This is a genomic window from Burkholderia sp. BCC1998 (genome assembly GCF_905339875.1).
Taxonomy (GTDB): Bacteria; Pseudomonadota; Gammaproteobacteria; order Burkholderiales; family Burkholderiaceae; genus Burkholderia.
The window spans coordinates 1-57,671 of sequence record NZ_CAJPHE010000003.1; the positions used below are offsets into that span (position 1 = coordinate 1).

Here is a 57,671-nt window from a genome sequence, read left to right on the forward strand (position 1 = left end):
GCCGAAGTGCGCTGATCGCGCTGTTGCGCACGTTGCGCGCACGGGCCCCTGCGCGGCAATCCCGATTGCCCGCGCAGGGGCTTTTTGCTAAATAACGGCATGACCGTTCCGCACCGTCCGGCGCCTGTCGCGCCGCCGCCCGTTCCCGAGCCGCTCGCGCGTGCGCATGCGCGCTATTGGCGCTTCAACGTCGCATTGATCCTGGTGCTGATGGCGATCGGCTTCACGGTGTCGTTCGTCGTGCCGTTCTTCGCGCCCGCGCTCGCGGGCGTTCGCTTCGCCGGTTTCAGCCTGCCGTTCTATGTCGGCGCGCAGGGCGCGATTCTCGTGTATCTCGTGCTGATCGTCGTCTACATCGGCTTGATGCAACGCGCGGACCGCATGCTGCGGCGCGCGTACGACGAACATGCCGCGCACGCGGGCAATGTGCACCATGCGCGCTGATCCATGCTGACGCATCGACTGATTCGCGCGTACGCGCTTTACACACTCGGCTTTCTCGGGTTCGTGCTGCTGCTGTGGCGGATCGAGCGCGCGGCCGGCTCCGGCGTGTGGATCGGCTATGTGTTCCTGTTCGTGCCGATCGCCGTGTATGCGGTGATCGGGCTGCTGTCGCGCACGTCCGATCTCGTCGAATACTACGTGGCCGGGCGGCGCGTGCCATCCGCGTTCAACGGGATGGCGACGGCGGCCGACTGGCTGTCGGCGGCGTCGTTCATCGGCCTTGCCGGCTCGCTCTACGCAACCGGCTACGATGCGCTCGCGTACGTGATGGGATGGACCGGCGGGTTCTGCCTCGTTGCGTTCCTGCTTGCGCCGTACGTGCGCAAGCTCGCGCGCTACACGATTCCCGATTTTCTCGGCACGCGCTTTTCGAGCACCGCCGTGCGCGCGCTCGCTGCCGGCGCGGCGATCCTGTGCTCGTTCGTCTATCTGGTCGCGCAGATCCAGGGGATCGGGCTGATCGCGACGCGCTTCATCGGCGTCGATTTCGCGATCGGGATCTTCTGCGGGCTCGCGGGCATTCTCGTGTGTTCGTTTCTCGGCGGAATGCGCGCGGTCACGTGGACGCAGGTCGCGCAGTACATCATCCTGATCAGCGCGATCCTGATTCCCGTGTCGTTGATCGCGATGAAGAACGGGCTCGGGCCGGTGCCGCAATTCAATTACGGCAAGCTGATGGAACGCGTGGCGGCGCGCGAGGCGCAGCTGCGCGACGCGGCCGAGGAGCAGCAGGTGCGCGATGCGTATCGCCGGCAGGCGGCGGCCGTGCAGGCGCAGCTCGATCGCTTGCCTGCATCGTATGCGGATGCACGCCGGCAACTCGTCGACCAGCTCGCGGACCTGCGGCGCCACAACGGGCCGCTGCGCGAGATCAACCAGCGCGAGCGCGAGCTGGCGGACTTTCCGCGTGACCCGACGGCGGCGCGCGTGACCTGGACCCAGGCGCGCGACGACCTGCTGGCACGCGCCGAGCCGCCCGTGCCGATGCACGAGCCGTTTCCCGCGGCGAACGACGACGACCGCAAGCCGCGCGAGCGGAATTTCCTTGCGCTGTTGCTGTGCCTGTCGCTCGGCACCGCGAGCCTGCCGCACATCCTCACGCGCTACAACACGACGACGTCGGTCGCGTCCGCGCGGCGTTCGGTCGGCTGGACGCTGTTCTTCATCGCGCTGTTCTACCTGAGCGTGCCGGTGCTCGCGGTGATGATCAAGTACGAGATTCTGACGAACCTCGTCGGGCGGCCGACCGCTGAATTGCCCGCGTGGGTCACGCAGTGGCATCACTTCGAGCCGGACCTGATCAGCGTCGTCGAGGTGGTTCGCGACGGCATCGTGCACTGGTCCGAGATCCAGATGCAGCCGGACATGGTCGTGCTCGCCGCGCCGGAGATCGCGGGGCTGCCGTATGTCGTGTCGGGGTTGATCGCGGCCGGTGCGCTGGCTGCTGCGCTGTCGACCGCGGACGGGTTGCTGCTGACGATCGCGAATGCGCTGTCGCACGACGTCTATTACTGCATGGTCGCGCCGGATGCATCGAGCCAGCGGCGCGTGACGATCTCGAAGGTCTTGCTGCTCGGTGTCGCGCTGTTCGCGTCGTATGTCGCGTCGCTCAATACAGGGAAGATCCTGTTTCTGGTCGGGGCGGCGTTTTCGCTCGCGGCGTCGAGCTTCTTTCCGGTGCTCGTGCTTGGGGTGTTCTGGAAGCGGACGACGACGCGCGGTGCGATCGCCGGGATGGTGACGGGGCTCGCGGTCTGTGTGTACTACATCGTGTCGACGTATCCGTATTTCACGCAGCTCACCGGATTCGCCGGGCAGACGTGGTTCGGGATCGAGCCGATCAGTTCAGGCGTGTTCGGCGTGCCGGCGGGGTTCGCGGTGGCGATCGCAGTCAGCCTGTTCGATCGGCAGCCGGATGAGTATACGCGGGCGTTGGTGGATTACATTCGGCATCCGTGAGAGGGGCATCTCGGTGCACCGACAGCGAAGGCGCTTGATTTCCTGGGCATTCAAGCGGCGTCATGTTTTTGCCTGCGATCGAAGACAAGCAACGCAGAGATCCAGCGATGATCGCTTCACGTCGTGCGAACAACACTTGTCGAGCCGGTCACGTGAGACTCGAAATCAGGTGACAGCCGCACGTCGCGCGATGGCCGTGCCGCGCGATCGGGGTGCCTTCGTCCATCATCGATGAATCGCCTTCCTCAATGATGTTGGGCGAGACGTCGGGATGCTGCGGGCACGATACGCGGTCGCCCTTGCGGGCGACGTAGCGGCCAGCGAAACGCATGGTCGTGGAGCCCGTTTCGACTTTGCCGCCGTGGTCGGTGTCGTCGCCGATGCGAATCAGATTCATCATGGTCGAAGGGGGGGGCGCCAAAAGGTCATCAGTAGTGCCTCGACTTGCCATGGGATTTTGATGGCATATATTTTCCCTTTTTAAATGAGTAAAGGGTGCTCTTCGGTTCTCCGCCGATTTCAGAATTCACGTCAATATCCCGGAATCCATTCCTGGTGCGCCGGCGAACTTCTATGGCATAACCTCCGGTGCTCAGGATTACCTTCCCGTGCGATTCATCCACAATCCAAATCGGACCAACGGCTGCTCCCCAGCCGCAAGCGTTGGATGTCGTTAGAAAGTATGTGCGGATCGGGAGTGAGGTTAGCAAAATTTCTTTCCCGGTAAGCTTGCAGCCCAAGTTTTTGAATGGTGAAAACGATGTATCTTTTGAAACGGCTGAAACTGCTTTCCCGCTGACGTCGCTCAAATCCTTGTCTTCAATGGTGAAATCGACGCCCTTGGGAAAAGCGTTGGTGTTGCAAGCCAAGAAGATCAAGATAGTAAATATCAAGAAGCGCATGGCGCCTACCTCGCAATATCCGTGCAAATATTTTTTTGGAATAAATCGTAAAATGGTATTACGTGTGACTCTGCTATGCTCCTTCCTCCATAGGCTAGTGTGGGGCCGTCATGGTGATAAGCGTAAATCATTACATACAGCTCTCTTCCTGAGTATCTGCTGGCCAGGCGCTTGTTATCAAGATAGTGTCGAACTAATGCATCTGCGCTGATCTTGGCGTCGAACCGTTGCTCGTCGGTGGTTATGCCGTAAGATACAGCGGTTTTATCCACAAACTGCCCTAAACCCGAGGCGGAAGTGGTCCCGGCGGCAGCATCCGGGTTAAAGCCCGACTCTATTCTCGCTATTGCCAATACCATTATTGTGTCGTTTCTATCCAGACTGTGTTTTTTTGCTGCCTCGATGAGGAGGTCGATTGCGCCTCGCTGTACAGCATGGCTTGCATCACCGTGCCGTCGACTATCGCCACTCAACCGTCCGGGTGAGTTATCAATGGCGACGGTGTAATGGCTATATGATTTAATTTGATCGTCTTTATACGCAGGACCGCGTGGAGCATACATTACGTCGTAGTTGATGCAATCGTTTTGGTAGCGCTGTATGAAATTCCCGACGATTCCAATCGGATGAAAATGCCACGGATTTGGCTCCTTCGGGAACCCCTCCACACCGGTGACCTGCTCCCACCACTGCAATTTTCCGATCCGCTCGATTTCGGTCTTCCACAGCCATAGCAGCTTCTTCATGAGCGGAGACAACGCCTCCCACTTGCCCAGGCCGCCGCCCCATTCGCTCTCGCCCCGTACGACGAGGTGGGAGAGGGCTTCCGCCGTCCACGGGGTTTCCTGCGCGTGCTTCAGTTCCTGCGCGGTCACTTTCCCGTCGTGGTTCGCGTCGATCGCCTTTTCGAGTTTCGCGATGAGCGGGCTGCTGTTGACCGTCGCTGCGCTCGTCTCGAATTCGCTCTTGTCTTCGTCGAGCAGGAACTGCTCGGCGACGTAGATGTAACGCTTGAGCATGTCGAGCGGCTTGATGCTGCTGTTGTCGATCAGCTCGAAGCCCGGCCAGTCCCACGGCCCGCACATGCGCACGAGCGGATGATCTTGTTCACACACCCATCCGTCACGCGTGCCGCCGTCCCTGGTGCCGATCGTCACGTAATACCAGCGACGCCCTTGGTCGTCCTGCGCGATGTTCTTGTCCAGATCGACGGTGCGAAACACGGCGCGGAAATCCGCTCCCGGGCCTTTCGCACTCGAAAAGCTCAGCGGGAAGTCCTTCCAGGCGGGCACGATCGTGGTGAGGGTCGTATTGGCGAGGCTTCCGTCGACCCATACAGGCGTACCGGTGTCGTAGAAAACCGGCTTCGTGCGACGATTGCCGTGTCCAGGGGCGGCCGTCTTCGGTTGTACCTTCACCCACTTTCCCTTTGCGTCGGCGGCGACCGGTACGAGCTTGGTGCCCGGTTGCAGCTTGTGAGCGGGCTCCGGCAAATCGGTAACCAGCTGCGCTCCGGGCGAGATTTCCAGGAACGCTTTGGACGCCGGCAGATGCTTTGCGCGATCACGGCTCTTCTGGATGAACGATTCGAGTTCGGGGCCTGCAAATACTTCGAGGTGCAGCAGCGACCGGTTCGGTTTCGGCGGCAGCAGCTTCGCATCCGGATAGCGCAGATAGTGGCCGAGCCGGCCGATCACGTCGCCGGCCTTCACCCTGTACGGTTGCTTCAGCACGACGACCGCGTCTAGCGGCTTCGGGTCGACGATCGGATCGAGTTCCCCGAGGAAGACGTATCCGTACGGCGCGTGCGGCGACGCCGGCGCGCCGACGACCGCCGCGGCCGGCGTGCCCGACTTGATGGACTTGATTTTCGCCCAGCCTGGTTTCGCTTGTGCCCGTTCGTCAGTGTCCGATATGGTCAACTCCGACCCCCGCGGCAGAATGCCGATGATCTTGCCGTTCGGCAGATCGCGGATGCGGATACCCGTGATCGGGGGCGGGAGCGGCGTCGCATCCTTGTCGCTTTCTTCCGGTTCCGGCAGTTTCTTGAAATCGCTCTGGATGAAGTCCCCGAGCACGTCGCGATTGATCGTCTTGCGCAGTGACGATACCGGCACTTTCGGCCGCGGAGCGTTCTGCTTGTCGTTTGCCTTGTTGCCGACGACATAGTAGCGATCGCCCTCCCAATACGGCATCGGTCCGATGTTCGGCCCGGACCGGCCGACCGGTGCGACCTTCGCCTGTTCAGCCGCAGACCGGTATGTGTTCCAGTCCATCGTATGCATGTACAGGCTGAAGAACGTCAGCGTTTCGTCCGGTGCCGGCTTGCTCGCAGTCGCGTTCGTAGTCGCCGACGGAGCTGGCGGCGTGGGCGTGGTCGATGATGTCGTCGGCTGCGTTGAGGAATCCTTCGCCGCGTTCGCCTTCGGCGGTGGGGGCACAGGCGGCAACTGCAATCGATGACGGATCAGCACGAACCCCGTCGAGTACAACGCGTGTCGGCCGTCCTGATAGCGCTGCTCCGGATACTTGCTGTCCAGCCGGTACGCGACGACGTCACCGTCGGCGATCGCGCGGATCCCGTCGCCTTGCCTCAATCGCGCAGCCGTGTTCTGGTCGAAGTGGATGCCGCCGTGCCACATGCCGTTCGCGCCCAACGGATAGAACCCGTCCTCGGCGGCTGCCAACGCCTTCATGTAGGTCATCGGGTTGGCCGGGTCATCCTTGCCGACCGGCGTGAACGGAAAAGCCCAGTTCAGCGGTGTGTAAGGTGATGCCGCACGTGTGCTCGGGGGAGACGTCGGTCGGGCCGGTGCGGTGGGCTTCGGGGTAGGGTGGCTATTGCTCATGATTCCCGGAATCTCTCGGTTCTCGTTTTTCTTGCTGCTCGGGTGGTGGCGGGCCTGGCGTCAACCGGAGAAGAGTGAGCCGCGGCCGCCATCGGTCGACACCGGCGTTGTCTGCAACGGATCGCGAATCGTTCCGCTCGCACCGCCCGGTTTGTCCCAGCTTCTGCATTTTTCGAGGATCTGCCCGGTCGTCACGTTCTCGATCAGCCCGCCCTTGATGCGGATATACGAGCCACCCGCGCCGATCCACACTTCCTCTGCGGCCGTCAGAATCAGACGTCCGTCCGCACTTTCGATCTTTACGTCTTGCAGGCCGACCAGTGAAACGGAGCCGCTCTGCGCCTGAATGTCCACCGGCCCCTTTGCGGCGAAAATCTTGATGCCGAGGTTCTGCGCGAACAGGCTGATCTTGTCGAGCACACTGGCCAGCAACGCTTTGCCGGCCGCCAGGTTGATGTTCCTGCCTGCCACGACGTTCGCGTGCTGGTTTGCCGTGACATGCACCGATTGCTGCGTCGACGCGGCGATCCCTTCAGGACTCGATAGCAGCATCACCGGCTTCGCAAAACCATTCGCGTTGCCGGTGCCGCCGCCGGCTGTGCGGCCACCGCCGGTCGCGCCAGCGATCGTGCGCTGCGTCGCGTCGGTGAACGACTTCAGCGCGGCCTGGCCGTCGTGCAGGCTTTCGGCGCGGTTCGTTTCGCTGGCCCTCGACGCGGCTTCGAACACGGCCTCCGCACCGGCGAGCGGCTCGGTTGCGGACGTTACGTTCAGCGGCTGCGCGGTGGCCGGCTGCGTCGACACATACAGGCCTTGCTCGGCGCGCACCGCGCCGTACGCGCCGGATTTCAGGTCGAACCCGTTGCCAAGGAACGTGCCGCGCGTGTTGTCGCTCTGCTCGATCAGATAGCCCAAATGCAGATGAGAGCTGTAGCTCGACGAGTAAAGGTGGACCCGGTTCTGACCGCTCGAGTCATCCATGACGAACTGGTTGAAACCGTCGCCACCATATTCGCGGGAGCGGAAGCCGGACAGCAGGCCATGGGTATGCCATACCGGCATCGTTGCGCCACCATGCAATCGCGAGATGATGACCGGCCGGTCGCAATCGCCGTTCACGAAGCCCAGGAGCACCTGATCATCTTTGCGCAACGGAAAATAACCGCCACGCCTTGCGCCTGCGTCCGGCATCGCCGCCCGGATCCACGACGTCGACTTCGTATTGCGATCGTTCCGGCTGTTCGATGTCCGGACCCGCACACGGTTGCCGTCGTCCGTGACGATTTCCTCGTTGCGGTCGGTTACGACGATCGCCGTCTGCAAGTGCATCTCCGGCTTCTGATGCTCGAACGGGCTGCGAAAGGGTGTCTTGCGGCGCTGCGCTTCGATCTCGACGTGAAAGAATCCGACGCCGCCATCGCGGTGGCTCACGGTCGTACCGGCCCCGGTGGACTGGGCCTGTTCGATTTCGCTGCGCAGGCTGCGCGGGAATCGCGTGAGCGCATCCATTCCCGGCACGTTGTTCTGGATCAGCCAGTCGCTCGCGATGATCGACAACTCGCGCTCGTCCGCTGGCAGCGCATCGAAGAGAGGATGCCCGGATACCCTGAACCAGTAGCCGGGCAGCGCGTAGCGCGGACTGCCGATCGCGAAATAGCGCTTCGCACGCGAAGCCCATTCTTCGGTTCGAATGCGGGCCTGTTGTTGTCCGACATCGGATTTGGCCCAGGTCTGCGAGCCCGTATACAGATAGTCTTCGCCTTGACCGGCCAAATCATCCAGATCCGCCGCCGGCGTGCTGACCTGTTTGTCGAGGTCCGGCCGCTTGTAGTCGGCCGTTCCGAGCGTGAGTGTCGCGCTCTGGACGTCCTGCTGTTCGCTCAACTGGGTGAGCCCGTCGAAATCCTCGTCGGTGCCCGCGTGGCTGAACTTCATCTCCGCATTCGGCAGCGAAGGCCCGAAATACAGGTCGTCCATCATGACGACCTTGTGCGACTCGCCGTCCTGCGCGAAATCGAAGCGCGGAAACACACCGACTTCCTCCAGGCTCCGATGCACGAAATTCCAGTCGGTTTCCCACTGCACGCGGTGCGAATACGCGCGCACCGCCGTGCGCAGTTCGTGACCATAGTTGCCGGAAGCTTGCGGATGCTTGTCGAATACGTCGGTGAGAATCTGCCAGCCGCTGGCTTCCTGCCAGTCGCGCCGATCGCTGCCGAGTTTCAAAAAGCTCAACCAGGAGGAGAACTGGAGCTGGAAATACGAGACGGCCCCGTCGTTTCCGACGCGACGGGCGCGTTGCACGTAGCCGTGGATCGGCAGATAGCGGCCGCCCGTCTGGCGGATCCACAGCGTGACAGGTTGCAGCATCAGGGCGTTGAGCTTGATTTTGTCGCCCACGACGGACGATGCGTCGACGGTCACCTCGAAATTGCGGCCGAGCCGTGCGTTGATCTTGACGTACAGCGGCACGAGCCAGTCGTCGCCGAGCGGCGTGTCAAGTTTGATGACGCGATCGAACTGCGCGTAGCCGCCGCGCAGCACCTTCAGCAAGACTTCCCGGCCCATTCGGTCACCCCGGTTCATGGAAAACGCGCCCGACCATCACCGAATATCCAAACAACTTTATCGTTCGGAATAAACGGCGATATATTTGAGATGTTCTGTTTAAATGGGGTGCGCCATTGAAAATGGGAGGCGGTGTGCCCCGCGCTTGATTGCACAAAAAATCATACCGAAGTCAGTTCGAATCGGTAACTGTGTGGCAACGATCCTTTAAGATTTTTTCAACGCTGCTGCTGGCATCTTTTTGAAACGATTCGATCCCTATCGAGATGCGTCTGGCTTCAATAAGAAAACTACGACTGTACGAAACCTCGGATCAGCGTTTTCCGGCGTGTGCACTATGTTTTGCGGATTTGGTTAGTACACGTCTGCAAGCTTCATCGACTGTCAGCGATCCCGTGATAAGTGAATACTCTGATTCAACGAAGTTCACAAATCGTTACGTAAAGTTGGGCAGCGATTGAAATTCTGGCAACCCATCGTGGTTATGCGCGAGCTGTTGCTTTCGATTGGGACGAAATTGAAGGGGGCAGTGAAATTTGCAGGACCGTACGTCCATTGGTTTGATAGAGCGACGCCATTTTGTTTCGTGCAATACCTACGCGCATATATGGCGAATCTATCGGACGGCTAGATGAATAAGGAGAATGCTGTCGAACCCGATGGATACCGATAGCACGTCTCCGAAGCGACGTGCGATCGGCAACCACACGCTGTCGGTCTGGTACGCCGTGACGAAAACGTCGATGTCGGGTCGACGCTCTAACGCCTCCAGGGGGCGCGCCGGCGTGACAGGGGCACGGAACAACCGCGCGGCGACTGGCCCATTGCCATGATCGGTCGCGGAAGCAGGGAAGAGGGCGGCCAACGCGACTTGATTCCACGTCGCATGTCGCAAAAAAGCCCCGCAAAATCGATCGATCTTGCGGGGCCTTTTCATTGATTCTGGCGGAGAGAGGGGGATTCGAACCCCCGATAGGCGATTAACCTATACACGCTTTCCAGGCGTGCGACTTAAACCACTCATCCATCTCTCCGGAAGAACGAGAGTATAGCAAACTCTGGCGGCCTCCCGCCACTCCCTTTGACGATCGGCCGGACCCGGCCCCAAAACCTTCCAGCGACGCTCGCACGACGTGCATTCGGTGCGGGTGTGGCGGCGGCCGGGGGGACGTGGCTGAACCGGGTCAGCGGGTCGTTGCTGCCGATGCTCGCGGGGTATGTCGCGTTGTATCGGAAAAGCGCGAACTGACGCGATCGCGTATCGAGCCGTGCCGCCAGTCGCGCCGCTGCCCGCACCCGCACGCACGGCGTCCCGACTCTGCTATCTTCCCGGGCATCTCACCGCTTTCCCGCCTCTCCATGACCGACCGCATCGTCGCCGCATTCGATTTCGACGGCACCATCACGACCACCGACAGTTTCCGTCATTTCGTCCGCTACGCGGTCGGCACGCCGCGTTTCGCATGGGCCGGGCTGCGCGCGCTGCCGTGGATCGTCGCGATGAAGGCGGGCCTCCTGTCGCGCGGCGATGCGAAGGCGAAGTTCGCATGGTTTGCGTTCGGGCCGATCCGCGAGGACGCGCTCGACGCGCTCGCGCGCCGCTTCGTCGATGGTTATCTGCCGAACCTCGTGCGTCCGGACATGCTGGAACGGGTGCGCGAGCATCAGGCGCGCGGGCATGAAGTCGTGCTGGTCAGCGCGTCGCCGTCGCTGTATCTGGAGAAGTGGGCGAAGACGGTCGGCATCGGCACGGTGCTCGCGACGCGCCTCGCGTTCGAGCGCGGCGCGTTCGCCGGGCGGCTGAACGGCGAGAACTGCTGGGGCCCGCAGAAGGTCGTGCGCTTGCGCGGCTGGTGGGGAAATCAGCCGCCCGCGAAGCTGTTCGCGTACGGCGACAGCCGCGGCGACAAGGAAATGGCCGAACTCGCGAACCGGGCATGGATCCGCGGGCAGGGACCGATGCCGGCGATCGGCGCTGACGGACTGACCGACTGACGGACTGACGGGACCCGCGCGGCGAGCCGCGCCGCCCGCCGTTACGCGTCGGCGCGCTGCGCGCCGCGCGTACCGCGAATCGGACGATACGCGCCCCAGCGATTGGCGCGCCTGAACGTGCCGACATCGTTGAACCGCACGCCGACTTCACGCAGCGCCGCATGCGCAGTGCGCGCGGTCAGCTGCCGGATGTAGAACGGATCGCGCACCACGAAGTGATGGATCGCGTGCGTGCTGCCGAAGTTGAAGCAGAACAGCTGGAACGGCAGCATCCACCACGGGTTGAGCACCTGGGTCTGCTGGATCACGTTGCGCGAATCGATGTCGCCGAAGTAATGCATGTTCGAGCTGACGAAGTTGATGCAGAAGCTGCGTACGAAGTTCGGCCCGAGCCACACGACCGCGAGGAAATCGACGACGCTCATCACGCGCTCGACGACGGCCGGCACGGTCACCGCGTAGCCGAACGCATTCAGCGCGAACAGGCCGGCGTGATACACGATGAACGCGTGCCACAGCGCGTAGTACGCGTGACCGACCGGCATGTGGGACGATGCCTGCTCGATGCGCAATTGCGCGCGCTCGGCCGCATCCTGCACCGGCTGCGCGGCCACGTACTGCTTGACCTTGCGGCGCATCGCATCCGGCCGCAGCACGACGGCGAGCATGCCGTCCGCGATCATCAGCAGGCGCTTCACGCCCCAGCGTTCGCCGTTGGTGATGCCGAATTCCTCGAGATCCGATTCGCCGCCCGATACCTTGTGGTGATGCAGGTGCATGCGCCGGCGCGTCCACGGGTTGATCGTGCCCGGCCGCGTGAGCCAGCACAGCGCCATCATCAGGTGATAGGCCCACGGCGTCTTCTTGAAGTACATCAGGTGGATCAGGTCGTGCTCGAGTTCGTGGATCAGCGACGTGACGAACGCGGCGAGCGGCAACGCGACGTACCACGCGATCGCGCCGCGCGCATACAGCCACGCGATCGCGAGCATCGCGCCCACCGACACGGCCATCACGGTCGCGCCGACGAGGTTCTGGTTGTCGAGCAGCGGAAAGCGCGCGCGGATCGCATCGCTCGCGGCGTTGACCTCGCGGCGGACATACGCGACCTTGTCGGCGTCGTGGCGAAAGACGGTTCGTGCGGGTTGGCTCATCGACCGGAATCCGTGCGGAAAGAGTGGGGCGCAATGCCGATGTGACAAGCATAGGCGCGCCCCGGAGCACACGCGAGGGCCGCCGGTGCCAATGATGGTGTCATTTCGGGTCACGGTGGCCGGTGCACGGGCGTGCGATGCCGCATCGGGCGGCTAGAATGCCGCTGCGGTGTCATTACGGGCCAGCAGCGCTACAATCCGCCGAAACCGCTCCGGAGTCCGCCGCATGGCCCTGTCCGCCCCGGATGCCGCGCGCCAGCTGAACAAGGCGACGGTATCGTCCGCGTATGCGCTGTTCATGCTGATGCTCGCCGAGGAGCGCGGCATCGATGGCGGCCGGATTCTCGCGGGCTCGGGCGTCGAGCGCGAGCGGCTCGCGCAGCCCGACGCGCGCATCACGCCGCTGCAGCAGGCGGCGATCGTGTTCAACCTGCTCGAGGCGACGGGCGATCCGTCGATCGCGATCGAGATCGGCCTGCGCAGCAGCCTCACGAAATCCGGGCTGATCGGCTTCGGGCTGATGAGTTGCGCAACGCTCGGCGAGGCGATCGCGCTCGGCATCCGCTACCTGCCGACGCGCGTGCCGTTCTTTTCGGTGCGGCTCGCTGAGCTCGACGGGATCGTCGACATCGACGTGCTCGAGGCGTTTCCGCTCGGCCGGCTGCGCCAGTTCGCGGTGGAGAACTTCCTGGTCGAGACGGCGATCCTGTTCAACTCGCTGCTCGATCCCGCGCCGGGGCGCACGCTGCAGTCGCGCGCGGAGCTGCATTTCGAATGGCCCGAGCCGCCGTGGTTCGAGCGCTATCGCGCGCGGCTGCCGCGCTGTCATTTCGACGCGAGCGCGAACCGTATCCGCTGCGACGCCGCGCTGCTCGACGAGCCGATCGGCACCGCGAACGCGCAGACCGCGCAGATGATCGTCCAGCAATGCGAGGCCGAACTCGCGCGGCTCGGCTATGCGGAAAGCATCGTCGAGCGCGTGCGCAACCTGCTGATCTGCGGCGAGACCGGTTATCCGTCGGTGGACGAAATCGCGCGCGAACTGCATGTGTCGGCGCGCACGCTCAAACGCAAGCTCGCGGAATTCGGTGCGACCTATTCGGCGCTGCTCGACGAGATCCGGCTGCGCGATGCGCTCCGGTTGCTCGAGGGCACGCGCCTGCCGGTCGACGAGATCGCGGCGCGGGTCGGCTATACCGACCGCGCGAATTTCACGCGTGCGTTCAAGCGCTGGACCGGCGTCGCGCCGAGCGAGCGGCGCTGACGGCGCGCCGGGCGGCGCGGGCCGGTGCCGGTCGTGCGCCCGGCGTCGATGAAGCGATCATTGGATCCATCGGTCGATGGACCCGTCAGACGATCGCCACCCAGTTCGCCCCGCGGCCGCCCGGCACGCGGGCGTGCAACGCCAGCGTGCCGTCGTCCGGCGCGATCGCGTACACCGATACGTATTCCGACTGCTCGCCGCACGCGACGAGCCAGCGTCCCGACGGATCGATCGCGAAGCCGCGCGGCTGCGTTTCGGTGGCCGTCGCGTGTACGGGGTCGAAGGCGCCGTCCGCATCGTGGCGATAGCAGAGCAACTGGCTCGACGTGCGTTCGCTCACATACGCGAAGCGCTCGTCGGGCGTCAGGTGGAGATCGGCAGCCCACACGGCGGGCCCGGTCGGCGCGGGCGGGCGCGCGTGGCCTTGCGCGAGGCCGGCGACGGCCGGGTGGCGCGCGCTGACCCGTGCGTCGCCGAGGCGGCCGCTGTCGGCGTCGCGTGCGAAAGTCGCGAGCGTCGCCTGGAATTCGCCGACCGCGACCAGCATCCGGCCGTCGCGCGCGACGCGCAGGTGGCGCGGCCCGAAGCCGCCCGGCACGCGCGTTTCGCCGTGCTCGACCGCACGCAGGCCGCCGGCATCCTCGATCAACGCGAACGTGAAGATCCGGTCCGAGCCGAGCGAGCTCACGTACGCGAAGCGGTTGTCCGGCGACACGACGACCGCATGTGCGTTCGCGATGCCGTGCGCGACCTGCAGCGCTGCGCCGTCGCCGTCGCGCACGCGCGCGGCGTCGTAGAGGTTCAGCGAATGGCCGCCGTACGACGCGCCGAGCAGCCAGCGGCCGCTGCGGTCGAGCGACAGGTAGGCGAGGCTCGCGTCGATCGCGGTCGCGCCGATGCGGGCGAGCGCGCCGGTGGCCGCCGCGACGCGGAACGCGACGATCGTCGGCTGCTCGCCGCGCGTCGCGACGTACAGCCGCGCGCGATCGGGCTGCACGGCGACCGGCATCGCGACGTCGCCGGCCGGGTAGCGGGCGAGCGGCGCGAGCGTGCCGTCGGACGTGAGCGAGAACGTGGCGAGGTCGCCGTCGACGGCATTCGGGACGACGACGGTCAGGCGGTCAGTGTTCGGCATGGCGGAGCATTGCGGTGTGCGTGAAGGACTCGTCGGTCGGCAGGCCGCGCGGCGGATCGCTGCGCCGGCGCGTGCGCGCGAACGGCGCGGCGACCGTGGCGACTAGGAACGCGATAGCGAGCGCATCCCGGCCGCCCGCTATCGAACCCGTATGTTGCTTCAGATAGCCGAAGGCCGTCGGCAGCGGTCGATATCGTTCGCGATGAACATGATCGGCACGAGCGGCAGTACGTGCCATTTCACTTTCGAGACGGCGGATGCGAGCGGAGCGCGGCCGGGCAGGGCGGGCGAGGTCAAGGGAGTCTCCGGGCGGGCGGCGAACGGGGCAGCGGCCCGCGTTCGCGTCGGGTGGGGATCTAAGTAGTATGTTGTCGTATGACATGGTACGCCGGAGATCCTGATATGACGTCACGGGTTTACCCGGAATATATCCGAATATCGGGAAATGTCGGGAGGTTGTCTCCGTGCGCAATCACATCTGATGACGGATGACGTGAGTGGGCAGGCATGCCGCTCGGTGCTGCTCTGCGGCGGGCTTCTCCCCGGCAACCTGCCGGCTTCGTGCGCGGCCCGCTATGCCATCGACACGACGCTGTTCAGCAGCATCTTCACGAGCACGGCCTGCCGCGTCGCGCCCGTCTTCGCGAAGATTCCGCGCAGATGCGCACGGGCGGTGTTCTTCGTGATGCCGGTCGCGGCGGCCGCTTCGTCGAGCGTCAGGCCGTCGACGAGCAGCAGCGCGATCTCGGTTTCCATCGGCGTGAGGCGGAACAGCCGGTGCAGCATGTCGCGCGAGGTCTGCGGCGACGACGCCGGATCGCGGACGAACACCGCGACGGCCGGCCGGTGCTGGCGATCCTCCGCGCCGTGAAAGGGCGCGAGCGGGCGCAGCAGCACGTTCAACGGCATCGCGCCGCCGGGGCGCGACAGCGTGGTGGCCTCGATGCGGCCGAGCGCACCCGCGCGGAAATGCTCGAGCGCGGCCTGCAGCGCCTTCTGCAGCCGGCGCTCGTCGAGCGGGCACGATGCATGAAGCCGCTCCTGGCGCAGGCACAGGCCGTCCTGCTGCTCGAACAGCCGCTCGGCGATGCGGTTGTGCTTGATCACGCGGCCGTCCTCGTCGAGGATCGCGGTGCCGACGTCGAGCCGGTCGACCGTGCCCGCGTACAGCGCGCGTTCGGCGTCGAGCACGTCGAGCGCCGCGTGCAGCTCGACCGCGCGCTGCAGGTGCGGCAGCAGCGTCGCGACCTGCGCGCGTTCGGCCGCGTCGAAGTCGCGCGCATGATGCGGGCGGCTCACGAAGAACGCGCACTCGACGCCGCGCTCGCCGCGCAGATTCGCGCCGAGGATGAAGCGCAGGTCGAGCGGCTGCAGGTATTGCCGGTAGAAATCGTGCGCGCACCAGCGCGTCGCGCCGAACAGCGTGTCGGCCGTGAACACCTGGCCGGGCGGGTGGTCGAGAAACGGGCACAGCGCGTAGAACTCTTCGCTGTACGACGGTTCGCCGGGCAGCAGCGGGCCGTGGGTCGATGCGTTGATGATGAGCCCGCGCCGCGTGCCGCGCGGGCTGCGCAGCACGAGCGTCGTGAAGCTCGCGTCGAGCCGCACGCGCATCGCTTCGAGAAAGCCTGCCCAAGGCGTCGTCTCGGACGGGCCCTGATAGACGAGCCCGAGCCACGCGCTGAGTTCGCGGGCCGTCCATGCCGCGTCGTCGAAGCTGTCGTGTGCGGCCGTGTCGCCGGGCGCCAGCGCGATCCGCATGCTCGTGTTCTCCTGGGTCGGGGTGAATGCTCCCGAGCCAGCATACCGACCGGCCAGCCGCCCGCGTCATCCGAACGGAGTAGACGACGCGGGCCGTGCCGGAGCGACGCAGCGTGCGTCGCGCTGGCGCCGCTTACGCGGTGCGTTCGCGCAGCAGGTACGCGACGATGCGTTCCGCCGCGGCCTCCGGCGACTCGGCCACCGTATCGATGCGCAGTTCCGGCTGCGCCGGCGGCTCGTACGGCGAGTCGATGCCCGTGAAGTGCTTCAGTTCGCCCTTGCGCGCCTTCTTGTACAGCCCCTTCGGATCGCGTTCCTCGGCGACCGCGAGCGGCGTGTCGACGAACACTTCGACGAACTCGTCGGGACGAACCAGCGCGCGCGCCATGTCGCGTTCCGCGCGGAACGGCGAGATGAACGACACGAGCGTGATGAGCCCGGCATCGAGCATCAGCCGCGCGACTTCGGCCACGCGCCGGATGTTCTCCACGCGATCGGCCTCGGTGAAGCCGAGATCGCGGTTCAGGCCGTGCCGCACGTTGTCGCCGTCGAGCAGGTACGTGTGCTTGCCGAGCGCATGCAGGCGCCGCTCGACGAGGTTCGCGATCGTCGACTTGCCCGCGCCCGACAGCCCGGTCAGCCATACGATGCGCGGCGTCTGCGCCTTCTGCACCGCGCGCGCGTCGCGGTCGACGTCGACGGCCTGCCAGTGCACGTTGTGCGCGCGGCGCAGCGCGAAGTGCAGCATCCCGGCGCCGACCGTGTCGTTGGTGAAGCGGTCGATCACGATGAAGCCGCCGGTGTGGCGATTCAGGTCGTACGGATCGAACGCGACGGGCCGGTCGAAGCTCAGGTTGCACACGCCGATCTCGTTCAGCGCGAGCGTGCGCGCGGCGAGATGCTCGCGCGTGTTCACGTCGATCTTGTACTTCGGCGTCGCGCAGGTCGCGCCGACCGTCTGCGTGCCGAGCTTCACGAGATACGGCCGGCCCGGCAGCAGCGGTTCGTCGTGCATCCACACGAGCGTCGCCTCGAACTGGTCGGCGACTTCCGGTGGCGCGTCGGCACGCGCGAGCATGTCGCCGCGGCTCACGTCGATCTCGTCGGCGAGCGTGAGCGTCACCGCTTCGCCGGCGCGCGCGACATCGGCTTCGCCGGCCGGCGTGATCACCGACGCAACGCGGCTCTCCTTGCCGGACGGCAGCACGCGCACGCGTTCGCCGACGCGCACTTCGCCCGATGCGATGCTGCCGGCATAACCGCGGAAGTTCAGGTGCGGACGGTTGACCCATTGCACGGGCAGCCGGAACGGTTCGCCGCGCGTCACGCGCTCGACGAGCGGCAGCGTGTCGAGATGCCGCATCAGCGGCGGGCCCGCGTACCACGGCATCCGCGCGCTCGATGCGATCACGTTGTCGCCGCGCAGCGCGGACATCGGAATGCTGACGATTTCGTCGAGGCCGAGTTCGGCCGCGAACGCGCGGTAGTCGGCGTCGATACGCTCGAACACGGCGCGGTCGTAGTCGACCAGGTCCATCTTGTTGATCGCGAGCACGACGCGCTTGATGCCGATCAGCGCGACGAGATGGCTGTGGCGGCGTGTTTGCGTGAGCACGCCCTTGCGCGCATCGATCAGGATCACCGCGAGATCGGCGGTCGACGCGCCGGTGATCATGTTGCGCGTGTACTGCTCGTGGCCGGGCGTATCGGCGACGATGAACTTGCGTCGCGCGGTCGCGAAGAAGCGGTACGCGACGTCGATCGTGATGCCCTGTTCGCGCTCGGCCGACAGGCCGTCGACGAGCAGCGCGAAATCGAGTTCGCCGCCTTGCGTGCCGACCTTCTTCGAATCGGCTTCGAGTTGGGTCAACTGGTCGTCGAACAGCATGTTCGATTCGTAGAGCAGGCGGCCGATCAGCGTGCTCTTGCCGTCGTCGACGCTGCCGCACGTGATGAAGCGCAGCAGGTCCTTCGTTTGCGCATCGTCGGCGTGGGTGTCGGGCGTCGTGTGCGCAAGTGCTTCGGGGGCGGTGAGTACGTGTGCCATCAGAAATATCCCTCCTGTTTCTTCTTTTCCATCGAACCGGCCGAATCGCTGTCGATCAGCCGTCCCTGGCGCTCGGACGTGCGCGTGTCGCGCATCTCCTGCAGGATGTCGTCGAGCGAGCTCGCGTCGCTGTCGATCGCGCCCGTCAGCGGATAGCAGCCGAGCGTGCGAAAGCGCACCTTGCGCATCTGCGGCACTTCGCCTTCGCGCAGCGGCAGGCGTTCGTCGTCGACCATGATCAGCGCGCCGTCGCGCTCGACCACCGGCCGCTCCTTTGCGTAGTAGAGCGGAACGATCGGAATGTCGTGCAGCCGGATGTATTGCCAGATGTCGAGTTCGGTCCAGTTGGAAATCGGGAATACGCGCAGGCTTTCGCCGCGGCGCTTGCGCGCGTTGTACAGCGACCAGAGTTCGGGACGCTGGCGCTTCGGATCCCAGCGGTGCTGCTCCGAGCGCAGCGACACGATGCGCTCCTTCGCGCGCGATTTCTCCTCGTCGCGGCGCGCGCCGCCGAACGCGGCGTCGAAGCCGTAGTGGTCGAGCGCCTGCTTGAGCCCCTGCGTCTTCCACACGTCGGTGTGCACGGCCGAGCCGTGCGTGAACGGATTGATGTCGTTCGCGACGCCGTCGGGGTTCACGTGCACGCGCAGGTCGAGGCCGAGGCGCGCGGCCGTCTCGTCGCGAAACGCGATCATCTCGCGGAACTTCCACGTCGTATCGACGTGCAGCAGCGGAAAGGGCGGTTTCGCCGGGTAGAACGCCTTCATCGCGAGGTGCAGCATGACCGAGCTGTCCTTGCCGATCGAATAGAGCATCACCGGGTTTTCGCTTTCCGCGACCACCTCGCGCATGATGTGGATGCTTTCGGCCTCCAGTCGCTCCAAGTGGGTCAACATCGTTCGTCTCCTTGTTGCATGCCGGCGCCGCGCGACATGTGCGGCGTTTCGTGCATGACGCCAACGGTATCGAGCGAGGGCGGTGCCGTTCTTCGTCCGGGTGGACTAACACGCGGTGCGGCGGGCAGCGGATCTTTCCTTAGTCCACCCGGACGAAGTGGCGCGCGAGGCGCTCGCTTAAGGTGAGCGCTCGACCATCGGCGGAGACGACACATGACGGACGACACACGCGCCACGCAATTGCTTTCGGGCCAGACCTGGGCCGATTTCTGCGACACCCTGAAACGCAGCGGCGAGCAGATCCTGCGCGCCGAGGCGCCGGACGATCCGCTCACGCGTGCGGAAGGATTCCGCTACCTGAGCCGGCTGATGCGCATCGCGCTCGAAATGCACGTCGAGTTCGCGGACGGCGCGTGGCCCGGCTTCTTCTCGCCGTCGCACGAGACCGCGAAGATCGGCGCCGACAATCCGGACAACCTGTACCAGTACGCGCGCCTCGACGGCCGCTGCGAATATCGCGTGACGGGGCGGCGCGGCACGGTCGCGTACCTGAGCTTCGGCACGCAGAAGGGCGGCTACGAGACGGACGGCAAGATGCTGCAGACCGGGTTTCTCGACGCGAAGCAGCTGGAGATCGCGCCGGACGGCAGCTTCGAGATCGTGCTGAGCGAAACGCCGCGCGGGGGCAACTGGGTGCGCATGGAGCCCGGCACGAACGCGCTGCTCGTGCGCCAGACTTTCCTCGACCGGCGCTCGGAGACGCCCGCGCAATTGCAGATCGAACGCATCGGCGCGCACGACCGGCCTGCGCCGCTCGACCCGCTCGTGCTGCAGGGCGGCCTCACGCGCGCCGCGCAGTTCGTCGAGCAGACGGCGAAGCTGTTCGCCGACTGGGCCGCGAGCTACGGCTCGCACGTGAACGCGCTACCGCCTGCGGACCAGGCGCTGTGCCAGTCGGTCGGCGGCGATCCGAACATCTACTACTACCACTCGTGCTGGTCGCTTGCCGACGACGAGGCGCTCGTGATCGACGTCGACACGGTGCCCGACTGCGATTTCTGGAACGTGCAGCTCAACAACTACTGGATGGAGTCGCTCGACTACCGGCACTTCGACATCTGCGTGAACAAGCACAGCGCGCGGCTGAATGCGGATGGCGGCGTGACGGTGGTGGTCGCCGCGTCGCGGCCGGGCGGTGCGAACTGGCTCGATACGGCCGGGCATCGCACCGGCACGATCTGCTGGCGCTGGGTCGGCGCCGCGCAGCCGGTGCATCCGCGCACGCGCGTCGTCAAGCTCGCCGCGCTGAAGGAGGCCGCATGACCGCGCCGCTCGATCCGATCCGCACGCAGCTCGACGCCGACGCGCTGATCGACGAGGCCGTGTCGCGCACGGGCGGCCTCACCGCGTTCGGCGACGGCCCGTATCGTGAGGCGCTCGACGTGATGTGCGCGTCGCTGATCGACGAAGCGAAGCTGTCGGCGCGCGGCGCGGCGATGATGCGCGAGAAACTCGTCGGCCAGCTCGTGAACCGGCTCGTTATCGAGGATTACTTCGGCCGTCATCCGGAGATCGCCGACATCGAGATCGACGATCCGCTCGTGATCGTCGGGCTGCCGCGCACCGGCACGACGCTGCTGCAGCGGCTGCTCGCGGTCGATCCGCGCTTTTATTCGGCCGCGTGGTGGGAAACGCGCTATCCGGCGCCGCTCGCCGGCGAGACGCTCGACGCGCCGAGCGTGCGCATCGTGCGCGCGCAGGCCGAGGTGGCGACGATGATCGACTGCATTCCGCAGATCCTCGCGATCCATCCGCTCGACGCGATGCTCGCCGACGAGGAGTTCATGCTGATGGAGCATTCGTTCGTGTGCGCGATGGATTCGTACGCGAACGTGCCGGGCTATACGGCGTGGCTCGCGAAGCAGGACCTGACGCCGGTCTACACGTACCTGAAGCGGATGCTGCAGTTCCTGCAGTGGCAGAAGGCGCAACGCGGCGTTGCGCCGGCCGCGCGCTGGCTGCTGAAGACGCCGCAGCATCTGCATGCGCTCGACGTGCTGTGCCGCGTGTTTCCGCGGGCACAGGTCGTGCTCACGCATCGCGACCCGGCGCAGACGATTCCGTCGATGGCGAGCATGGCGCACACGCTGTGGCAGATGTATGCGGACGACCCGGATCCGCGCACGGTCGGCGCGCAGTGGAACGCCGGCATGGCGCGCGCGATCGGCGCGGCGATGACGGCGCGCGACGCGCTGCCGGCCGAGCGCTTTCTCGACGTGCGGTTCGAGGACACGGTGTCGGATCCGCTCGGCGTGGCCGAAGCCGTGTACCGCTTCGCGGAGATGTCGCTGGACGAGCCGCAGCGCGCGGCGATGACGGCCTGGATGGCGCGCAACGGCCGCGACAAGCGCGCCGCGCACGATTACTCGATCGCGCGCTTCGGCTTCACCGATGCGCAACTGGCGCACGACTTCGCCGCGTATCGCGCGCGGCACCTGCGGGCGGCTGGCTGACGGCGCGCCCGCGAGACGAACGACAACCAGGAGACAACCCATGTTGCTGAAGGACAAGATCGTCGTGATTTCAGGGATCGGGCCGGGGCTCGGTGTGAAACTCGCCGTCGAGGCGGCACGCGAGGGCGCGCGCGGCGTGGTCGTCGCGGCACGCACGATGGATAAGCTCGACGATGCGGAAGCACGGATCCGCGCACTCGGCGTCGCGTGCGACGTGCTGAAGGTGCGCACCGACATCGCCGAGCGCGCGCAGTGCCGGCAGCTCGCGACGCAGGCGGTCGAGCGCTTCGGCCGGATCGACGCGCTCGTGAACAGCGCGTTCGCGCACGGCACGTTCCCCGAGGCGGTCGAGGAAGCCGATCTCGACGGCTGGCGCGCGGTGTTCGACACCAACGTGTTCGGCACGATGACGCTCACGCAGGAAATCGTGCCGCACATGAAGCGGCAGAAGCGCGGCGCGATCGTGATGATCAACTCGCAGGCGACCCGCAAGCCGTTTGCAGGGGAAGCGGGCTACGCTGTATCGAAGGGCGCGCTCGCGGTTGCGGCAAAATACCTGGCGCGCGAGCTCGGCGTGCACGGGATCCGCGCGAACAGCATCCACATGGGCTGGATGTGGGGCGTGCCGACGCAGACGTATTTCCGGCAGGCGGCCGCCGAATACGGCACGACGGAGGAAGCGATCATCGCGCCGATCGCGTCGAACATCGCGCTCGCGAAGCTGCCGACCGATGACGACTGCGCGCGCGCGGCGCTGTTCCTCGCGTCGGATTACGCGAACGCGGTGACCGGCGCGACGCTCGACGCGAACGGCGGCGATTTCATGCCCTGAGGACGGAGCAACGGATCATGCAGGAACGACAACAGGAACAGGGGCGCCACTTCTTCGCGTTCAACGGCGATGCGGACGGCCTGTGCGCGCTGCAGCAGCTGCGGCTCGCGGAGGGCGAACGCGGCACGCTCGTGACCGGCGTGAAGCGCGACATCAGGCTGCTCGAGCGCATCGACGCGCGGGCCGGCGACCGCGTGACCGTGCTCGACGTGTCGCACGACCAGAACCGCGACGCATGCGCGCGGCTGCTGCGCGATGGCGCCGCGGTCCGCTACTTCGACCATCACTTCGCGGGCGAGCTGCCCGGCGATCCGCGTTTCGACGCGTATATCGACACGGCCGCCGACGTCTGCACGAGCGCGCTCGTGAACCGCCGTCTCGGCGGCCGGCATGTGCGCTGGGCGATCGTCGCGGCGTTCGGCGACGAACTGCCGGCGCTCGGCGACGCGCTCGCGCGCGAATACGGGATCGACGCAGCCGAACGCGGCACGCTGGCCGAACTCGGCCTCTACCTGAACTACAACGCCTACGGCGAATGCGTCGGCGACCTGCATTTCGATCCGGCCGTGCTGGCCGACGCGATGCTGCCGTGCGTCGATCCGCTCGACTTCGTGCGCGACACGCCGGTGTTCGCCGCGCTGCGCGACGGCTATCGCGACGACATGGCGCTCGCGGGCGCACTCGCGCCGCTGCGCGACGTGCCGGGCGCGACGCTGATCAGGATGCCGGATCATCCGTGGGCGCGGCGCGCGACGGGGATGCTCGCGAATGAGCGGATGCGCAATGCGCCGCATGCGGCGCTCGCGGTGCTGTCGCCGCGCGCGCAGGGCGGGTTCGTGGTCAGCGTGCGCGTGCCGGACGGCCGGGCGCTCGGCGCGGACGAATTCTGCCGCGGCTTCCCGACCGGCGGCGGGCGCAAGCGCGCAGGCGGCATCAACCATCTGCCGGAAACCGAGTTCGACGCGTTCGCCGCGCGCTTCGAAGCGGCGTTCCGTCTCGACTGAACCGAGGGCCTGCGACACGCGCGCCGTGCGGCGATGCCACGGCGCGCGCGTCGTGCGACGTGTCGGTGTTCAGCCGGTCGCGTTCGCAAGCACGGCCGGCACGTTGTGGCCGTAGCAGCGTTCCTCGACGCGCTCGGCGATGCGCCAGCCCTGCGCGGTGCGCACGAACCGGTCGACGTACCACAGCCCGAGAAACATCACCTGCGTGCCGCCGTCCGGCAGCGCGACTTCCATCGGATTGAAACAGATCGTGCGGCCGCGCGCGGTGTCGCCGTCGAGCGTGATCGACAGGTTGCCGACCATGTGCTGGTACTGCGGGAACTGCGGCAGCACGGTGCGCAGCCACGCCTTGACGTCCGGATACGTGCCGGCGATGCCGCCCATCGCGCGATAGTCGATCGTCGCGTCGCGCATGAACACGGCATCCAGCGCGTCGAAGTCGCGTGCATCGATCGCGCTCGAGTACGCGACGATCAGTTCGCGGATGTCGTGATGATCGAAGAGGGTCTGCAGGTCGGGCATCGGTTGCGCTCCGTCACGCGCTTTTGCGCCGGCGGGCCGCATGCAGCGCTTCCGCGCGCTGCTTCACGTCGCGCGCGCACTGGTCGAACCCCTGTTTCACCCAGCCGCCGTGCTCGCGCATGATCGTTTCCGCGTTGAGGCCGAGGAACTGGTCGGTCGTGAAGTAGCGGCAGCGCTCGGCGCCGTCGGCTTCGACGTACTGGTCGCGGCGTGCGGCGTCCTTGTTGGCGTCGGTCGGGCGCTGCTCCCACGACAGCAGGCGCTCGGGCTCGCAAGCGACGAGGATTTCGTTGACGGGAATCACCGTCTCCGTGCCGGGAATGCGCACCTGCATGTGCACGAAGTCGCCGATACGGCCGGTCGTCTCGAGGCCGACGCAGAACGTGTTCCATTCGCCGTAGCGCGGGAAGTCGGTCAACACTTCCCAGACGACGGCAGCGGGGGCGTCGATCGCGACGGTGATCGAGGTGACGAGATTGGCTGGTTTGGTCATGGCGGGTATCGAATGTGAGTGAGGGAGCGGAGGGGGCCGCGGCTGCGCCCGCACGGGCGGGTACGCGCCGCGACAGCCGGAACGGGTCGCGCCGGCGCCGGCGGGCATGGCGAACGCGCCGTGCAATGCATGGGGCTGACCGGCGGCCGGCGCGCGTCGCACATCGCGGCGAACCCGACATCGAGCGTAGGCCGGTGCGTGCGGCGAAGAATCGTCGGAACGGACTAAGGCCTTTCACCGGGCCGGCGATCCGGTGTCGGCGTCGGTACGCGACGCACGCGCGCGGTACGCCGTGCGGTTCGAACGTCGACATCGCGCGAACCTGCCGCGACAATACCGGTCACTCTTCAGTTTCCTGCTCGAGGTGCCCGTGCCAGCGAAGTCGACCATTGCTCCTGCCATCGTGTGGTTCCGCGACGATCTGCGCGTGACCGACCAGCCCGCGCTGACGCGCGCGGTCGCGTCGGGCCGGCCGCTCGTATGCGTGTACGTCGACGACACGGGCGAAGGCGCGGGGCGCGCGCTCGGCGGGGCGGCGCGCTGGTGGCTGCATGGGTCGCTCGCCGGACTCGATGCGGCGCTCGCACGTCATGGCGGACGCCTGCTGCTGTTGCGCGGCGATGCGCCGCGCGAGATCGAACGCGTCGCGCAGGACACGGGCGCGGCAGCGGTGTACTGGAACCGCCGCTATGCGCAGCCGCAGCGCGATGCCGATGCGGCGTTGAAGGCGTCGCTGAAGGCGCGCGGCCTCGAGGTCGAGAGCAGCAACGGCAGCCTGCTGAACGAACCGTGGGACGTGCTGACGGGCGCCGGCACGCCGTTCCAGGTGTTCACCGCGTACTGGCGCGCGGTGCGGCGCGATCGCACGGTGGCGGCGCCGCTGCCGGAGCCCGAGCGGATCGCGTTTCATCCGTGGCCGGCCGGCGTGCGCGAACGCGCGCTGACGCTCGACGCGCTCGGGTTGCGTCCGCACGCGCCGGACTGGGCGGGCGGCCTGCGCGACGCCTGGCCGGCACCCGACGAAGCCGGCGCGCAGGCGCGGCTCGACGCGTTTTCCATCGAGTCGCTGACCGGCTATGCCGATACGCGCGACCGGCCCGACCGGTCGGCGACGAGCCGGCTATCGCCGTGCCTGCGCTTCGGCAACGTGTCGCCGCGACAGGTGTGGCATGCGGTGCAGGGTGCGGCACAGGCGGGCGGTGCGGCCTGCGCGGCCGGCGCCGAGAAGTTCCTGAGCGAACTCGGCTGGCGCGAATTCAGCCATGTGCTGCTGTATTACTTCCCGGCGCTCGCGACCGACAACTTCCGGGCGCAGTTCGACGCGATGCCGTGGCGCGACGATCCTGCCACGCTGCGCGCGTGGCAGCGCGGGCTGACCGGCTACCCGCTCGTCGATGCGGGGATGCGCGAGCTGTGGACGACCGGCTGGATGCACAACCGCGTGCGGATGGTCGTCGCATCGTTTCTCGTCAAGCATCTGCTGATCGACTGGCGGGCCGGCGAGCGCTGGTTCCACGACACGCTCGTCGACGCGGATGCCGCGAACAACCCGGCGAACTGGCAATGGGTGGCCGGCTGCGGCGCCGACGCCGCGCCGTATTTCCGCATCTTCAATCCGGTGACGCAGGGCCGGAAGTTCGACCCGCAAGGGGCGTACGTGCGCCGCTGGGTGCCGGAACTCGCGGGCCTCGACGCGGTGACGATCCACGCGCCGTGGGAGGCATCCCCGATGGAGCTTGCGGCGGCCGGCGTGCGGCTCGACGTCGACTATCCGGCGCCGATCGTCGATCACGACGGCGCGCGCCGTCGCGCGCTCGATGCGCTGGCCTCGTTGCCGAAGCGTCGCTAGGCGTGACCGGCCGTCGCTGCGCGCGGCGCGGTTCGCCGCGTCAGTCGCAGAACGCCGCGTGCTCGAGCAGCGCGAGCGCGACGCCCGAATCGAAGTAGGCCGCGCCGCACCACGCGACGAACGCGAGCGCGCCGGCGGCCAGCGCCGCACGCATCACGCCCATGCGGCTTTGCCCGGCACCGGCCGCGCGACGCGCGCGTCGTCGATCGGCAGGTGCAGCAGCGCGGCCAGCACGCCGAGCGCGATCGAGCCGATCCACAGCGGCAGGTACGAATGCGTCGCGTCGTACACGAGCGCGCCGAGCCAGACGCCGAAGAAACTGCCGAGCTGGTGCCCGAAGAACACGAAGCCGAACAGCGTCGCGATGTAGCGCACGCCGAACACCTGCGAGATCACGCCGTTGGTCAGCGGCACCGTGCCGAGCCACGTGAAGCCCATCACGGCCGCGAACACGTAGACGCTCGCGGGCGACAACGGCGCTGCAACGAACGCGGCCATTGCCAGCGCGCGGACGAGGTACAGCACGGACAGCACGTACTTGCGCCGCAGCAGGCTGCCGAGATGGCCGCATGCGTAGGTGCCGGCCACGTTGGTCAGCGCGATCAGCGCGAGCGCGACGCTCGCGTGGCGCGCCGGCAGGCCGTGATCGAGCAGGTAGGCGGGCAGGTGGGTCGCGATGAACGCGAGCTGGAACCCGCACGCGAAGAATCCCGCGTTCAGCAGCCAGAAGCCGCGATGCGCGAACGCTTCGCGCACCGCCGCGCCGATCGACTGGTCGGGGCCGTCCGCGCGGCTTGCGGCCTGCGCGGGCCGGTCGCGCACCAGCACGGCGAGCGGCGCGAGCAGCGCGGCGACGACGGCGAGCGCGACGAAGGCATGCTGCCAGCCGATGCCGCCGATCAGCACCTGCGCGACCGGCACCATGCAGAACTGGCCGAGCCCGCCGATCGCGCCGGCGACGCCGAGCGCCCAGCCGCGCCGGTCGGGCGGAAACAGGCGGCTCAGCGCGCCGTAGATCGACGCGAAGGCCGACCCCGACAGCGCGACGCCGATCACGAACCCCGCGCCGGCCGTGAACACGCCGGCCGACGCGGCGAACGCCATCGTGACGAGCCCGGCCGCGTACAGCAGCATGCCTGCGACGATCACGCGCACCGACCCGAAGCGGTCGGCGATCATGCCGGTGAACGGTTGCGCGATGCCCCAGATCAGGTTCTGCAGCGCGAGCGCGAGGCCGAACGCTTCGCGCGACCAGCCGTGGTCGAGCGTGACGGGGGCGAGGAACAGTCCCTGCACGTGACGGATGCCGAGCGCGGCGCCCATGATCAGGCCGCCCGCGAGCACCGGCAGCCAGCGGCGCCGGGCGTCTTGTTCGATCGGGGTCATGCGTGTCTCCGGATGGATGCGTGCGGCGCGGCGGCCGCGTTCGATCCGATTAGACGATCCGGCCGCCGGCCGCTCAAGCAATCATTCGGTCGCGTTCGCATGCGTGCGGGGAATGCGATGCGGTTCGGACACGATGTCGGCGACGCGGGCTGTACACGCCGGATGCGTGAAGCCGCTGCGCCGCATGCAGCCGGCGTGACAGGCGGCCGATGCAGCGGGGACGGGGCGTCGGTGCATTGCCCGTGGCGGCGTTCATGTACGTGCGCAAGACCGCGCCGGCGCCGGCTCGATGCAGAATTTCGCTCGCGACTACCGCTGCGCCACGTCGTACGCGCGCATCGCCGCGTCGCATTCGGCCGCTTCCGCGACAATCCAGTCGCGCACGTCGGCGACTTCGCGGCGCGGTGCCGGATCGTGCCGGAACAGCCAGTAGCCGTACGCATCCGACAACGCCTGCGAGTGCGGGCCGAGCACCGCGAGCCGGCCGTCGGCGAGCATCGGCGCGACGAGCGCGAGCCTGCCGAGCGCGACGCCCTGGCCGGCGATCGCGGCGTGGATGACCTGGTCGTACTGGTTGAAGCGCAGCACGCCCTTTGGGCGCGCGTCGCCGAGCCCGGCCGCGTGCAGGTGCGCACGCCACTGCAGCCGGGTTTGCGGCGGCCCGTCGAATTCGAGCAGCACGTGCTCGGCGATCGCCGCCGCGTCGGTGACGGGCCGGGCGGCCAGCGCGGGGTGCGCGACCGGCACGACGATCTCGTCGAACAGGTGCAGCGCGCCGGCCGGCGCGCGCTCGCGCGGGCAGTAGCGGATTCCGAGGTCGATGCCTTCCGCGCGCAAATCGAGTACCTTGTCGTTCGCGGCCACGCGCAAGTCGATGTCGGGCAGGCGCGCCTGCAGGCGCCCGAGTCTGGGCAGCAGCCACAGCGCGGTGACGCCGATGCTCGCGGTGATCGTGACGGGTTGCCGCTCGCGTGCGGCGGCGAGCGACGCGACGGTGTCCTGCAGGCTGAGCAGCGCCGCATCGGCGGCGCGGAACAGCCGCTCGCCTTCCGGCGTGAACGCGATCTTGCGATAGCCGCGCTGCAGCAGCGCGACGCCGAGATGCGCCTCGAGCGCGTGCACCTGGCGGCTGACCGCCGACTGCGTGACGCACAGGTCCTGCGCGGCGAGCGTGATGCTCATGCGGCGGCCGACGGCGACGAAGCCGCGCACGAGGTCCAGCGACGGGAGACGGACGAGCGGCGTTGACATGCGTAGGGCTCATGCGAACGGAGCAGCAAGATTGGTTGAGAACGTCCGGCGCGTCAAGTTCAATGGAGGCTGGCCGATCGGGCGGGCGCCGGGCAGGCGGCGCCGCACAGGAGACACGATGACGATTTCGAACGAAGCAGGCGGGGCCGCGTGCGCGGCGGATCAGGCAGCGGGGCGCCCGGCGGGCGCGTTGCCGCCGGAGCCCGTGACGCTGATCGCGGCCGACGGTTATGCGCTGCGCGGTTACGTGTGGCGCCACCGCGGCGGCACCGTGCGGCCGGTGACGGTCGTCAATTGCGCGACGTCGGTGCGCTGCGACTACTACTTCCGTTTCGCGGCCTGGCTGTTCGCGCAGGGGCGCGACGTGCTCGTGTACGACTATCGCGGGATCGGCGGCTCGCGCCCCGCGCGGCTCGCGAAGCTGCGCGCGAACTGGCTCGACTGGGGGCGGCTCGATTGCGAGGCCGCGCTGCAATACGCGCGCGATGCATTTCCGGGCCAGCCGCTCGACGTCGTCGCGCACAGCATCGGCGGCTGCGTGCTCGGGCTCGCGGCGTCGAACGCGTACGTGCGTCACGTGGTGACGGTGGGCGCGCAGTATGCGTACTGGCGCGACTATCGGCCGGAAGAGCGGCGGCGCATGTGGTGGAAATGGCACGTCGCGATGCCGGCGCTCGCGGCCGTATTCGGCTACGTGCCCGCGAAGCGGCTCGGCTGGATGGAAGACACGCCGCGCGGCGTCGCGCTGTCGTGGGTGCGCGCGCAACCGCGCTTCGAGGACGCCTTCACGCACGGCCTGCTCGCCGAACCCGCGGCGAGCCGCGCCGCGCTGCCGGCCCGCTTCGCGCGGCTGCCGGCGTCGATGCTCGCGATCGGCCTCGACGACGACGGGTTCGGCACGGTCGACGCGATCGAACGGCTGGTCGGCTACTACACGGGCAGCGACGTCACGCACCTGCGGATCGCGCCGCGCGACATCGGCGTCGACGCGATCGGCCACTTCGCGTTCTTCCACAGCCGCTTCACCGACACGCTGTGGCCCGTTGCGCTGGACTGGCTGCAACACGGCGCGCTGCCGGCCGATGCGCCGGGCCGCGTCCACGCGCGCCATCCGGCGCAGCGTGCGCGGCTGGCGGGAAGCGGCGTGCCGGGTGCCGTCGCGCACGGGTGAACGCGCGCGCAGCCCGGCCATCGCGTCGATGAGACGGTTGCACCGGCTGCCGCTGCCGACGATCTCGGTCGCGATGCGTCGGTCTCCGTCCCGTACGATCGATTAACATCGAACGTTTCGTTCGCCTGGCTGCCGCGTGCCGATGTCCATTCCACCCGATTCCGAGATTGCCGACGACCTGTCCCGCGCGTGGCGCGTGCACCTGCTCGATGTGCCGCCGGCCGCGTCGCGTGCCGGCGTGCAGGTCGCGCGCGTCGATTTCGACTGGCGCGTGCCGCTCGCATCGCCGGCCTACGCGGCGCTGAGCGACGCGGAGCGGGCGCGTGCCGGGCGCTATCTGCGGCACGAGGATGCGGTGCGCAGTGCCGCGACGCGCGCCGCGCTGCGCGACGTGCTCGGTGCGGCGCTCGGCGTCGCGCCGAAGGACGTCGCGATCGTCGTCGACGCATCGGGACGGCCGTCGCTGGATCCCGCGCATCGCGCGTCGCTCGATTTCAACGTGTCGCACGCGGGCGATCACGCGCTCATCGCGTGGGCGGCGACGGGGCGCGTCGGCGTCGATATCGAAAGCTGCAACCGCACGACCGACTGGCGTGCGCTGACGCGCGAAGTGTGCGCGGCCGCCGAGGCTGCGTATCTCGACGGCCTGCCGCTCGCCGCCCGCGCGGACGCGTTCATGCGCGTGTGGGCCGCGAAGGAGGCGCTGCTGAAGGCGCTCGGCACCGGCATCGTCGGCGGGCTGCGCGCGTTCGCGGTCGTGCCGCCGCGCGATGCGGCGACGCCCGCGACGACGATCGTCGAGCCGGCCGCGCCCGCCGCCGGCGTGGCCGCGTTCGACGCGGGCTGGCTCGACGCGGCGCCCGGTTACGCGGCGTGCGTCGCGTGGGCGCGCTGACCGCGTTTCAGCGCGCGACGCTCATTCGAGCGGTACGTCGTTCGGCGCCGCGTAGCGCGCCTTGATCACGTCGCTCATCGGGAACTCGAACGCGAGCCCCTTCGGCGGCACCGGCTTCATGAACCACTTGTCGTACAGCGCGTTGATCTCACCGCTCTTCATCAGCTGCACGAGCACGCCGTCGACGAGCGCCTTGAACTGCGGATCGTCCTTGCGCAGCATGAACCCGTACGCTTCCGACGATTGCGGCGTGCCGACGATCGCCCAGTCGGCCGGCTTCGCCGCGAGCTGGCGCACGCCGGCGAGCAGCACGTCGTCCATCATGTACGCGGCCGCGCGACCCGATTCGAGCGTGAGGCGTCCCTCGCCGTAGTCCTTCGCGCTGATGATCTGCATGTTCATCTTCTTTTCCTCGTTCATCTTGCGCAGCAGGCGTTCGGACGTCGTGCCCTGGTTCGTCACGACCGTCTTGCCGGCGAGATCGGGGAAGTCGCGGATGCCCGAGCTCGTGCGCGTGAGCAGGCGCGTCGTCGCGACGAAGAAGGTGGTCGAGAACGCGACCTGCGCGTGACGCGCGGCGAGGTTGGTGGTCACCCCGCATTCGAGATCGACGGTGCCGTTCTGCACGAGCGGGATGCGGTTCTGCGACGTGACCGGGATGAAGCGCGCCTGCAGGTCGGGCTTGCCGGTGCGCGCCTTCACGGCGGCGATCACGCGGTCGCACAGGTCCTGCGAGAAGCCGATCACCTTGCCGCTCGCGTCGACATAGGAGAACGGCACCGACGTCTCGCGATGGCCGATCGAGATCAGGCCGCTTTGCCGCACCTTCTCGAGCGTGCCCGACAGCGGTTCCGCGGCGAGCGATGCGCCGCACGCGAGCGCGCACGCGGCGACGAGCAGGCCGCGGCCGAGGAGGGTGGTCAACCGGGGCGGGATGGTCATGGCGGATCTCCGTGGGCGGATCGTAGGGATGCGTCGATTCGTATGTTGCCAAAGACAAAATAATTGCAACATATGTTAATTGCGAGGCCTGTCTGGCCGCTCCGGCGCGCCGCGCCGGACATCAGGGAAACTCCCGAGTCGGAATTATGAAAAACAGGTTGTCTAGACAAGTCGCGGTGGCTACACTGCAATCCATCCCGAACTTGTCTAGACAGGATTGCTCACATGATTACGTTGACCCCCGGCCACCTGACCCTTCCGCAACTGCGCAAGATCGCTCGCGAATCCGTGCAGCTCAAGCTCGACCCGGCGAGCTTCGCGAAGATCGACGCGGGCGCGAAGGCCGTCGCCGACATCGCGGCGAAGGGCGAGCCCGCATACGGCATCAACACGGGTTTCGGCCGCCTGGCCAGCACGCACATCCCGCACGACCAGCTCGAGCTGCTGCAGAAGAACCTGGTGCTGTCGCATGCGGTCGGCGTGGGCGAGCCGATGGCGCGCTCGTCGGTGCGTCTCCTGATGGCACTGAAGCTGTCGAGTCTCGGCCGCGGCCACTCGGGCATCCGTCGCGAAGTGATGGACGCGCTGATCACGCTGTTCAACGCCGACGTGCTGCCGCTGATCCCGGTGAAGGGCTCGGTCGGCGCATCGGGCGACCTGGCACCCCTCGCGCACATGTCGGCCGTGCTGCTGGGCGTCGGTGAAGTGTTCATCCGCGGCGAGCGCGCCAGCGCGCTGGACGGTCTGCGCGTCGCGGGCCTCGCGCCGCTGACGCTGCAGGCGAAGGAAGGCCTGGCGCTGCTGAACGGCACGCAGGCGTCGACCGCGCTGGCGCTCGACAACATGTTCGCGATCGAAGACCTGTACCGCACCGCGCTGGTTGCGGGCGCGCTGTCGGTCGACGCGGCAGCCGGCTCGGTGAAGCCGTTCGACGCCCGCATTCACGAACTGCGCGGCCATCAAGGCCAGATCGACGCGGCCGCGTCGTACCGCGACCTGCTCGAAGGCTCGCCGATCAACCAGTCGCACCGCGACTGCGACAAGGTGCAGGATCCGTACAGCCTGCGCTGCCAGCCGCAGGTGATGGGCGCGTGCCTGGACCAGATGCGCCATGCAGCCGACGTGCTGCTGGTCGAAGCGAACGCCGTGTCGGACAACCCGCTGATCTTCCCGGATACCGGCGAAGTGCTGTCGGGCGGCAACTTCCACGCTGAACCCGTCGCATTCGCGGCCGACAACCTCGCGCTGGCCGCAGCGGAAATCGGCGCGCTGGCCGAGCGCCGCATCGCGCTGCTGATCGACGCGACGCTGTCGGGCCTGCCCCCGTTCCTCGTGAAGGACGGCGGCGTGAACTCGGGCTTCATGATCGCCCACGTGACGGCGGCCGCGCTGGCATCGGAAAACAAGACGCTCGCGCACCCGGCGTCGGTCGACTCGCTGCCGACCTCGGCGAACCAGGAAGACCACGTGTCGATGGCGACGTTCGCCGCGCGCAAGCTCGCCGACATCGCGGACAACACGAAGCACATCCTCGCGATCGAACTGCTGGCCGCCGCCCAGGGCGTCGACCTGCGCGCGCCGTACCACACGAGCCCGAAGCTCGCGCCGGTGATGGAAACGATCCGCGGCAAGGTTGCGCACTACGAGCTCGACCACTACTTCGCACCGGACATCGCGGTGATCGCGAAGCTCGTCGGCGAGCGCGCGTTCGCGAAGGTCGCGCCGTTCTCGTTCGCATCGGAACAGTAAGCCCATGAGCGCGCCGGTCTACCAGGAGATCAAGGATTTCATCCTGGGCCGCATTCACGCCGGCGAGTGGGCGGAGGGCGACCAGGTGCCCTCCGAGAACGAACTGGCCCGCGAGTTCAAGGTCGCGCGCATGACCGTCAACCGCGCGTTGCGCGAGTTGACGGCCGAGCAGGTGCTGACGCGCATGAAGGGCGCCGGCACCTACGTCGCGCGGCCGAAGTACGAGTCGACGCTCGTCGCGATCCGCAGCATCTCGGAAGAGGTCGACGCGCGCGGGCATGCGTACCGCGCCAGCGTGCTCGGCCTCGAGACGATCCGCGCCGACGAGGCGCTCGCCGACGAGATGCAGATGGCCGTGCGCGCGAAGCTGTTTTATTCGCAGGTGTTGCACTTCGAGAATGACGAACCCGTCCAGCTCGAGGAACGGTGGGTGAATCCGGCGGTCGCGCCGGATTATGCCGAGCAGGATTTTACGAACACGACGCCGAACCTGTACCTGATGCGCGCGGCCCCGCTGCAGCGCGTCGAGTACCGGATCGAAGCGGCGGCTCCGGCGCCCGAGCGGCGCGAGCAGCTGCGGATGGACGACGTCGAGCCGTGTCTGGTTTTACATCGGCGCACCTGGTCGCAGGGCGTCGTCGCCTCGGTGGCGAATCTGTGGCACCCCGGCAGCCGTTATCGCTTCACCGGGCATTTCTGATTCCTATTTGATAGTCATTTTCCTTCGGGAGCAGTCGTCATGAACCATCCGAAACACATCGATCCCCGTCTCGATCCGACCCGCACGATCCGCGCGCCGCGCGGCAGCGAGAAGGTCTGCAAGACCTGGCTGGCCGAAGCGGCCTACCGGATGATCCAGAACAACCTGGATCCGGAAGTCGCCGAGCATCCGCACGCGCTCGTCGTGTACGGCGGCATCGGCCGCGCGGCGCGCAACTGGGAATGCTACGACCAGATCCTCGCGTCGCTGAAGGATCTCGAAGAGAACGAGACGCTGCTGATCCAGTCGGGCAAGCCGGTCGGTGTGTTCCGCACGCACAAGGATGCGCCGCGCGTGCTGCTCGCGAATTCGAACCTGGTGCCGCACTGGGCGACCTGGGATCACTTCCACGAGCTCGACCGCAAGGGCCTGATGATGTACGGCCAGATGACGGCCGGCAGCTGGATCTACATCGGCAGCCAGGGCATCGTGCAGGGCACCTATGAAACCTTCTTCTCGGTCGCGAACCAGCACTTCAACGGCGATCCGTCGGGCCGATGGATCCTGACGGGCGGCCTCGGCGGCATGGGCGGCGCGCAGCCGCTCGCCGCGACGATGGCCGGCTTCTCGATGATCGCGGTCGAATGCGACGAGACGCGCATCGACTTCCGCCTGAAGACGCGCTACGTCGACAAGAAGGCGACGACGCTCGACGAAGCGCTCGGCATGATCGACGAAGCGAAGCGCACCGGCAAGCCGGTGTCGGTCGGCCTGCTCGGCAACGCGGCCGACGTGTTCGCGGAACTCGTGACGCGCGGTATCACGCCGGACTGCGTGACCGACCAGACGAGCGCGCACGACCCGATCAACGGCTACCTGCCGCAAGGCTGGACCGTCGCGCAATGGCGCGAAGCGCAGAAGGTCGATCCGCAGAGCATCGTGAAGGTCGCGAAGCAGTCGATGGCCGTGCAGGTGCGCGCGATGCTGACGCTGCAGGAGCGCGGCGCCGCCACGCTCGACTACGGCAACAACATCCGCCAGATGGCGCTGGAAATGGGCGTCGAGAACGCATTCGACTTCCCGGGCTTCGTGCCGGCCTATATCCGCCCGCTGTTCTGCGAAGGCAAGGGCCCGTTCCGCTGGGTCGCGCTGTCCGGCGATCCGGAAGACATCTACAAGACCGACCAGAAGGTGAAGGAGCTGATCCCCGACGATCCGCACCTGCACAACTGGCTCGACATGGCGCGTGAGCGCATCGCGTTCCAGGGCCTGCCGGCGCGGATCTGCTGGGTCGGCGTGAAGGATCGCTATCGCCTCGGCCAGGCGTTCAACGAGATGGTGAAGAACGGCGAACTGAAGGCCCCGATCGTGATCGGCCGCGACCACCTCGACACCGGTTCGGTCGCGAGCCCGAACCGCGAGACGGAATCGATGAAGGACGGTTCGGACGCCGTGAGCGACTGGCCGCTGCTGAACGCCCTGCTGAACACCGCAGGCGGCGCATCGTGGGTGTCGCTGCATCATGGCGGCGGCGTCGGCATGGGCTTCTCGCAGCACTCGGGCGTCGTGATCGTCGCCGACGGTACCGCCGAAGCGCACGAGCGTCTCGGCCGCGTGCTGCTGAACGATCCGGCGACGGGCGTGATGCGCCATGCGGATGCCGGCTACGAACTCGCGCAGCAGACGGCCCGCGAAGCCGGCCTGAAGCTGCCGATGCTCGGCCGCTGAGCATGACGGCGCTCGACCAGGCGCCGGTGAACGCGACGATGATCCGCGCGGCGGATCTCGTCGCGTCGCCGTGGAAGAACGGCGGCGGCGTGACGCGCGAGATCGGTGCGTTTCCTCCTGGCGCCGCGCTCGATGCGTTCGCATGGCGCGTGAGCGTCGCGGACGTCGGCGCGGCCGGGCCGTTCTCGCGTTTCGAAGGCATCGACCGCACGCTCGTGCTGCTGTCCGGCGCGGGCATGACGCTCGCGGAAGAAGGGGGCGCGCGCCACGTACTCGACGCGCCGCTCGCGCGTGCGGACTTCGCCGGCGAGACGGCGATCGACGCGACGCTGCACGACGGCGCGACGCGCGACTTCAACCTGATGACGCGCCGTTCGGCTGCGCGCGGGACGGTCGACGTGTGGCCCGAAGGCACGCACCGCGCCGAGCGCGCCGATACCGTGCTGCTGTTCTGCGCGACGGGCGCGGTCGGCGTCGAGATCGACGGCGCGCACTACGCACTGCAGGAAATGGACACGCTGCGGCTCGACGGGCCGCAGCGTGCGTTTGACGTCGTCGTGAGCGGAGGCGGCGCGCTGCTCGCCGTGTCGCTCGCCGTCGGCGAACGAGACTGAACGCATGAAACCGACTGTCTGGCATCACCTGAGGCTGTGTCCGCACGGCCATCCCGACGAAACGATCGACGACGCGGCGATCGCCGTCGACGAAACCGGCACGATCGTGTGGCTCGGCGCGTTGTCCGCGCTGCCGCACGGTTATGCGCACTGGCAGCGGGAAGACCTGCACGGCGCGTGGGTGACGCCGGGCCTCGTCGACTGCCATACGCACCTCGTGTACGGCGGCACGCGGGCCGACGAGTTCGCGCAGCGCCTCGCCGGCGTCAGCTACGAGGAGATCGCGCGGCAGGGCGGCGGGATCGTGTCGACGGTGCGCGCGACGCGCGCAGCCGACGAGACGACGCTGTTCGTGCAGGCCGCCGCGCGCCTGCAGCCGCTGCTCGCCGACGGCGTGACGGCGATCGAGATCAAGTCGGGCTACGGGCTCGACCTCGCGAGCGAGCGCAAGATGCTGCGCGTCGCGCGCCAGCTCGGCGAGCGCTTCCCGGTCACGGTCTACACCACGTTCCTCGGCGCGCACGCGCTGCCGCCGGAATATGCGGGCCGTGCGGATGAATACATCGACGAAGTGTGCGGCCGGATGCTGCCGGCGCTCGCCGACGAAGGCCTCATCGACGCGGTCGACGTGTTCTGCGAGCGCATCGGCTTTTCGCTCGCGCAGACCGAGCGCGTGTTCGAGGCCGCGACGCGGCGCGGGCTGCCGGTGAAGCTGCACGCGGAGCAGTTGTCGAACGCGGGCGGCACCGCGCTTGCCGCGCGTTATCGCGCGCTGTCGGCCGACCACCTCGAATTTCTCGACGAAGCCGGCATCGAGGCGATGAAGGCGGCCGGCACGGTCGCCGTGCTGCTGCCCGGCGCATATTACTTCATTCGCGAAACGCAATTGCCGCCGATCGAGCTGCTGCGCAAGCATGGCGTGCCGATCGCGCTCGCGACCGATCACAACCCCGGCACCTCGCCGCTCGAATCGCTGCTGCTGACGCTGAACATGGGCTGCACGCTGTTCCGCATGACGGTGCCCGAGGTGCTGCAGGGCGTGACGCGCCATGCGGCCGCGGCGCTCGGTCGCGCCGATCGTCACGGTGCGCTCGAGATCGGCCGCCAGGCCGATTTCGCGGCCTGGTCGGTCGGCTCGCTGTCGGAGCTTGCGTACTGGATCGGCCGGCCGCTGTGCGAGCAGGTCGTGCGCGGCGGCGCGACGGTGTTTCGCCGGATGAACGGCTAGTTTTAGCGGAGGGCCGGAGGCGGCGCTGAAGCGCCGGTCCGGTCGATCGCCACGGAGCGGAAGCGGGCGCCGACGCGCCGCCTCCTGCCAACCGGGGCTTGGGACCGGACCGACGCTTCAGTGCGCCGAATCCGGCCAACAAGGACTCACGATGACCGACTCTATGTTGTTCGCGGACCATGCCCGGCTGCCCGATGGCTGGCGCCGCAACGTGCTGCTGCGCTGGGACGCGGCCGGCACGCTGACCGACGTGACGCCCGACACCGACGCGCCGGCCGGCGTCGCGCGCGCGGCCGGGCCCGTGCTGCCCGGCATGCCGAACCTGCATTCGCACGCGTTCCAGCGCGCGATGGCGGGGCTCACCGAATATCGCGCGAATCCCGCCGACAGCTTCTGGAGCTGGCGCGACCTGATGTACCGCTTCGCGCTGAAGATCACGCCCGACGCGCTCGCGGCGATCGCGCGCTGGCTGTACGTCGAGATGCTGAAGTGCGGCTACACGTCGGTGTGCGAATTCCACTACGTGCATCACGCGCAGGATGGCTCGCGCTATCCGCAGATCGCGGAACTCGGTGCGCGCGTGGTCGATGCCGCGCGCTCGGCCGGCATCGGCATCACGATGCTGCCCGTGTCGTACCAGTTCGCCGGCTTCGGCAACAAGCCGCCGCGCGACGACCAGCGCCGCTTCATCAATACGCCGGACGGCCTGCTCGAGCTGCTCGACGCGATGCGCCGCGTCGCGCCCGAGCACGGCGGCCTGCGCTACGGCGTCGCCCCGCACTCGCTGCGCGCGGTGTCCGAGAACGGCTTGCGCGTGCTGCTGGAAGGCTTGCCCGACGACGCGCCGGTGCATATCCATATCGCCGAACAGACGGCCGAAGTCGACGACTGCGTGCGCGCGTACGGCGCGCGTCCCGTGCAATGGCTGCTCGATCGTTTCGACGTCGATGCGCGCTGGTGCCTCGTGCACGCGACGCACGTCGATGCGGCCGAAACGGCCGCGCTCGCGAAGCGTCGCGCGGTGGCCGGCCTGTGCCTGACCACCGAGGCGAACCTCGGCGACGGCGTGTTCCCGGCGCTCGACTATCTCGCGCAGGGCGGCGTGATCGGCGTCGGCTCGGACAGCCATGCGTCGGTCGACTGGCGCTCGGAACTGCGCCTGCTCGAATACGGGCAGCGGCTCGTGCATCGCGCGCGCAACGTGCTCGCGAGCGACACGCAGGCGCATGTCGCCGACCGGCTGTTCGACGCGTCGCTCGCGGGCGGCGCGCAGGCGAGCGGGCGGCGCATCGGCGCGCTGCGTGAAGGCTGCCGCGCCGACTGGCTCGTGCTCGATCCCGATCATCCGGCGGTCGCGGAGCACGACAGCGCGTCCTGGCTGTCGGGCACGGTGTTCGCCGAGCACGGCGACACGCCGGTGCTCGACGTCTATACCGGCGGCGAGCGCGTCGTGAGCGGCCGCCGCCATCGCGACGAAGCCGCAGCTTATGCCGACTACCGCGCCGCGCTGGCGCAACTGCTGCGCTGAATGCGCGGCATCCGGCGCACGCCGCGCGCGTGCGCCGGCCGACTTTTACGGTGATGCGACATGACTGAACAACCGGCTGTATTCACGCTGAAGCAGGGCACGCTGCCGCTGCTGATCTCGATTCCGCACGCAGGCACCCATATCCCCGACGACATCGCCGCGACGATGACGCCCGACGCGCGCTTCGTCGACGATTGCGACTGGCACCTCGAGCGCCTGTACGGCTTCGCGGCGACGCTCGGCGCGTCGATCCTCGTGCCGTCGCACGCGCGTTACGTCGTCGACCTGAACCGTCCGCCCGACAACGAGAACCTGTATCCGGGGCAGGACACGACGGGGCTCGTGCCGGTCGATACGTTCGACAAGGCGCCGCTGTATCCGGCGGGCGCGCTGCCCGGCAACGACGAGATCATGCGCCGTCGCGACCGCTACTGGCGCCCGTATCACGACGCGCTGCAAGGCGAGATCGCGCGCCTGAAGCGCGAGCACGGCCGCGTGCTCGTGTGGGAAGCGCATTCGATCCGCTCGCACGTGCCGCGCTTCTTCGAGGGCCGCCTGCCGGACTTCAACTTCGGCACGTCGAGCGGCGCGAGCGCCGCACCGGGCCTTGCCGAGGCGCTGGCCGCATGCGTGAGCGCGCACGGCGGTTATACGGCCGTCGCGAACGGGCGTTTCAAGGGCGGCTACATCACGCGCCACTACGGCGTGCCCGCGACCGGCGTCGAAGCCGTGCAGCTGGAGCTGTCGCAGATCACCTACATGGAAGAGACGCGTCCGTATGCGTACGACGAAGCGCGCGCCGCGCGGATTGTGCCGCTGCTGCAGACGCTCGTCGAAACCGCGCTCGCGCATCGCTGATCCGTCGGCGCGCGCTGCGTGCGGCGGCGCGGTGCGATGTCGCGCCACGGCCGGCCGGCTGGCAAGGCGCACATTGGTGCATCGCACAAAACGGCATCGACCCGAGCGGTCGATGCCGTTTTTTTCGTCTGATCGATGTCGGGATCGGTACCTGAAAATTTGACGCAATTTTTAGGTGATATAAGCTGAATGTCAGGAAGTCGTCACGCGCGCCCCGGCCGCGACGGCGTCGATCAGCGTCGCACCGCGCCGGAATCCGTTGCCAGACACCTTGCCGACGTGTCGTCGCGCGGCATTGCCGCCCCCGCTTCATCGCGACACGTGTCCTGCCTTCATCAGTCAGTCGAGTACGATCGTGAAAGCCGCCAGCCCTTCGATACGCCGGACCCGAAGTCCGTCGGCGGGCGCGCCGCCTCAGGCCGGGCCGATCCGGCATGCTGAGCGCGGCACGCGCGCCGCCCCCATACGCGAGCCCCGCTTCTTCGCTGTGCCCCATCGCGGCCTGCGCCGCTTCAATGTCGTCACCGCACGCGTGTTCAGCGCGGTGCAGTGCGACGGCAGCGCTTCATTGTTGCCCTAGCGTCCTTTTCCGCTTTCGCATCGGATCGCACCGCCCGTTGCCGCACCGTCCGAGCGGCACGATCGCGCGTGGACGCGTGCAGCGCCATCGCGGGCCGCCATCGTCCTGCGCGTCCGCACGCGTCGCGCATTTATCGCGGAGGCGATCATGCGACCGCGCCCGCTCGTAGCCGTCACCGCCGATCGCGTCATGCGCGGCGCCCATCCGAACCACACGGCCGGGGAGAAGTATCTCGTCGCGCTGGTCGACGGTGCCGGGGCGCTGGCGTTCGTGCTGCCCGCGCTGGGTGCGCGGCAACCGGTCGACGCGATCGTCGCGGCGATCGACGGGCTGCTGCTGACCGGCAGCTATTCGAACGTCGAGCCGCATCACTACGGCGGCCCGGCGAGCGCGCCCGATACCCTGCACGATCCCGCGCGCGATGCGACCGCGCTGCCGCTGATCCGCGCGGCGATCGATGCGGGCGTGCCGGTGCTCGCGATCTGCCGCGGCATGCAGGAGCTGAACGTCGCGTATGGCGGCACCTTGCATCAGCGACTGCATGCGAGCGCTGGCTTCCACGATCATCGCGAGCGCGACGGCGATCCGCTCGAGCGGCAGTACGGCCCCGCGCACCGCGTGCAGCTCGCGCCGGGCGGGTTGCTGCAACGGATCGCGCACGGCGCGCACGACGCGCTGGTCAATTCGTTGCACGACCAGGGCATCGCGCGGCTCGGCGCGGGCCTCGCGGTCGAGGCGAGCGCGCCCGACGGGCTGATCGAGGCCGTGAGCGTGCGCGGCGCGCGCGCGTTCGCGCTCGGCGTGCAGTGGCATCCCGAATGGCGCCACGCGGAGCAATCGCTGTCGCGCGACATCTTCGCGGCATTCGGCGCGGCGTGCCGCGCGCGCATGACCCACCGCATTCATGCGGCCGGCGGCACCATGCCGTCGCCGGCTGCATCCGACGTCGACTGAACGAGGCCGATCATGCAACCCGAACTGAGTGAATTCCTGCGCCAGCACCGTATCACCGAAGTCGAGGCGATCATTCCCGACATGGCCGGCATCGCGCGCGGCAAGATCATTCCGCGCAACAAATTCGAGTCCGGCGAATCGATGCGCCTGCCGCAGGCCGTGATGGTGCAGACCGTCACCGGCGACTATCCGGAAGACGGCACGCTGACCGGCGTGACCGATCCCGACATGGTGTGCGTGCCCGATCCGTCGACGATCTGCCTGATTCCGTGGGCCGTCGATCCGACCGCGCAGGTGATCCACGATTGCGTGCATTTCGACGGTTCGCCGGTCGAGATTTCGCCGCGCTACGTGCTGCGCCGCGTGCTCGACCTGTACAAGGAAAAGGGCTGGAAGCCCGTGGTCGCGCCCGAACTCGAGTTCTATCTGGTCGACATGAACGCCGACCCCGACCTGCCGCTGCGTCCGCCGGTCGGGCGCACGGGGCGCGCGGAAACCGGCCGTCAGTCGTATTCGATCGAGGCCGTCAACGAGTTCGATCCGCTGTTCGAGGACATCTACGAATACTGCGAGATGCAGGGCCTCGACATCGAGACGCTGATCCACGAGGTCGGCGCCGCGCAGATGGAGATCAACTTCGTGCACGGCGACGCGCTGTCGCTCGCCGACCAGGTGTTCCTGTTCAAGCGCACGGTGCGCGAGGCGGCGCTGCGCCACAACATGTATGCGACGTTCATGGCCAAGCCGATGGAAAACGAGCCGGGCTCCGCGATGCATATCCACCAGAGCCTCGCCGATGTGCACACCGGCCGCAACCTGTTCGCCGACGACGGCGGCGTCGTGTCGCCGATGTTCCAAAGCTATCTTGCGGGCCTGCAGAAATATACGCCCGCGCTGATGCCGATCTTCGCACCGTACATCAACTCGTATCGCCGCCTGTCGCGCTTCATGGCCGCGCCGATCAACGTGCAGTGGGGCTACGACAACCGTACGGTCGGCTTTCGCATCCCGCAGTCGACGCCGGTCGCGCGGCGCATCGAGAACCGGATTCCGGGCGTCGACTGCAATCCGTACCTCGCGTTCGCGGCGACGCTCGCCGCCGGTTATCTCGGTCTCACGCAGCAGCTCGCGCCGACCGAGCCGATCGCGTCCGACGGCTACGACCTGCCGTACCAGCTGCCGCGCAACCTCGAGGAGGGCATCTCGCTGATGGCCGCGTGCACGCCGCTCGCCGGCATTCTCGGTGACAAGTTCGTGAAGGCGTATCTGGCGCTGAAGGAAACCGAATACGAAGCGTTCTTCCGCGTGATCAGTTCGTGGGAACGCCGCCATCTGCTGCTGCACGTCTGAGCGTGCGCACGACCGAATACGGAATCACGGAGGAACCATGACGTACCGCAACGAATCTGCCTGGATCCAGCCGGCCGCACCGGCCGCCGCACCGCGCACGACGCAGGCACGCTCGACCGCCGAATACCGCGCGCTCGACGCCGCGCACCACATCCATCCCTTCTCGGACATGGGCGCGCTGAATCGCGCGGGCAGCCGCGTGATCGTGAAGGCCGACGGCGTCTATCTGTGGGACTCGGACGGCAACAAGATCATCGACGGGATGGCCGGCCTCTGGTGCGTGAACGTCGGCTACGGCCGCAAGGAACTCGCCGATGCCGCATATTGCCAGCTCCAGGAACTGCCGTTCTACAACACGTTCTTCAAGACCACGCACCCGCCGGTGATCGAACTGTCGGCGATGCTCGCGGAAGTCACGCCCGCGGGCTTCAACCACTTCTTCTACTGCAACAGCGGCTCGGAAGGCAACGACACCGTGCTGCGCCTCGTGCACCAGTACTGGCGCGTGCAGGGCAAGCCGCAGAAGAAATACGTGATCTCGCGCAGGAACGGCTATCACGGCTCGACGATCGCCGGCGGCACACTCGGCGGGATGGGCTACATGCACGAGCAGATGCCGTCGAAGGTCGAGAACATCGTGCACATCGACCAGCCGTATTTCTTCGGCGAAGCGCAAGCCGGCGAGACGCCCGAAGCGTTCGGCCTCGCGCGTGCGCAGCAGCTCGAGGCGAAGATCCTAGCGCTCGGCGCGGAGAACGTCGCGGCGTTCATCGGCGAGCCGTTCCAGGGCGCGGGCGGCGTGATCTTCCCGCCGTCGACGTACTGGCCGGAAATCCAGCGGATCTGCCGCAAGTACGACATCCTGCTCGTCGCCGACGAAGTGATCGGCGGCTTCGGCCGCACCGGCGAATGGTTCGCGCACCAGCACTTCGGCTTCGAGCCGGACCTGATCACGATGGCCAAGGGCCTGACCTCGGGTTACGTGCCGATGGGCGCGGTGGGCATCCACGAACGCGTCGCGCGCCCGATCATCGACAACGGCGAATTCAATCACGGGCTCACGTACTCGGGCCACCCGGTCGCGGCGGCGGTGGCGGTCGCGAACCTGAAGCTGCTGCGCGACGAAGGGATCGTCGAGCGCGTGAAGCACGACATCGGGCCGTACTTCCAGCGTCGGCTGCGCGAAGCGCTCGGCGATCATCCGATCGTCGGCGAGATCGCGGGGGCGGGGCTGGTCGCGGGTGTACAGCTCGCGCGCGATCGCGCGCGGCGCGAGCGGTTCGACGCCGGCGTCGATATCGGCACGATCTGCCGCGACTTCTGCTTCAACGGCAACCTGATCATGCGCGCGACCGGCGACCGGATGCTGCTGTCGCCGCCGCTCGTGATTCGTGAGGAGGAGGTCGACGAGATCGTCGACAAGGCGAAACGCGCGTTCGATGCGACCGCGGAACGGGTCGGGCGGGTGGGGTGAGCGAACGCAGCGCTTCGGTCAGGCGTAGGCGAAGCGCTGTTGATCGAACTCGATGATGCGCGCGACACACGCGGAGACGGACATCGTCCCGGTCTCGACAACGAGATCGGGCGCGACGGGTGCCTCATAGGGATCGGAGATGCCGGTGAACTGGCGCGTCTGGCCGGTCATGGCCTTCGCATACAGGCGTTTCGGATCGCGCGCGGAGCAGGTCTCGATATCGGTCTTCAGATAGATTTCGACGAAGCGCTCGTCACCGATGGTTTCCCGCGCCAGTTTCCGGTCGGCTGCATACGGGGAAATCAGCGCGACGATCACCATGATTCCCTGATTGTTCATCAGCTTCGCGATTTCGGCGGTACGTCGGCAGTTTTCGGCCCGGTCGTCGCGCCGGAATCCGAGATCGTGCGAGACGCCTGAGCGCAGTTCGTCGCCGTCGAGAATGCAGACCGGAATGTCGTGCGTGCGCAGGTATGCGGCGATCTCGCGCGAGAGCGTGGATTTGCCGGCACCACTCAGGCCGGTCAACCACAGGGTATGTGAATTCGGCAATGTCATGATGTGTCGCGACGGCGTGAACCAGCCGCAATGCGCGTGCCGGATTCCGTTCGTCTTCTTGATGGTGGGAAGCCGGTGCCGCTCGGCCGGCTGTCATGGTGGTCGATTCTAGTCAGCCGCCATTCGTACCCCGTTACCAATTCGTTACCGATTATTACGTACTGGCCGCTTGCGCGCGTCGGTATCACGCGATTATCTCTTGGACGTGTGCATTGCGAGTGCGACGCACAAAACGAAAAGGGCCTGCGTCGTGAGACGCAGGCCCTTGAATTCTTTGGTGGGCGGTACTGGGATCGAACCAGTGACCCCTGCCGTGTGAAGGCAGTGCTCTACCGCTGAGCTAACCGCCCAAAGAAGCCGAAATTATGTCAGAGCTTTTCGGGTTCGTAAAGCACTTTCTTCAAATATTTTTCAGGCCGGTGCAAAAGGTGCGTCAGCCGGCCGTCGACGGCTCGACGAGATCGAGGATCGAGCCGTCGCGCTTGAGCGTCGCGAGCACGATGCTCGAATTGATCGACATCACGCCCGTCGCGCGATGCAGCCGGTTGATCACGAAGTCCGAGTAGTGGTCGAGGTCGCGCGCCCGCACCGTCAGCACGTAGTTCGAGCCGCCCGTCACGATCTGCGCGGCGATGACTTCCGGCCACTGCTGGATCGCCTCCACGAAGCGGTCGTGCCATTCGGGTACGTCCGGCCGCATCGACACGTGCACGAGCGCCTCGAACGCGACGCCGACCTTCTTCGGCTCGATCGTACAGCGGTAGCCGGAAATGGCGCCGCGTTCCTCGAGCAGCTTCACACGCCGCAGGCACGCCGACGGCGACAGCGCGACCGCGTTCGCGAGGTCCTGATTGCTGATGCGTCCGTCCCGCTCGAGGTGCCGGAGGATCCGCATGTCGGTTCGATCCAGATTCATTTCGCAGAATCCCGTCATTTTTGAGATGGTAGGCGCAGACTCTACTGCAATCGGCGGGATTCGTCATCGAAAAGTGAAGCTCATTCTATTTCGTCCTCGATAACATGCGCCCCATGCCTCGACCGCACGGCCTGACGTGCCGTCACGCCGCCGGCCGTATCGCCGCCTTCAACCCAGACCGTCATTCCGCCATGTACGAACACATTCCCGCCTATCCGGGCGATCCGATCCTGTCGCTGTTCCAGGCGTTCCAGCAGGATGCCCATCCGCACAAGGTCAACCTCAGCATCGGCCTCTATTATGACGACGCGGGCCGCATCCCCGTGCTGGAGAGCACGCGCGTCGCGGCCGAGCGCCTGCGCGAAGCCGGCGCGCCGCATACGTATCTGCCGATGGAAGGGCTCGCCGCGTATCGGCAGGGCGTGCAGCGCCTCGTGTTCGGCGCCGGTTGCGCGGCGCTCGCGCAAGGACGCATCGCGACGCTGCAGACGCTCGGCGGCTCGGGCGCGCTGCGGCTCGGCGCCGAATTCGTGAAGCGCTATTTCCCCGACAGCGCGATCTGGATCAGCGATCCGACGTGGGACAACCATCGCGTGATCTTCGCGGCGGCCGGCCTCGACGTGCACACGTATCCGTACTACGACGCCGCGCGCAACGACCTGCGCGTCGACGCGATGCTCGCGGCGCTCGACGCGTTGCCTGCGCGCAGCATCGTGCTGCTGCAGCCGTGCTGTCACAACCCGACGGGCCTCGACCTCGACCGCGACGCGTGGCGCGCGGTGATCGACGTGCTCGCGCGCCGCGGGCTGATTCCGTTCCTCGACATGGCATACCAGGGCTTCGGCGACGGTCTCGACGACGACGCATGGGCCGTGCGCGCGATCGTCGAAGCCGGGCTGCCGGCGATCGTCAGCAACTCGTTCTCGAAGAATTTCTCGCTGTATGGCGAACGCGTCGGCGGCCTGTCGATCGTCTGCGCGAGCGCGGGCGAAGCGGCGACGGTGCTGAGCCAGCTGCAGGCCGGCGTGCGCCGCACCTACTCGAGCCCGCCGCTGTTCGGCGCGCAACTCGTGTCGGCGGTGCTGAACGACGACGTCCTGCGTGCGTGCTGGGAAGAAGAGGTGGCCCAGGTGCGCACGCGCATCAAGCGCATGCGCGGTGCGCTGAAGGCGCGGCTCGACGCGCGCTTGGCCGGGCCCGCGTTCGACGCGCTCGTCACGCAGCGCGGCATGTTCAGCTATACGGGCATCGCCGCGGCCGACGTGGACCGGCTGCGCGCGTCGCACGGCGTCTACCTGCTGCGCTCGGGCCGCATGTGCATCGCGGGCCTGAACGACGCGAACGTCGAGCACGTCGCGTACGCGATCGCCGACGTGCTCGGCGGCACGTCGCGCCAGGCTGCCTGAGCGGCCGATTCCGAACCGAAGGAGGACACGATGGCAGACACGATCCCGGTCGACTTGCCGCAACTCGCGCAGCCGTTCTCGTGGGCGACCCGCGCGGGCGGGCTGATGTTTACCGGCCACGGCCCGGTCGATGCGTCCGGCGCGATCGCAGGCGACACGATGACGGGGCAGGCGTGCCTCACGCTCGACAATCTCGCGAAGGCCGTCGCGGCGGCCGGCGCGACGATGGACGACGTCGCGCAGGTGCTCGTCTACCTGTCCGACGTGAAGGCGATGCCCGAATTCGACGCCGAATACCGGCGCCACTTTCGCGAACCGTACCCGAACCGCACGTGCGTGGGCGTGCAGGGCTTCGCGCACCCGGACATGCGCGTCGAACTCGTCGCGTACGTGGCGTTGCCGGCGGCACGCGGCTAGCCGGCACGCGACCGCGCGAGGATTGCAGTACCCACGATTACCGACAAGCACCAACACACCCCGACGAACATCAAATATTCAGACAAGGATGGAGACGAAGATGAGGAGTATCAATCGATTCGCACTACCGACGATCGCCGGTCTGCTCGCCGCGAGCGGCGCGATGGCGCAGAGCAGCGTGACGCTGTACGGCATCGTCGACCAGAGCATTCGCTACACGACGCATGCGAACGCGTCGAACGACGCGAGCGTTCAGATGACCAACGGTGCGATCACCAACAGCCGCTGGGGCCTGAAGGGCAGCGAAGCGCTCGGCGGCGGCCTGAAGGCGATCTTCCGGCTCGAGAGCGGCTTCGAGCCGCAGAACGGGCAACTCGACGGCGCGCTGTTCGGCCGCTACGCGTATGTCGGCCTGGCGAGCGACTGGGGCACCGTGAAGCTCGGCCGGCAGGCGACCGAGGCATTCAACCTGTTCGGCGATCTCGATCCGCTGACGGTCGGCAACTACACGGCCAACATGTGGCCGTACTTCCTCACGCAGGGCCGCGCGAGCAACGTGGTCAGCTACGACGGCACGTTCGGCGGGCTGAACGTCGGCGCGAGCTACGGCTTCGGCGGCGTCGCGGGCAGCCTCGGCGCGAATGCATACTGGGGCACGCGCGTGTCGTACACGCTCGGCGGGCTGATGGTCGGTGCGACCTACCAGCAGGTGCGCGACCTGACGAGCCGCGCGCAGCAGGCATGGGGCGCGGGCGCACGCTACGCGTTCGGCGCGGCGACGCTGTACGCGGGCTATCTCGGCGGCATCGACCGCACGGGCATGCTCGACCGGCAATTGCTGAACGCGCCGGGCCGCGACGTGACCTACGGTGCGTTCGGCGACAATCCGCGCCGCGACGCGATCTTCTATACCGGCGCGAGCGTGCAGGTCACGCCGGCGGTATCGGTGACGGGCGTCGCGTACTACGACGACATCCGCAACGTCAACGGCATCGCCGGTAACGGCGGGAAGCGCTACACGGGCGTGCTCGAGGCCGAGTATGCGCTGTCGAAGGCGACGCAGGTCTACGCGACGGTCGACTACAACCGGGTGACCGGCGGCGCGTTCACCGAAATGCCCGGACGCGGCAACCAGACGGGCATCGCGGCCGGCTTGCGCCACCTGTTCTGAGCATGCGGCGCGCGGTGGCCGGTGCGGTCCGGCACCGGTCCGTGCGCCGTCGACGTTTCGGCCGGACACACGCTTTCGAACGAGGTCATTCGATGCAACCAGAAGGGCAATTCCAGCACATCGCGGCGCGCGAGCAGGGTCTGCGCCGCACACTTTCCGCACGGCAGATGGCGATGATCGCGATCGGCGGTGCGATCGGCACCGGTCTCTTTCTCGGCAGCGGGTTCGCGATCGGCTTCGCGGGCCCGAGCGTGCTCGTCAGCTACGCGATCGGCGCGTTCATCTCGCTGTTGCTGATGGGCTGTCTCGCGGAGATGACGGTCGCGCATCCGACCTCCGGGTCGTTCGGCGCATACGCCGAACATTACGTGAGCCCGTGGGCCGGGTTCCTCGTGCGCTATGCGTACTGGGCGTGCATCGTGCTCGCGGTCGGCACCGAAGTCACCGCGATCGCGCTGTACATGAAGTACTGGTTCCCGGGCGTGCCGGGCTGGCTGTGGATCGTCGGCTTCTCGGCGCTGCTCGTGTTCGTCAACGCGCGCAGCGTCGACGTGTTCGGCGCGGTCGAATACGGCTTCTCGGTCGTGAAGATCGCGGCGATCGTCGGCTTCATCGTGCTCGGCGCGTACGTCGTGTTCGGCAATCCGGCACTGGTCGGCGACGGTGCGGCCCGCGCGGGCTTCCACCATTACACCGGGCACGGCGGCTTCTTCCCGAAGGGCATGTGGGGGATGTGGGTCGCGGTGATCGTGTCGATCTTCAGCTACCTGAGCATCGAGATGATCGCGGTCGCGGCGGGCGAGGCGGAAGATCCCGAGCGCGCGGTGACGCGCGCGTTCCGCTCGACGATCGTGCGGCTCGTGCTGTTCTACCTCGTCACGCTCGCGCTGATGCTCGCGATCGTGCCGTGGACGGCGGCGGGGCGCGACGAGAGCCCGTTCGTGAAGGTGATGGAGGCGATCCACCTGCCGGGCGCGGCCGGGCTGATCAACTTCGTCGTGCTGATCGCCGCGCTGTCCGCGATGAACAGCCAGCTCTACATCACGACGCGGATGATGTTCAGCCTGTCGCGCGCGGGTTATGCGCCGAAGGCGCTCGGCGAGGTCGACGCGCGCGGCGTGCCGTTCGGCGCGCTGCTGCTGTCGACGCTCGGCATCGCGCTCGCGACGGTCCTGAGCGTGCTGTACCCGGACGCGTCGTTCACGATCATGATGGCGGTGTCGATGTTCGGCGCGCTGTTCACGTGGATGATGATCTTCGTCACGCATTACTGCTTCCGGCGGCGTCGCGCGGCGCTCGGCCTGCCGGCGCCCGCGTTCCGGATGCGCGGCTTTCCGCTGCTGACGCTGCTCGGCGCGGCGCTGATGCTCGCGGTGATGGTGACGACCTACTTCACGGCCGAATTCCACATGACGCTGATCTTCGGCATTCCGTTCCTGATCGCGCTGTCCGTCGTGTACGCGGTGTGGTACCGGCGCGCGCAGCCGGCGCTGCAGCCGGAAGCGAAGTAACGGGGCAGTGCCGGCGCGAAATGCCGGCGCGCCGGCTCAGCCCGCGAGCGCGGGCAGCGCGTCGATCGATGCGCGCACGTAGTCGGCGAAGCGCAGTGCGACCGGTTCGGCGGTGCCGCTGCGCTTCAGTTCGAGCGTGCGCGATTCGAGCGACGCATCCTTCAGCGGCCGGAACGCGAGCCGGTCGCTCTTCACCTGCTGTAGCACGCGCGGCACCAGCGCGATGCCCATGCCGAACTCGATCATCGACAGGATCGTCTGCCACAGCCGCGCCTCGTGGCGGATCAGCGGGCTGAATCCCGCGTTCACGCATTGCGCGATGATCAGGTCGTGATAGTGCGGCGCCGCGTCGCGCGGAAACAGGATGAATGGTTCCTCGGCCAGCGTGGCGAGCGCGACCTGACGGCGCCGCGCGAGCGGATGCGCGGCCGGCAGGCAGCAGACGAACGGTTCCGCGTAGACGGGCGCCGATTCGACCTCGGGCGGGCAGTGGCCCCAGTGCGCGTAGCCGAGATCGATCTGGCCGCGCTGGATCGCCTGCACCTGCGCCTGTGTGTTCATCTCGCTCAGCACGATCTCGACGCCCGGGTAATCGGCTTCGAAGCGCCGCACCGCATCGGGCAGCCCGCGATACAGCATCGAATGGACGAAGCCGATCCGCAGCCGGCCCGCGAGGCCGGACGCAGAGCGCACCGTGAGCCGCTCGGCCTCGGCCGCCTGCAGCAGCAGCCGGCGCGCTTCGCCGAGCAGCACCGCGCCCGCGTTGGTCAGCGCGACCGTCTTGTTGGTGCGCGAAAAGAGCTGCACGCCGAGCGCGTCCTCGAACTTGCGGATGTCGAAGCTCAGCGCCGGCTGCGAGATGAACAGGCGCTTCGCCGCGCGCCCGAAATGCAGTTCCTCGGCGACCGCCACGAAGTAGCGCAACTGCCTCAGTTCCATGCTGTCTCCTTCCCGCATCGGCATCGATAAGCGTCGTCTATCGTACCGGATAAATCCTGTATTGGACGCTTATCGATTGCGCGCCTACGCTCTGCTGAACGCCTGGCATCAGCTGGCCGCGCCGCCGCCGCGCGGCGCCGGCCGGTAGCCGGGCCATCCTGGAGACGCATGCATGAACGACATCGCTCGCACGCCGGACACCGGCGCGGCCAACAACATCCCCGATAGCCGGGGCATCAATTTCTTCACGGCCGATCCCGATCTCGGCGCGTTGCTGAAACTGCATCTGGGCGCAGCACGCTACGCGGAACTCGAACCGCAGCTGTTGACGCTCGGCGCGCGCGTGTCGGGCGAGCTCGATGAATGGGCGTCGCGCGCGGACAAGCACCCGCCCGTGCTCGAGCACCGCAACCGGCGCGGCGAAGCCGTGCAGCGGATCGACAAGGATCCCGCGTACGTCGCGCTCGAACGCGTCGCGTATGCGGAACTCGGGCTCGCGTCGCTGAGCCACCAGCCCGAGGCGGTCGCGCCGCTCGTCAAGTACGCGCTGACGTTCCTGTTCGTGCAGGCCGAATTCGGGCTGTGCTGCCCGGTCAGCATGACCGATTCGCTGACGCGCACGCTGCGCCGCTTCGGCGACCCGGCACTCGTCGAGCGCTATCTGCCGATGCTCGCATCGCGCGATTTCGACACGCTGTTCCAGGGCGCGATGTTCATGACCGAACAGGCGGCCGGCTCCGACGTCGGCCGCATCGCGACGCGCGCGGTGCGCGAAGCCGACGCGCAGGGCGAGGCGGTGTGGCGCCTCTTCGGCGACAAGTGGTTCTGCTCGAACGCGGACGCCGACCTGGCGATGGTGCTCGCGCGGCCCGACGGCGCGCCGGACGGCATCAAGGGGCTCGCGTTGTTCCTGCTGCCGAAGACGCTGCCGGACGGCACGCGCAACCGCTACCGGATCGTGCGGCTGAAGGACAAGCTCGGCAGCCGTTCGATGGCGAGCGGCGAGATCGCGCTCGAAGGCGCGCAGGCATACCTGATCGGCGAGATCGGCCGCGGCTTTCACCAGATGGCGGACATGATCAACATGTCGCGGCTGTCGAACGGCGTGCGCGCGGCGGGCCTGATGCGGCGTGCGCTGAACGAGTCGCTGCACGTGGCCGCCCACCGCGCCGCATTCGGCCGCAAGCTGATCGAGATGCCGCTGATGCAGCGCCAGCTGATGAAGATGCTGCTGCCCGCCGAGGCCGCGCGCGCGATGTTCATGCAGATCGCGCTGCTGCTGCCGCAGGCGGATGCGGGCGACGAGCGGGCCGCGCGCTGCGTGCGCATCCTGACGCCGCTGATCAAGTTCCGCGCGTGCCGCGACGCACGCCGTGTGACGGGCGACGCGATGGAGGTGCGCGGCGGCACCGGCTACATCGAGGAATGGAGCGATGCGCGCCTCGTGCGCGATGCGCATCTCGGCTCGATCTGGGAAGGCACCAGCAACATCGTCGCGCTCGACGTCGCGCGCGCCGCGCAGCGCGAGCAGGCGCTCGATGCGCTGCGCACGTTCCTCGCCGACCGGCTCGGCGCGGCGCCGCTGCCCGACGCGAGCCGCGCGGCACTGCGGCGCATTCTCGCGCGTGCGTGCGATGCGCTCGCCCGGGTCGCGGCGGAAGGCGACGACGCGCGCGTGCGGCAGGCCGCGTCGGCACTGTACTACGCGAGCGCGGCCGTGCTGATGGCATGCGAGGGCGCGCGGCTCGCGCCCGATTACCGGCGCCTCGCGCTCGCGCACCTGATCGTGCGTCACAAGCTGTTGCCGGTCGATCCGCTCGCGCCGGCGTCGCGCGACGACGAGGCAGTGGCGTTCGATGCGTTGCTGCGCGGCACGCCGGTACCGCTCGACATGGCGCTCGACCTGCTGCCGGAGGTCGAACGATGAGCACGACGAAAGCGACGAAAGCGACCCGCGGCGCACTGGACGGCCTGAAGGTCGTGGACCTGAGCCGCGTGCTCGGCGGCCCGTACTGCACGCAGGCGCTCGCCGACCACGGCGCGACGGTGATCAAGATCGAGCCGCCCGACGGCGACGAGACGCGCGGCTGGGGGCCGCCGTTCCTCGGCGACACCGCGTGGTACTTCATGGGCGTGAACCGCAACAAGGAGGGCGTCGCGCTCGACCTGTCCCGCGACGAAGGGCGCGCGATCCTGTGGCGCCTGCTCGAGAGCGCCGACGTGCTCGTCGAGAACTTCAAGCCCGGCACGCTCGCGCGCTGGGGCATGGACTACGCGCGCGACCTGCAGCCGCGTTTCCCGCGCCTGATCCACTGCGCGGTGACGGGCTTCGGCGACGACGGCCCGCTCGGCGGGCTGCCCGGCTACGACGCGGTGATCCAGGCGATGGCCGGGCTGATGAGCGTGAACGGCGAGCGTGACGGCGACGCGATGCGCATCGGGTTGCCGATCGTCGACATGGTCACCGGGCTCAACGCGCTTGCCGGCATCCTGCTCGCGCTCGCGGAGCGCGAGCAGAGCGGGCAGGGCCAGTCGATCGACATCGCGCTGTACGACTGCGGCGTGTCGCTGCTGCATCCGCACCTGCCGAACTTCTTCGGCTCGGGGCGCGTGCCCGAGCGCAGCGGCAACGCGCACCCGAACATCGCGCCGTACGACAGCTATCGCACGGCCACCGTGCCGATCTTCCTCGCGGTCGGCAACGACCGGCAGTTCGCGCGGCTCGTCGCGCATCTCGGCGCGCCGGCGCTCGCCGGCGATCCGCGCTTCGTCGACAACCGCAGCCGCTGCGCGCACCGGCCCGAACTGAAGGCCGAACTCGAGGCACGGCTCACCGCGCATCCGTGCGAGCCGCTCGCGCGCGACCTGATGGCGGCGGGCGTGCCGTGCGGGCCGGTGCGCACGGTCGCCGACGTCGCGCGCGATCCGCATGCGCTGCATCGCGAGTTGTTCGTCGAGATCGGCGCGTATCGCGGCACCGCATCGCCGGTGAAGCTGTCGCGCACGCCGGCGACCTATCGTTCGCCGCCGCCCGCGCTCGGCCGCGACACGCGCGCGGTGCTCGACCGCCTCGGCGTCGATCCCGCGCTCCAGCAGCAGCTGCTCGACGCGGGCGTGCTGAAGGTCGCGCCCGACCCGGCGTGACCGGACGAGTGGCCCTGCAGGCGAGTGACCTGGACCGACAGATCGCGACGTAAAGCGACGTTGGGCAGCGTAAAACAGCCCCGCGTCGAGCAATCGCTCGTAAAGCAACCCCGCCAGCCGGCGGCGCAAGGCCGGCCATCCGGCAACGCGCGCGACAGTCGCGCCGCCGATCACAAACATGGAGACATCGATGAGCCGTCCGCAATCCCCGTCCGCCGCGCAGCCGCGGCCCGGCCGTGCCGCCCTCGCGGCGTTCGTCGGCACCACGATCGAGTGGTACGACTTCTACATCTACGGCACCGCCGCCGCGCTCGTGTTCGGCAAGGTGTTCTTTTCGAGCACGATGAATCCCGGCGTCGCGACGCTGCTCGCGTTCGTCACGTTCTGGGCCGGCTTCGCCGCGCGGCCGCTCGGCGGCATCGTGTTCGGGCATCTCGGCGATCGCGTCGGCCGCAAGACCGCGCTCGTGATCACGCTGGTGATGATGGGGCTTGCCACGACCGGCATCGGCCTGTTGCCCGGCTATGCGTCAATCGGCGTGTGGGCGCCCGCGGGCCTCGTCGTGCTGCGCGTGCTGCAGGGCATCGCGGTCGGCGGCGAGTGGGGCGGCGCGGTGCTGATCGCGAGCGAGAACGCGCCGAAGCATCGCAGCATCCTGTATGCGGCGTTCGCGCAGCAAGGTTCGCCCACCGGCAACCTGCTCGCCACCGCTGCCTTCTTCGCGCTGAGCGCGCTGCCGACGCCGTCGTTCCTGATGTGGGGCTGGCGCATTCCGTTTTTGCTGTCGGCGGTGCTCGTGATCATCGGGATGGTGATCCGGCTGCGGCTCGAGGAATCGATCGACATGCAACGCGTGCTCGCGCGCAAGCGCACGGTGAAGCTGCCGCTGCGCGACGTCGTGCGCGACCACTGGCCCGTCGTGCTGCTCGCGGCCGGCACGCTGCCGGTGATCAACGTCACGTACTTTCGCAGTACGTTCGCGCTGTCGTGGGCGACCAAGGAGCTCGGTTATGCGCAGGGCACGTTCCTCGGCATCCTGTCGATTTCGCTCGTCGTGCAGTTCCTGATGCAGCCGGTCGGCGCGTGGTTCGTGTCGAAGGTCGACATGCGGCGCGCGATGTGCTGGATCCTGATTCCGGAGATCGTGCTGATGCCGGTGATGTTCCATGCGCTCGCGACGCGTTCTTACTGGATAGCCGTCGCGGGCATGTGCATCTCGACGATTCCGTCGGCGATGTTCTACGGTGCGGTCGGCGGCGTGCTCGCGCGCGTGTTTCCGGCCAACATCCGCTATACGGGCCTGTCGCTCGCGTACCAGCTGAGCGCGCTCGTCGTCGGCGGCGGCACGCCGGTGCTCGCGCAGGCGATCCTGAACGCGACCGGCAGCATCGTCGGCGTCGCGATCGCGTCGGGACTGTACGCGCTCGTGTCGCTCGCGTGCATGCTCGCGCTGCTGAATCGCACCGGCTACCGCGCGGACGAGTTGTCGACGGCCGAGCGCAGCGATGCGGCCGAGTGGGGCGCCGAAAGTGCGAGCGCTGAAAGTCCGGCCGGCGAGACCACGCAGCCAGGCGAGCGCGGCGCGTTGAAACCGGCGGGGTGAGACGGGGAGGCCGACGTGATTCGGCACGCTGGCGATTCGGTAATGCGGTAATGCGGTAATGCGGTAATGCGGTAATGCGGTAATGCGGTGAGGCGGTGAGGCGGTGAGGCGATAATTCGCCGCTCCGGCGACATCGCGCGCCGGACGGATCGCGCGCCGCATGGCCTCGACTCGCGCCAAATCACGCGTCCCAAAAGCAAACGGCACCGTGCGATCCACGGTGCCGTTTGCCTGGCGGTTGCTTCACGTCGCGACGAGGCCGGCACGGCCGGCCATCGCGATGCGCGGTGCTTAGCCTTCCGTCGGCGGCACGTAGCCGGACGCCTGGTCGGCGCCGTCGCCGAAGAAATACTTCTCGGTCTGCTTCATCAGGTACTGGCGCGCGCGCGGGTCGGCCATGTTCAGGCGGTTCTCGTTGATCAGCATCGTCTGCTGCTTGAGCCAGCCTTGCCACGCTTCCTTCGACACGCTTTCGTAGATGCGCTTGCCGAGTTCGCCCGGCAGCGGCGGGAAATCGAGACCCTCGGCTTCCTTGCCGAGCTTCGCGCATTGGATCATTCGAGCCATCGTGTACTTCTCCTGTAATCGGTCTGGGGGAGGGCAGTCGTGCCTGTGCTCAGAGCTGCTTCATCAGCACGAGCGACTTGCGCTGCCAGTTATAGAGTTTGCGGCGGTCTTCCGGCAGGTCGTCGACGCTGACCTTGACGAAGCCGCGCTTGAGGAACCAGTGCTCGGTGCGCGTCGTGAGCACGAAGATGTGCGTGAGGCCGCGCGCGCGGGCGCGCTGCTCGATGCGCTTGAGCAGGCGTTCGCCGTCGCCCGAGCCCTGCGCTTCCGGCGCGACCGTCAGGCACGCCATCTCGCCGATCTTTTCCTGCTGGTACGGATACAGCGCCGCGCAGCCGAACAGCACGCCATCGTGCTCGATCACCGAGAAGTGGTCGATGTCGCGTTCGATCTGGTGGCGGCCGCGCCGCACCAGCGTGCCGTCCGACTCGAGCGGCTCGATCAGCGACAGGATGCCGCCGACGTCGTCCGGCGTCGCTTCGCGCAGGCTCTCGAGGTTCTCGTACGAGATCATCGTGCCGACGCCGTCGTGCAGGAACAGTTCGAGCAGCATGCTGCCGTCGAGCGACTGCGGAATCAGGTGGGCGCGGGTCACGCCGCCGCGGCACGCGCGGATCGAGTGCTTCAGGAAGAACGCGTCGTCGCCCTGGATGTTGCCCGAATCGAGCAGCTCGGCTGCCGCGTCGAGCGACATTTCGCGGACCAGCTCGCCTTCGTCGTCGACGATGCCGGGCGCTTCGGTCAGGAAGATGATCTTGTCGGCGCGCAGCGCGATCGCGGCGGC

At 67.6% G+C, this 57,671-nt stretch carries 47 protein-coding genes, 2 tRNA genes and 2 pseudogenes (1 of these 51 running past the window's edge); 28 read left to right on the top strand and 23 right to left on the bottom strand.

The features are described 5' to 3' along the window. Positions 1-99 precede the first annotated feature (99 nt). Both U5A56_RS06175 and U5A56_RS06180 read left to right on the top strand, forming a co-directional pair. Positions 100-444, top strand: a complete 345-nt coding sequence (locus tag U5A56_RS06175; protein ID WP_321921426.1) for a DUF4212 domain-containing protein — start codon at positions 100-102, stop codon at positions 442-444. 3 nt (positions 445-447) lie between these two features. Continuing rightward, positions 448-2,463, top strand: coding sequence for a sodium:solute symporter family protein (locus U5A56_RS06180; RefSeq protein WP_044847629.1), 2,016 nt, complete (start codon positions 448-450; stop codon positions 2,461-2,463). 148 nt (positions 2,464-2,611) lie between these two features. On the opposite strand, the gene U5A56_RS06185 is transcribed toward U5A56_RS06180, so the two are convergent. From U5A56_RS06185 to U5A56_RS06205, 5 genes are all read right to left on the bottom strand, one after another. Continuing rightward, a complete protein-coding gene (locus U5A56_RS06185) occupies positions 2,612-2,863 on the bottom strand; it encodes a PAAR domain-containing protein (RefSeq protein WP_044847630.1) in 252 nt (83 codons plus the stop codon). A gap of 28 nt (positions 2,864-2,891) precedes the next feature. After that, positions 2,892-3,365 (bottom strand): hypothetical protein, encoded by a 474-nt coding sequence (locus U5A56_RS06190; protein ID WP_321921428.1) that lies wholly within the window; start codon positions 3,363-3,365, stop codon positions 2,892-2,894. A gap of 5 nt (positions 3,366-3,370) precedes the next feature. Continuing rightward, positions 3,371-6,214 carry a lytic transglycosylase domain-containing protein gene (locus U5A56_RS06195; protein WP_321921430.1) on the bottom strand — a complete coding sequence of 948 codons (2,844 nt, stop codon included), beginning with the start codon at positions 6,212-6,214 and terminating at the stop codon, positions 3,371-3,373. A 60-nt stretch (positions 6,215-6,274) separates the two neighbouring features. Next, positions 6,275-8,782 carry a type VI secretion system Vgr family protein gene (locus U5A56_RS06200; protein WP_321921432.1) on the bottom strand — a complete coding sequence of 836 codons (2,508 nt, stop codon included), beginning with the start codon at positions 8,780-8,782 and terminating at the stop codon, positions 6,275-6,277. Between the two features lie 943 nt (positions 8,783-9,725). Further along, positions 9,726-9,816, bottom strand: a tRNA-Ser gene (locus U5A56_RS06205). A gap of 325 nt (positions 9,817-10,141) precedes the next feature. On the opposite strand from U5A56_RS06205, the gene U5A56_RS06210 reads away from it, so the two are divergent. Next, positions 10,142-10,777 (top strand): HAD family hydrolase, encoded by a 636-nt coding sequence (locus U5A56_RS06210; protein ID WP_321819477.1) that lies wholly within the window; start codon positions 10,142-10,144, stop codon positions 10,775-10,777. A 41-nt stretch (positions 10,778-10,818) separates the two neighbouring features. Here U5A56_RS06210 and U5A56_RS06215 read toward each other — a convergent pair whose 3' ends face one another. Further along, the gene (locus U5A56_RS06215) at positions 10,819-11,931 is read right to left on the bottom strand and encodes a fatty acid desaturase (protein WP_321921433.1); all 1,113 of its coding nucleotides are present in this window, start codon (positions 11,929-11,931) and stop codon (positions 10,819-10,821) included. A 226-nt stretch (positions 11,932-12,157) separates the two neighbouring features. On the opposite strand from U5A56_RS06215, the gene U5A56_RS06220 reads away from it, so the two are divergent. Further along, positions 12,158-13,195 carry an AraC family transcriptional regulator gene (locus U5A56_RS06220; RefSeq protein ID WP_321921435.1) on the top strand — a complete coding sequence of 346 codons (1,038 nt, stop codon included), beginning with the start codon at positions 12,158-12,160 and terminating at the stop codon, positions 13,193-13,195. Positions 13,196-13,280: 85 nt separating this feature from the next. Here U5A56_RS06220 and U5A56_RS06225 read toward each other — a convergent pair whose 3' ends face one another. The 5 genes and pseudogenes from U5A56_RS06225 to cysD form a co-directional block, all read right to left on the bottom strand. Continuing rightward, positions 13,281-14,330, bottom strand: coding sequence for a lactonase family protein (locus tag U5A56_RS06225; protein WP_321921437.1), 1,050 nt, complete (start codon positions 14,328-14,330; stop codon positions 13,281-13,283). Further along, positions 14,317-14,511, bottom strand: a pseudogene (locus U5A56_RS06230) (MFS transporter); the annotation flags it as partial. The gene U5A56_RS06225 and the pseudogene U5A56_RS06230, both read right to left, overlap by 14 nt. A 392-nt stretch (positions 14,512-14,903) precedes the next feature. Then, a complete protein-coding gene (locus U5A56_RS06235) occupies positions 14,904-16,091 on the bottom strand; it encodes a helix-turn-helix transcriptional regulator (protein WP_044847637.1) in 1,188 nt (395 codons plus the stop codon). A 133-nt stretch (positions 16,092-16,224) separates the two neighbouring features. Further along, complete coding sequence (gene cysN / locus U5A56_RS06240; RefSeq protein WP_321921439.1) at positions 16,225-18,138, bottom strand: sulfate adenylyltransferase subunit CysN; 1,914 nt, start codon at positions 18,136-18,138, stop codon at positions 16,225-16,227. Further along, a pseudogene (gene cysD / locus U5A56_RS06245) lies at positions 18,138-19,058 on the bottom strand (sulfate adenylyltransferase subunit CysD); the annotation flags it as partial. The pseudogene cysD and the gene cysN, both read right to left, overlap by 1 nt. Before the next feature lie 189 nt (positions 19,059-19,247). Between cysD and U5A56_RS06250 the strand changes: the two are divergent. From U5A56_RS06250 to U5A56_RS06265, 4 genes are read left to right on the top strand one after another with little or no spacing between them, the layout of a single operon-like run. Next, positions 19,248-20,357, top strand: a complete 1,110-nt coding sequence (locus U5A56_RS06250) for a DUF1214 domain-containing protein (protein WP_321921441.1) — start codon at positions 19,248-19,250, stop codon at positions 20,355-20,357. Further along, positions 20,354-21,547: a sulfotransferase gene (locus tag U5A56_RS06255; RefSeq protein WP_321921443.1), complete on the top strand. Its 1,194-nt coding sequence runs from the start codon at positions 20,354-20,356 to the stop codon at positions 21,545-21,547. The genes U5A56_RS06250 and U5A56_RS06255 overlap by 4 nt, the downstream gene beginning before the upstream one ends. 40 nt (positions 21,548-21,587) lie before the next feature. Then, a complete protein-coding gene (locus U5A56_RS06260; protein WP_321921444.1) occupies positions 21,588-22,379 on the top strand; it encodes an SDR family oxidoreductase in 792 nt (263 codons plus the stop codon). 17 nt (positions 22,380-22,396) lie between these two features. Then, the gene (locus U5A56_RS06265) at positions 22,397-23,383 is read left to right on the top strand and encodes a hypothetical protein (RefSeq protein WP_044847643.1); all 987 of its coding nucleotides are present in this window, start codon (positions 22,397-22,399) and stop codon (positions 23,381-23,383) included. A 69-nt stretch (positions 23,384-23,452) separates the two neighbouring features. On the opposite strand, the gene U5A56_RS06270 is transcribed toward U5A56_RS06265, so the two are convergent. Beyond that, complete coding sequence (locus U5A56_RS06270; protein ID WP_321921446.1) at positions 23,453-23,905, bottom strand: nuclear transport factor 2 family protein; 453 nt, start codon at positions 23,903-23,905, stop codon at positions 23,453-23,455. A 13-nt stretch (positions 23,906-23,918) separates the two neighbouring features. Next, the gene (locus tag U5A56_RS06275; protein WP_257775708.1) at positions 23,919-24,398 is read right to left on the bottom strand and encodes an SRPBCC domain-containing protein; all 480 of its coding nucleotides are present in this window, start codon (positions 24,396-24,398) and stop codon (positions 23,919-23,921) included. A 370-nt stretch (positions 24,399-24,768) separates the two neighbouring features. On the opposite strand from U5A56_RS06275, the gene U5A56_RS06280 reads away from it, so the two are divergent. Continuing rightward, positions 24,769-26,247 (top strand): deoxyribodipyrimidine photo-lyase, encoded by a 1,479-nt coding sequence (locus U5A56_RS06280; RefSeq protein WP_321921449.1) that lies wholly within the window; start codon positions 24,769-24,771, stop codon positions 26,245-26,247. A 40-nt stretch (positions 26,248-26,287) separates the two neighbouring features. Here U5A56_RS06280 and U5A56_RS06285 read toward each other — a convergent pair whose 3' ends face one another. The 3 genes from U5A56_RS06285 to U5A56_RS06295 form a co-directional block, all read right to left on the bottom strand. Beyond that, positions 26,288-26,410: a hypothetical protein gene (locus U5A56_RS06285; RefSeq protein ID WP_044847646.1), complete on the bottom strand. Its 123-nt coding sequence runs from the start codon at positions 26,408-26,410 to the stop codon at positions 26,288-26,290. Further along, positions 26,401-27,633: an MFS transporter gene (locus U5A56_RS06290; protein ID WP_321921451.1), complete on the bottom strand. Its 1,233-nt coding sequence runs from the start codon at positions 27,631-27,633 to the stop codon at positions 26,401-26,403. The genes U5A56_RS06285 and U5A56_RS06290 overlap by 10 nt, the downstream gene beginning before the upstream one ends. A 309-nt stretch (positions 27,634-27,942) precedes the next feature. Beyond that, positions 27,943-28,884 (bottom strand): LysR substrate-binding domain-containing protein, encoded by a 942-nt coding sequence (locus U5A56_RS06295; protein WP_321803855.1) that lies wholly within the window; start codon positions 28,882-28,884, stop codon positions 27,943-27,945. A gap of 118 nt (positions 28,885-29,002) precedes the next feature. Between U5A56_RS06295 and U5A56_RS06300 the strand changes: the two genes are divergently transcribed. Together U5A56_RS06300 and U5A56_RS06305 are read left to right on the top strand one after the other, a co-directional pair. After that, positions 29,003-30,055 carry an alpha/beta fold hydrolase gene (locus U5A56_RS06300; RefSeq protein WP_321921453.1) on the top strand — a complete coding sequence of 351 codons (1,053 nt, stop codon included), beginning with the start codon at positions 29,003-29,005 and terminating at the stop codon, positions 30,053-30,055. Positions 30,056-30,197: 142 nt separating this feature from the next. Continuing rightward, positions 30,198-30,950 (top strand): 4'-phosphopantetheinyl transferase family protein, encoded by a 753-nt coding sequence (locus U5A56_RS06305; protein WP_321812603.1) that lies wholly within the window; start codon positions 30,198-30,200, stop codon positions 30,948-30,950. 21 nt (positions 30,951-30,971) lie between these two features. On the opposite strand, the gene U5A56_RS06310 is transcribed toward U5A56_RS06305, so the two are convergent. Continuing rightward, on the bottom strand, positions 30,972-31,892 hold the full coding sequence (locus tag U5A56_RS06310; RefSeq protein ID WP_321921454.1) for a glutamate/aspartate ABC transporter substrate-binding protein: 921 nt from the start codon (positions 31,890-31,892) through the stop codon (positions 30,972-30,974). Between the two features lie 225 nt (positions 31,893-32,117). Between U5A56_RS06310 and hutH the strand changes: the two genes are divergently transcribed. From hutH to U5A56_RS06360, 10 genes are all read left to right on the top strand, one after another. Further along, positions 32,118-33,641: a histidine ammonia-lyase gene (gene hutH / locus U5A56_RS06315; RefSeq protein ID WP_044847651.1), complete on the top strand. Its 1,524-nt coding sequence runs from the start codon at positions 32,118-32,120 to the stop codon at positions 33,639-33,641. A gap of 4 nt (positions 33,642-33,645) precedes the next feature. Beyond that, positions 33,646-34,341 carry a histidine utilization repressor gene (hutC, locus tag U5A56_RS06320; protein WP_044847652.1) on the top strand — a complete coding sequence of 232 codons (696 nt, stop codon included), beginning with the start codon at positions 33,646-33,648 and terminating at the stop codon, positions 34,339-34,341. Positions 34,342-34,380: 39 nt separating this feature from the next. Further along, a complete protein-coding gene (gene hutU / locus U5A56_RS06325) occupies positions 34,381-36,069 on the top strand; it encodes a urocanate hydratase (protein ID WP_044847653.1) in 1,689 nt (562 codons plus the stop codon). Positions 36,070-36,071: 2 nt separating this feature from the next. Then, positions 36,072-36,683: a HutD family protein gene (locus U5A56_RS06330; protein ID WP_321921456.1), complete on the top strand. Its 612-nt coding sequence runs from the start codon at positions 36,072-36,074 to the stop codon at positions 36,681-36,683. A 4-nt stretch (positions 36,684-36,687) separates the two neighbouring features. Next, entirely contained in the window at positions 36,688-37,911 is a 1,224-nt protein-coding gene (gene hutI / locus U5A56_RS06335; protein ID WP_321921457.1) for an imidazolonepropionase, read from the top strand. A 151-nt stretch (positions 37,912-38,062) separates the two neighbouring features. Continuing rightward, positions 38,063-39,439 (top strand): formimidoylglutamate deiminase, encoded by a 1,377-nt coding sequence (locus tag U5A56_RS06340; protein WP_321921459.1) that lies wholly within the window; start codon positions 38,063-38,065, stop codon positions 39,437-39,439. A gap of 60 nt (positions 39,440-39,499) precedes the next feature. Then, complete coding sequence (hutG, locus tag U5A56_RS06345; protein ID WP_124489555.1) at positions 39,500-40,297, top strand: N-formylglutamate deformylase; 798 nt, start codon at positions 39,500-39,502, stop codon at positions 40,295-40,297. A 727-nt stretch (positions 40,298-41,024) separates the two neighbouring features. Next, the gene (locus U5A56_RS06350; protein WP_321921460.1) at positions 41,025-41,831 is read left to right on the top strand and encodes a gamma-glutamyl-gamma-aminobutyrate hydrolase family protein; all 807 of its coding nucleotides are present in this window, start codon (positions 41,025-41,027) and stop codon (positions 41,829-41,831) included. 12 nt (positions 41,832-41,843) lie between these two features. Then, positions 41,844-43,181, top strand: a complete 1,338-nt coding sequence (locus tag U5A56_RS06355; RefSeq protein WP_044847659.1) for a glutamine synthetase family protein — start codon at positions 41,844-41,846, stop codon at positions 43,179-43,181. 37 nt (positions 43,182-43,218) lie between these two features. Then, a complete protein-coding gene (locus U5A56_RS06360) occupies positions 43,219-44,655 on the top strand; it encodes an aspartate aminotransferase family protein (protein WP_321921462.1) in 1,437 nt (478 codons plus the stop codon). An 18-nt stretch (positions 44,656-44,673) separates the two neighbouring features. On the opposite strand, the gene cysC is transcribed toward U5A56_RS06360, so the two are convergent. The 3 genes from cysC to U5A56_RS06375 form a co-directional block, all read right to left on the bottom strand. Further along, entirely contained in the window at positions 44,674-45,213 is a 540-nt protein-coding gene (cysC, locus tag U5A56_RS06365) for an adenylyl-sulfate kinase (RefSeq protein ID WP_321921463.1), read from the bottom strand. A gap of 275 nt (positions 45,214-45,488) precedes the next feature. Next, positions 45,489-45,563, bottom strand: a tRNA-Val gene (locus U5A56_RS06370). 83 nt (positions 45,564-45,646) lie between these two features. Beyond that, a complete protein-coding gene (locus tag U5A56_RS06375; RefSeq protein ID WP_124488334.1) occupies positions 45,647-46,129 on the bottom strand; it encodes an Lrp/AsnC family transcriptional regulator in 483 nt (160 codons plus the stop codon). 191 nt (positions 46,130-46,320) lie between these two features. Between U5A56_RS06375 and U5A56_RS06380 the strand changes: the two genes are divergently transcribed. From U5A56_RS06380 to U5A56_RS06395, 4 genes are all read left to right on the top strand, one after another. Next, complete coding sequence (locus U5A56_RS06380; protein WP_321921465.1) at positions 46,321-47,535, top strand: amino acid aminotransferase; 1,215 nt, start codon at positions 46,321-46,323, stop codon at positions 47,533-47,535. A gap of 30 nt (positions 47,536-47,565) precedes the next feature. Further along, positions 47,566-47,952: a RidA family protein gene (locus U5A56_RS06385; RefSeq protein WP_321921467.1), complete on the top strand. Its 387-nt coding sequence runs from the start codon at positions 47,566-47,568 to the stop codon at positions 47,950-47,952. A 100-nt stretch (positions 47,953-48,052) separates the two neighbouring features. Then, complete coding sequence (locus tag U5A56_RS06390) at positions 48,053-49,123, top strand: porin (protein WP_415749104.1); 1,071 nt, start codon at positions 48,053-48,055, stop codon at positions 49,121-49,123. A gap of 92 nt (positions 49,124-49,215) precedes the next feature. Continuing rightward, complete coding sequence (locus U5A56_RS06395; protein ID WP_321809285.1) at positions 49,216-50,634, top strand: amino acid permease; 1,419 nt, start codon at positions 49,216-49,218, stop codon at positions 50,632-50,634. A 36-nt stretch (positions 50,635-50,670) separates the two neighbouring features. Here the strand turns inward: U5A56_RS06395 and U5A56_RS06400 are convergent, their stop codons facing one another. Then, complete coding sequence (locus U5A56_RS06400) at positions 50,671-51,573, bottom strand: LysR family transcriptional regulator (RefSeq protein WP_124522172.1); 903 nt, start codon at positions 51,571-51,573, stop codon at positions 50,671-50,673. Positions 51,574-51,745: 172 nt separating this feature from the next. Between U5A56_RS06400 and U5A56_RS06405 the strand changes: the two genes are divergently transcribed. The 3 genes from U5A56_RS06405 to U5A56_RS06415 all read left to right on the top strand — a co-directional run bounded on the left by U5A56_RS06405 (position 51,746) and on the right by U5A56_RS06415 (position 56,320). Then, positions 51,746-53,500 (top strand): acyl-CoA dehydrogenase family protein, encoded by a 1,755-nt coding sequence (locus U5A56_RS06405; RefSeq protein WP_321921472.1) that lies wholly within the window; start codon positions 51,746-51,748, stop codon positions 53,498-53,500. Next, positions 53,497-54,717, top strand: a complete 1,221-nt coding sequence (locus tag U5A56_RS06410) for a CoA transferase (protein WP_321921474.1) — start codon at positions 53,497-53,499, stop codon at positions 54,715-54,717. Before U5A56_RS06405 ends, U5A56_RS06410 begins: the two co-directional genes overlap by 4 nt. Before the next feature lie 190 nt (positions 54,718-54,907). Next, entirely contained in the window at positions 54,908-56,320 is a 1,413-nt protein-coding gene (locus U5A56_RS06415) for an MFS transporter (RefSeq protein WP_321921476.1), read from the top strand. A gap of 291 nt (positions 56,321-56,611) precedes the next feature. On the opposite strand, the gene U5A56_RS06420 is transcribed toward U5A56_RS06415, so the two are convergent. Beyond that, a complete protein-coding gene (locus U5A56_RS06420) occupies positions 56,612-56,887 on the bottom strand; it encodes an oxidative damage protection protein (protein ID WP_006478357.1) in 276 nt (91 codons plus the stop codon). 49 nt (positions 56,888-56,936) lie between these two features. Then, positions 56,937-57,671 carry the 3' portion of an amino-acid N-acetyltransferase gene (argA, locus tag U5A56_RS06425; protein WP_059464214.1) on the bottom strand. The gene runs 645 nt beyond the window's last position, so the window shows 735 of its 1,380 coding nt (coding positions 646-1,380); the start codon falls outside the window, past its right edge — the gene reads right to left on this strand; its stop codon occupies positions 56,937-56,939.

Coding starts and splice junctions, on each gene's coding strand:
- U5A56_RS06355 (WP_044847659.1), top strand. CDS start 41,844: ATGCAACCCGAACTGAGTGAATTCCTGCGCCAGCACCGTATCACCGAA.
- U5A56_RS06215 (WP_321921433.1), bottom strand. CDS start 11,931: ATGAGCCAACCCGCACGAACCGTCTTTCGCCACGACGCCGACAAGGTC.
- U5A56_RS06350 (WP_321921460.1), top strand. CDS start 41,025: ATGCGACCGCGCCCGCTCGTAGCCGTCACCGCCGATCGCGTCATGCGC.
- U5A56_RS06185 (WP_044847630.1), bottom strand. CDS start 2,863: ATGATGAATCTGATTCGCATCGGCGACGACACCGACCACGGCGGCAAA.
- U5A56_RS06225 (WP_321921437.1), bottom strand. CDS start 14,330: ATGCCGAACACTGACCGCCTGACCGTCGTCGTCCCGAATGCCGTCGAC.
- U5A56_RS06400 (WP_124522172.1), bottom strand. CDS start 51,573: ATGGAACTGAGGCAGTTGCGCTACTTCGTGGCGGTCGCCGAGGAACTG.
- U5A56_RS06375 (WP_124488334.1), bottom strand. CDS start 46,129: ATGAATCTGGATCGAACCGACATGCGGATCCTCCGGCACCTCGAGCGG.
- U5A56_RS06235 (WP_044847637.1), bottom strand. CDS start 16,091: ATGCGGATCGCGCTGGCGCCCGGCGACACGGCCGCACACGACAGCTTC.
- U5A56_RS06305 (WP_321812603.1), top strand. CDS start 30,198: ATGTCCATTCCACCCGATTCCGAGATTGCCGACGACCTGTCCCGCGCG.
- U5A56_RS06250 (WP_321921441.1), top strand. CDS start 19,248: ATGACGGACGACACACGCGCCACGCAATTGCTTTCGGGCCAGACCTGG.
- hutG (WP_124489555.1), top strand. CDS start 39,500: ATGACTGAACAACCGGCTGTATTCACGCTGAAGCAGGGCACGCTGCCG.
- U5A56_RS06415 (WP_321921476.1), top strand. CDS start 54,908: ATGAGCCGTCCGCAATCCCCGTCCGCCGCGCAGCCGCGGCCCGGCCGT.
- U5A56_RS06340 (WP_321921459.1), top strand. CDS start 38,063: ATGACCGACTCTATGTTGTTCGCGGACCATGCCCGGCTGCCCGATGGC.
- U5A56_RS06295 (WP_321803855.1), bottom strand. CDS start 28,884: ATGTCAACGCCGCTCGTCCGTCTCCCGTCGCTGGACCTCGTGCGCGGC.
- U5A56_RS06220 (WP_321921435.1), top strand. CDS start 12,158: ATGGCCCTGTCCGCCCCGGATGCCGCGCGCCAGCTGAACAAGGCGACG.
- U5A56_RS06265 (WP_044847643.1), top strand. CDS start 22,397: ATGCAGGAACGACAACAGGAACAGGGGCGCCACTTCTTCGCGTTCAAC.
- U5A56_RS06290 (WP_321921451.1), bottom strand. CDS start 27,633: ATGACCCCGATCGAACAAGACGCCCGGCGCCGCTGGCTGCCGGTGCTC.
- U5A56_RS06405 (WP_321921472.1), top strand. CDS start 51,746: ATGAACGACATCGCTCGCACGCCGGACACCGGCGCGGCCAACAACATC.
- U5A56_RS06390 (WP_415749104.1), top strand. CDS start 48,053: ATGAGGAGTATCAATCGATTCGCACTACCGACGATCGCCGGTCTGCTC.
- U5A56_RS06360 (WP_321921462.1), top strand. CDS start 43,219: ATGACGTACCGCAACGAATCTGCCTGGATCCAGCCGGCCGCACCGGCC.
- U5A56_RS06420 (WP_006478357.1), bottom strand. CDS start 56,887: ATGGCTCGAATGATCCAATGCGCGAAGCTCGGCAAGGAAGCCGAGGGT.
- U5A56_RS06395 (WP_321809285.1), top strand. CDS start 49,216: ATGCAACCAGAAGGGCAATTCCAGCACATCGCGGCGCGCGAGCAGGGT.
- U5A56_RS06210 (WP_321819477.1), top strand. CDS start 10,142: ATGACCGACCGCATCGTCGCCGCATTCGATTTCGACGGCACCATCACG.
- U5A56_RS06380 (WP_321921465.1), top strand. CDS start 46,321: ATGTACGAACACATTCCCGCCTATCCGGGCGATCCGATCCTGTCGCTG.
- U5A56_RS06310 (WP_321921454.1), bottom strand. CDS start 31,892: ATGACCATCCCGCCCCGGTTGACCACCCTCCTCGGCCGCGGCCTGCTC.
- U5A56_RS06330 (WP_321921456.1), top strand. CDS start 36,072: ATGACGGCGCTCGACCAGGCGCCGGTGAACGCGACGATGATCCGCGCG.
- U5A56_RS06200 (WP_321921432.1), bottom strand. CDS start 8,782: ATGGGCCGGGAAGTCTTGCTGAAGGTGCTGCGCGGCGGCTACGCGCAG.
- U5A56_RS06260 (WP_321921444.1), top strand. CDS start 21,588: ATGTTGCTGAAGGACAAGATCGTCGTGATTTCAGGGATCGGGCCGGGG.
- U5A56_RS06300 (WP_321921453.1), top strand. CDS start 29,003: ATGACGATTTCGAACGAAGCAGGCGGGGCCGCGTGCGCGGCGGATCAG.
- U5A56_RS06190 (WP_321921428.1), bottom strand. CDS start 3,365: ATGCGCTTCTTGATATTTACTATCTTGATCTTCTTGGCTTGCAACACC.
- U5A56_RS06195 (WP_321921430.1), bottom strand. CDS start 6,214: ATGAGCAATAGCCACCCTACCCCGAAGCCCACCGCACCGGCCCGACCG.
- U5A56_RS06180 (WP_044847629.1), top strand. CDS start 448: ATGCTGACGCATCGACTGATTCGCGCGTACGCGCTTTACACACTCGGC.
- hutC (WP_044847652.1), top strand. CDS start 33,646: ATGAGCGCGCCGGTCTACCAGGAGATCAAGGATTTCATCCTGGGCCGC.
- cysN (WP_321921439.1), bottom strand. CDS start 18,138: ATGGCACACGTACTCACCGCCCCCGAAGCACTTGCGCACACGACGCCC.
- hutI (WP_321921457.1), top strand. CDS start 36,688: ATGAAACCGACTGTCTGGCATCACCTGAGGCTGTGTCCGCACGGCCAT.
- hutH (WP_044847651.1), top strand. CDS start 32,118: ATGATTACGTTGACCCCCGGCCACCTGACCCTTCCGCAACTGCGCAAG.
- U5A56_RS06255 (WP_321921443.1), top strand. CDS start 20,354: ATGACCGCGCCGCTCGATCCGATCCGCACGCAGCTCGACGCCGACGCG.
- U5A56_RS06270 (WP_321921446.1), bottom strand. CDS start 23,905: ATGCCCGACCTGCAGACCCTCTTCGATCATCACGACATCCGCGAACTG.
- U5A56_RS06175 (WP_321921426.1), top strand. CDS start 100: ATGACCGTTCCGCACCGTCCGGCGCCTGTCGCGCCGCCGCCCGTTCCC.
- U5A56_RS06275 (WP_257775708.1), bottom strand. CDS start 24,398: ATGACCAAACCAGCCAATCTCGTCACCTCGATCACCGTCGCGATCGAC.
- U5A56_RS06410 (WP_321921474.1), top strand. CDS start 53,497: ATGAGCACGACGAAAGCGACGAAAGCGACCCGCGGCGCACTGGACGGC.
- U5A56_RS06285 (WP_044847646.1), bottom strand. CDS start 26,410: ATGGGCGTGATGCGTGCGGCGCTGGCCGCCGGCGCGCTCGCGTTCGTC.
- hutU (WP_044847653.1), top strand. CDS start 34,381: ATGAACCATCCGAAACACATCGATCCCCGTCTCGATCCGACCCGCACG.
- cysC (WP_321921463.1), bottom strand. CDS start 45,213: ATGACATTGCCGAATTCACATACCCTGTGGTTGACCGGCCTGAGTGGT.
- U5A56_RS06385 (WP_321921467.1), top strand. CDS start 47,566: ATGGCAGACACGATCCCGGTCGACTTGCCGCAACTCGCGCAGCCGTTC.